We start from the raw sequence: 54,481 nt of genomic DNA on the forward strand, positions 1-54,481 counted from the left end.
ACCTTCTCAAGCTTGATACTTCAGTGAAGGCTGGTATCAAGAACAAACGTAAAACCTGTGGCTGGGATGAAGACTATATGATGAAAGTGCTTGGGCTGATTGATTCTTGATCATGTTTTTGCCCTGGTGTTACCCTCGGTTGATGAAGTGTTTCCGGATCTGCCCACTATTGATGCCGGGTTGAATGGCAAGGTAAAAACACTTGAAGAATACAGTGACTACATTTCGGGTGCCGGTTCAACCTTCGGTGGTTTTGTTGTTGACTTACCCGGTACATTGACGGGTGGGGCGGACCTGGGGTACAGCCTGACTCACCTTAAAGGGGTTATTGATAAATACAACTATGGCAGGCTTGCCAAGGCGATCAGAAGTGGAGAACTGGATGGCGTTCCCGACTGGAAAGCCTCTCTCCAGAATTCGTTAAATGACTTTAATGAAGGGGCCGGGGATCAAACGTCTTTTCAAAAAGGCCTTGATAAATTGTCTACCGGCGCGACGGTGGCAACCTCCCTGTTTGGCGTTGTTCATGGGGGAATCAATATTGCCGCAGGGACCGAAAAAGAGGGTAGAGATCGGGATCTGCGCATAGCCGGTGGCGCCCTGGGAGTGACAAAAGGCATCTATACCCTGTCCAGTGTTGTTATCAGCAAGATTGCCACAAAAGCGGGTGGGGAGACGGCAGAGAAAATTGCCAAGTTTTTCAATAAAGCCGCGTTGCAGAAAGAAATTGCCAATGTTGGTTTTTCCGCCTCTTCTGGCTTGACCAAAGCGGGGGTCGGCTTTGCTACAGTGGTTGGCAGCATGATGGCCATTGGGATGGGGGCTGTCAGTATTACCAAAAATGCCTTTGCCGCAGATAATGCCTTCAAAAGTGGTAATTCCAGCCGTGGGGCCATGTATGCCGCCATGGCTGCGATCGATGGGATCAGTATGGTTCTGGATGTGGCCAGCCTGATCTGTGACTTTGTTCCAGGCATTGGTACTGCCATTTCTTTCGTTCTTGACTGCGTTAACTTTGTGCTGTCGGGGGTGAATACCCTGATGGGCTTTTTTGCCGACCAGCTGGATAACCGGACACCGGAGCAAAAATTGAATGAGCAGCTGGACAATTACATTGATTCAGATGCGTTTAACCAGTTTATAGATAACCAGGCCAATGTCTTTAAAGAGCAGGGGTATGATGCCTTTGAATATATGATCGACGCTGAAGAGGCCGGGCTCGAGCAGCAGGGCATTGATAATCTTCGCGAATTTGTCAGAACCAAAAGAAAAGCGCTGACCGAAAAGGCAGAGCAATACTATGACGACCCGAATGTGCGTATGGCGTTGATTGATGGAACCGCCAGTGGTAATACCTTAAATGGCCGGGAAAATGATGATTACCTTGATGGCCGCAAAGGGAATGACATTATTTATGGCCATGGCGGCAACGATATCATCATTGGCGGAACCGGTGATGATCAACTGTTTGGTGGCAAAGGTGACGATACTCTTGATGGGGGAACCGGTGTTGACACTATAGAGGGTGGCGAAGGTAACGATACCGCACGTGCCGGGCTAGGGGATGATATTGTCAATATGGGGCCAGGCAATGATGTCATCAAAGGATTGCTTGGGCAGGATACGCTTGATGGCGGTGAAGGTGCTCAAGATACGCTGAGCGTGGAGCAGATGTTTGATTCTCTGGCCTCCCGGTCTCTCGCCGTTGACTGGGAACTGCCCAATAACGAAAAGTGGGGGGATTCCAGGGATGGGACCTATAAGGCGGTTGCCAATATGAGTAACTGGCAGCATTATGCTCCGGCACAAGAGCCTGCAATTGGTTTTGACGTAGACCTGTCTCAGCAAAAAGCCCGGGCACTGCCGGATCTGCAATCGCTTTCAGATATTGATCAGGGGCTCTATAACCAGCGCTATTTTCCGCCGGTGGTTGTTGATGAAATACTCGGTACGGTTACCTACGATTTCAGTGCCTTTTATTTGCTGGATTCCCTTCCCGATATTTCGATGATTGACTGGATCAACTGGAGTGAGGACGGAAACCAGCACTACCTTTCCCCGATGCATCACTCTGGATTCCAGGGCCCGGGAAGCTGGAGTTATCATGTGATGAATGAAGCACCTGATGCCGAGATCAAGGCGGGTTATGACGCTTACATGGGAGATGCAGAGCGGAATGGCCGAAAGGTTTATGTGCTTGGAGGTTCCCAGCTGAAGTTCAACCAGGACTTTGGTTATACGAATATGGTGGCGTTGACGGATGGCAATACTCTGTTTCTGTTTGATCACCGATATGGGTATATCAATATTGATAAAAGCACCCTTGAGTCCATGGCGGGTGGCGCAAATGCCAACTTGCAATCCGCTGCCGGTTTTTATCGTTATTTAATGGATAAAATCGGTGCTGGTGGTTCCCTTAATAATATTGAAAACGTAATAGGCTCCCAGTTTAATGATGTGTTGAAAGGGGATGAAAAAGCCAATGTACTGATTGCCGGAGAGGGTACTGACACTCTCGAAGGTCATGGTGGCGATGATGTACTGGGGGCTTCAGGTGCCGGTCAGAAGACGCTGGATGGTGGCGAAGGCACCGATACCGTCAGTTATGCAGACAGCAGTTCATCCGTGACAGTGAATCTGGAGACCGGTGTTGCCACAGAGGGTGACGAGCAGGATTCACTGGTCAGTATAGAGAGCGTTGTCGGCTCATCCCATGGAGATACCATTACTGGCAGTGAGGGTGCCAATCAGATTATTGCCGGTGCCGGGAATGACACTGTCCATGCTGGCGGTGGCAATGATTATGTGGATGGTGGCACCGGTGCCAATGTTTTAAATGGCGGTGCAGGCTCCGATACCGTTGGTTTTTCAAAGCTTGATGGTGTCTCTGTATCACTGGCCAGCGGTGAAGCATCCACTGCAGCCAATCCCCTGGAAAAAACCACCCTGACTCAATTTGAAAACATTACCGGCAGTGAAGGGGATGACAGCCTTCTTGAGGGGGATAGTGGCAGCAATGTGATTTACGGTGGCAAAGGGAATGACAATCTCTACGGCCTGGGCGGTGACGACACCTTATTAGGGGGTGAAGACCACGATTACCTTTTCGGTGGTGAGGGCAATGACCGGCTGTCCGGGGGGGATGGCATTGATACGATCAGCGGTGGTGACGGGGTTGATATAGTCGATTACAGCTTGAGTGAATCAGACCGGCAACGGAGCCTGAATATCCAGCTGGACGACAATGGGATGACCACTTTTGCCCGGGACAGGACCACCAATGACATCATCGACAAGCTGACCAGTGTTGAAGGTCTGGCAGGGGGTGACGGTGATGACCTGCTGGTGGGCAATTCACAAGCCAATCAGCTTTCTGGCGGTGCCGGTGATGACACCCTGAAAGGTCTTCAGGGTAATGATGTGCTGGTGGCGGATGGCGGTACTGATTCTTTATTCGGTGGGGAAGGTAAGGATATTTTTCAGATCAAGGCCGGTGGTCATGGGGTTATTGATGAAACAGATAATGGTAATGCCCTTGCTATCGATGGTGTTTCAATCGATCAGATAAAAGCAGTATTGAACCCGGATACCGGCTCAATCCAGTTTATCAAAGAAGACGATGGCAGTGTGTTGTTTGAAGACGTTGAGTCAGGACGACAGTTGTCGGGCTGGCAGGGGCAGGCAGACGATGCCCAGACCCTTGAGCTGGTAAAAAGTTTTGTGAGCCGTTTTTCTACGATTCGGATTGGCGACCAGGTACTGAACCAGAATTCGGTTATTAACTGGATCAGCCGCTCTATCTGGCAATTTTCAGCGTCGTCGGACGCTTCAGTGGTTCAGGCCAATGGGCTGTCCAACTATATTGAATCCAGCATGGCCCGGGGAACGATTCAGGCGGGAGGAGGTAATGATGTTATTCACGTGCTCTCAGGCCAGGCGGATATTGATACCGGAGCGGGCCAGGACTATGTGGATGTCAGTCAGAACACGACTCAGGGAAGTGAGCAGACCGTTATCAATATAGGCGAGTTTGCGGCTGTAGAGGTGGGTCAGAGCAGTCTGGTCCAGCTCAATACTTCTGAAAATGCCAGCTTCTCTCTGGTGCTCCATGGGGCGATTGAGGACTGGCAGTTGGATTCCGATGGATTATCCATCATCAGTAATGAGGGGGGCAGGGTTGAGCTCACCCGGCAACCGGAGAGTATCATTTTTGCCGGTGACGAGCGCAAAATCGTTATTCAGGATGTTGCTGAATATTATCGGTCGACCAGCCAGGGTACGACTTACCAGCATCGTTGGGAGCTGGCAGGGGATGGCAGAATGGTGATGAACCTGCCTGATGTACAGCAGTCTGATGTTTCTGTCTCTGTCATTACTGAAGGCGATAGTCGTTTTGTGACCCTGAAGCAGGGAGGCGAGATCCTGCTGAAAGAAGCCGTCCCTGCTGATGCCCCTGAAGGAGCGAATGCCGGTGACCTGATCATGAGCCGGATTAAGGGCATCCGCTTCAGTGATCAACTGATTCAGGATGATGCACTGGGAGCGTTCATAACTGAAGCTGTGGCAGTGGATCAGGGGCAGCCGTCCGGGGATGTTCAGCCTGCAAGTAAGGAGGTTGCTGGTGCGGTTATTAATATTGTGATCGAAAATGCCTCTTTTGAATCCAGAGTGATCAGCAGTGACTATACCCTCGAACGGGACGTACCAGGCTGGACGCTGCAGGGCGGGAATACGGCTTCTTTCAAGGATCTGGAAAACAGGGCCGTCGATGGTGGCGCCTCCTCCGGAACCAATATGATGGTCATTGATAACGGTGGGTCCATCAGCCAGACTCTGGTGGAAACATTTGATGCTTCTGCGGACTATCAGTTGTCTGTGGATCTGGCCAACTATCGATATGGTCACGTTTCCAGTACCCGGGTCAGCTTATGGGCCGGGGAGCAGCAAATAGGAGCCGCTGACTTCTCAGCTTCGCAAATGGCAGAGCTTTTCGATTATGGTAAATGGAGCACCTTGACCATGGACATTGATGGTTCTGCCCATGAAGCGGCTGATGGCCAGCAGCTCCGGGTGGAGGTGGCGAACCTTTCAAATGATGATGGTCACTGGGATGAGATCAATGTTGACCATCTTCGCCTGGCGAAACTGACGGGTGCCATGGCAACCTTTGATAGCGGTTCAGCAGGAGGACTGGATTCCGGGGCATCAGCGGCGGAAACCTATCGGATACAGCCTGTTATTATCCCGTCTGTGTCGTAATCGGTTCTTTTTTCTAGACTAATCGGGGGCTCTTAAAGAGCCCCTTTTCTTTTCTGCGGCTGCTAGGGGGCGTTATCAACTGTGCGACCAGTCAGCCACCTCTTGCCTGCGCCAGGCCCGGCGCGAGTTGCGTAGTGTGGTCATTCCACATAAGCAGCGAGCAACACAGCATGGCGCAGGCAAGGGGTGGCCCTTCGGGTTGGCCGCACAAGCGCTCATGCAGCGTCGAATGTCTTGAACAGGGAATACCATGCCCTGCGTCATTCTCCTTGCCTGAGCGCTTGTGTGACCAACTGACCAGACGTTCAGTTGATAACGCCCCCTAGTGAAACTTGTTGAAAACGGATGTGTTACCCTTGGCACAACTCACTTAACCGGAATGATTGATGAATTCATGGGGTTGCTCCCTCAAAGGGGGCTGGAATCAGGCGACACCCGGGCAGAAACGGGCCTGGGGACTGTGGTTGCTGGTGCTGGTACTGCTGACGGTCAAATGCATCACTGCTCCCCTGGAGCGGACAGTGGCGGGGAATTATCTTATGGCCGGTCAGCAGTGGCTGGCAGGAGAAAGTATTTATTCCCATGGCCACGGTTATCTTTATCTGCCTGAATTTGCCTTTCTCTACTCATGGCTGACCCCTCTGCCGGTCTGGCTGTCTGAGCTGGCAGGGCGCCTGGTACAGATGTTTCTGCTCCTCTGGGGGCTTTTGCAGTTTTGTCAGTTTATGGAGCGCCAGGGAGAGAAAAGTGCCTTTCCCTGGATGACCCTGGTGATAGTTCTGATCGGGTTTTCCAGTTTCAGAAACGGCCAGACCAATATTGGCCTGATAGGCCTGACCCTCCTGTCAGTGATGGCCCTGCTCCATGAGCGCTGGTGGCAGGCTGCGGTGTTTATGACGCTTGGGTTGATCTTCAAGCCTACCTTTATTGTCTTTTATCTGCTGGCGGGGGCTCTTTTCCGCCCAATGTACTGGCGCCTGCCCATTGGGTTATTGCTGGCTTTCTGGATACCGGTGCTGTTCAGTCATTTTGACTATGTCTGGGCACAGCATGTGGCGTTTGTTGAGAACCTGCTGGTGACGGTGGACATCGGTGTCAAGAAAGCGGCCTGGGCCAGCTTTTTCGGGATTTTTCCCCAGGTGTTCGGGTTTTACATTCCTGACCTGCTTCAGCATGGGGTTCGGCTGGTTCTGGCACCGGTCACCCTGCTTCTGGCCTGGAGGGTGAAACAGAAGTCAGATCCACAGACCCTGGCTTTTTATCTCTATGCACTGCCGGTGTGCTACCTGATGCTGTTTAACCCCAGGAATGAAAACAATGACTTTGCCCTGATGGCGCCGTTGCTGGGTTACTGGTTGGCAGTGGCTATCAACCGGGCTCATGGGAAAGCGCTGGTCTGGCTGATCAGCCTGTTGATTGTGGGTACCCTGTTCTCCTATGATCTCTCGAAATTGGTCACGCCAGAATACAATGCCTGGATGGCGCCATTAATGGCGACGGTTTTTTCTGCATTTATTCTGATAAGGCTTTTCCGAAACCGGCCACTTCATTGATCCAGGTTAAGGCCTTTTACTGGGCTTCTGGTTATTATGTAGGCAATTTTTGTCGTAGGCTGTAACGAGTAGATATGTCCCGTTTAGCACTGTTATTCATGAGCTGTGAGGGCCAGACCCGTAAAATCATGGACCGGATTGGCTTCTGTCTGGAGCAGTCCGGCCACAGTGTCATAATTGCCTCTATTGATGAACTGGCTGATGACTTTTCACTGGAGTCATACGACGGCGTCATTCTTGGCTGCTCTATCCGGTATGGCAGGCACCATAAGGCATTTGTCGAGTTTATCCACGAGCATCAGGAGGCTCTGGCAAAGATGCCGGGCTACTTCTTCTCCACCAACCTTACGGCCAGAAAACCGGAACGAAGCCAGCCGTTCAATAATCGTTACCTGCAGAAATTCCTGAAACGGATACCCTGGACGCCAGACCGGGTAGAGGTGTTTGCCGGGGCGCTGCTTTATACCCGTTATGGCTTTCTGGATAAGGTCATGATTCAGCTGATCATGAAGATCACCGGTGGTCCCACGGACACCCGGCAGGATACCGAGTTTACGGACTGGAAGCGGGTCAGGGATTTTGCCGCGCAGATCGATCGGGACTTTCAGGCCCTGGTCACTGACGCGGCCTGAGCCGGGTTATTTCCTGGCCGGTGAACGAAAGGGTTCCGGGTCACGGCCAAAGGCCAGGGCAAATAGAATGGAAAAACCATACACGGCAGGCATGATCAGGCTGGTAGCCAGTATTATGTTGTCCATGGGGAGTTCCTGTTTTTTTTATTGTTATTCACGATACCTATCCTATTCCCTGGTTTTGGCAAAAGTCAAAAACAGGCACCCTCCCCTTGGCTGATTGAGTCAGCAGGAAGCTAACGCTTTTGCCAGGGACTTCTCTTATTAAACCGCGGATGCCAGTAATGCCTTCAGGGTCTTCTGCACTTTAGCCAGAGCCTGTGGTTGGGTGAGCCTGCCCGTTCGCACGTGATAAATCCCGTTTCGCAGGCAGCAAATGCAATTGTCGATCAGTAGCTCAGCGTCCTCCCGGGATAACCCCAGCGCCTGATAGCCCTGCACCCAGCGATGTTCATAGCGACGGCGCACTTCTTCCAGAAAACCGGCAAATTCCGGGGTCAGCAACGGTGCGCTGCGCAGGGATATGGCTGCCAGACCTTTGCTTTCTGTCAGCTTCCACAAAGTGGTGATCAGTGCTTCCGCTATCTCGCTATTACCCGAAGACATTCCTGTAATGGCACTGGACTGGATGTCGAGGGACAGTTGCCGATCCAGGGCGTCGTAAAAATCGGCGGTAATGGCAATGTAGATATCGTGTTTCCTGGGAAAGTAGCGATAGACCAGGGGACGGGTGCAGCCGGCACGCGCTGCAATCAGGGAATGTTTCAGGTTTTCACAGCCCTCTGAAGCGATGATGTCACTGGCCACCGCAATTAACTGTTGCCGACGCAGGTCGGCGGATTTTCCAGTCAGCGTTGCTTCCGCATCCGGCATTTCTTTTGTCTGTTGATGGGCAATCATCCTGTAGGGCCTGATCAGTGTTCCAATGAATTTTTATTTTACATATTGTCAGCCTATTTACAAAGTGTTAACTTCGCTTTTGACAAAATGTAAATAACAATCAGACCACCGCAAACAGGTGGCCTCAGGGAGAATGGAGAAAAGCGGTATGACTGGATTAAAGCGTTATGGTCAGTGGGCTGTGATCGCAGGGGGGTCAGAGGGCATTGGTCAGGCTTTTGCCCACCAGCTGGCCAGCGAAGGGGTCAACCTGGTGCTGCTGGCTCGCCGGAAGGAGCCCCTGGCGGAGTGTGCGGCGGGCATTGAAAAGCAATTTCCTTCCGTTCAGGTGAAAACCATCGCGGTCGACCTTTGCTCCGATCGAGTGCTGGAGACGATACGTCCGGTGTGTGATGACCTGGAAGTGGGGATGCTGATCTATAACGCCGGTGCCACCCACGGTCATGCCCGGTTTCTGGATAACGATCTTGATCAGGCCCTCTCTCTGGTCAAACTGAATTGTGATGCACCTCTGATGATGGCCCATTATTTTGGCCGGAAAATGCGTGAGCGCCAGCGGGGTGCCATGATGTTCCTGACCTCCATGGTGGGGTTGGCGGGGTCAGCCCACGTTGTTTCCTACAGCGCCACCAAAGCGTTTGATCATGTGTTTGCTGAGGCACTCTGGCACGATCTGGCTCCGGACAACATTGATGTGCTCAGTCTGGTGGTGGGTGCCACGGATACGCCTGCCGCCTCCCGCAGCAGTCTTGACTTTTCCGGCAACAGCCAGGTGATGACGGCGGAAGAAGTGGCCCGGGAAGGCCTTGAGAACCTGGGGAACGGTCCTTTGTGGATTGCCGGTGAACAAAACCGTGCGATTGCCGGTCTGTTATTTCACCCGGACCGGCGCCGGGCGGTGGAAACTCTCAGTTGCGGTGCTGCCGCGGTTTATGGGCTGGAGTATCAGCCGGTAAAACAGTCGGTTAAACAGCCTGTCAAGGAAGGGGAGTGAAAGCCATGGACTGGAAACCACAACCACGCCCCCAGTGGGTTGAAGAAGTGAATCGCTCGTTGAGGGAGTGCGGCTGGCCTGAAGCTGGCTTTCCCTCCATGGAAAAAGAGACCCTGCTGGATGAGGCCTCACGCCGCCGGGGAGGGCTCAACGATTTTGGCGAACCTGATTACGTTGAGGCCCTGGATAAACTGCTCTGGTCTGTCCAGCATGAAGCCAATCTGAACCCCGTCGGCTTGATGATCACCCGGGATGAGATCGTCAATGCCCTGGAGTGTCGTCTATGGCTGGAAGATCTTTACCGTCGCCATCCGGAAATAGACGACGAAGTTATTGAAAAACCGGTGTTTGTCTGTGGTATGGGGCGCTCAGGGACCAGTATTGTCCATGAGAGCCTGGCTGCAGCATCCTGTCACCAGAGCCTGAGTAGCTGGGAGATGCGCTCCCCCTGGGCTTATGAGATGCCGGACGATCTTGCGGAAGCGGAGAAAGACAAAGCCTGGCAGGCGGTGGCCCATAACTGGTATGGCCCGGCACCGGAGCTGGAAGCCATGCACCAGATGGGGCGGGATATGGCCCAGGAGTGCGCCTGGGTGCTGATTTACAGTTTCTGTGCGGACTATTTCGGTAATGCGGTTCTGAATGTGCCGGGCTACCAGCAATGGATGATGGGCAGTGACAAGACCTACAGCTACCAATATTACCGCCGTTACCTGAAAGCCATTCAGTGGCTGCGGGGGGATGAGGCGAAAGGGAAACGCTGGGTATTAAAAACACCGACCCATAATTTCTATATTGATACCATCCGTTCGGTTTTTCCCGATGCCAAAATAGTCTGGACCCATCGGGACCCCATCAAAACCCTGGCCTCCGGGGTGAATATGAGGGCAACCCTGGCTTACAGCCGTTCTGACCAGGTTTTTAATGTCAAAGAGCTGGCCGCTATGGCCCTGGCCGGTTTGCCCATGTTGTTTCAATGGGCCACTCAGCTGGATGAACGTTCACCGGAAAACCAGATGGCCCACCTGCTGTATGCTGATTTTATGGTTTCTCCGGAGTCGGCCCTCAGGGAGGTTCTGGAAAAGCTGGAGTTGTCCAGTGACCAGGCGACGCTGGATGCCTGTATGGCGTACCTGAAAAGCCGCCCACAGCACAGCAAAGGTGTGAATCGATACAGCGTCGATATTCTGGGCATCGATGATATGGACTCGGCCAAAGCCAGCTTTGACCGTTATATCGAGTATTTCAATGTGCCATGGGAAGTGACCGGATGAATGCACTGAAAGAGAAACACCAGGAGTGGGTTTCCTTTCAGCAGCAGCTGGTGGAATCCCTCTGGGCACAGGTCCCGGTTGATGATGAGAGCGTTATGGCTGAAGGGGTTCAATATTTGAACCGCCTGTTCAGCACGGCTTCATTGATGTGGCTGGACAAAAACGACCCGTTGCACCCTGAGTGGTATCGCGACACCGATGAGATCAGAAAGCTGACTCTGGATAACCCTGATAACTACTACCTGCGGGCCAGAGTGTCGTCGGGGCACCAGTATCGGGTGACGGGGAAGTTGGGTGACGCGGTGTACAACGGCTTTGGCATTGAGACTTCCCATATGGAAGAAGGGGGGCATCGGATGTTGTCCCAGGTCGAGCTGGAATCCATGGCGGATGACCAGGGGTATTTTGACTTTCTACTGGGAGGTGAACCCTCAGGGGATCACTGGCTGCCCCTGGAGGAAGATGCCTGCTTTGTGTTTTACCGGCAAACCTTTCTCAAACGGGATCGGGCAGACTGGCAGCTCGCGGAAATTGCCATTAAACGGGTTGATGGAAAACCGGTGGAGAACCAGGTTCGAACCACCGGGAAGCAGCTCGTGGAAAACCTCGACAGTGCCATGGGGTTCTGTAAATTCTGGACCGGCCGTGATTCTGTTATCCGTCGTCTGTTGACGAGCATGCCCAATCAGATCTTCTACGCCGGACGAAACCAGAGGAATGCTGCCGGCGACCAGAATATTGATTATATGCCGGGGTATTGGCAGCTTGAGCCTGATGAGGCTCTGGTCATCACCCTTACCCCCACGGATAACTTTGTCTACTGGGGCCTGCAGCTGGCGAATGTGTGGTGTGAATCCCTGGACTACACGACCATTAACTGTCATTTGAACCACCACACTGCGGCTCCCAACGGAGATGGCAGTTATACCCTGGTGATTGCCGGTGAAAACCCGGGGGTTGCCAACTGGCTGGATACCGCTGGGCATGGCCAGGGCGTTTTCTCCCTGCGCTGGCTTAAGTCAGAGCAGGAGCCCTCTCTGCCCGAAGTCACTGTGAAAAAAATAAGGGACTTGTCATGACTTCTCCAATGACTATGGATTTTACTGGAAAAGTGGCACTGGTGACCGGCGCGGCGTCGGGCATTGGCCGTGAAATTGCCACCACTTTTGTCCGCCACGGAGCAAAAGTGCTGGCAGCTGATATTTATGAAGATGGCCTGAAAAGCCTGCAGGAGGAGCTGGGTGATCAATGCGTAACGGCCCTGTGCGATGTTACCCGGGAATCCCAGCACCAGGCACTGATGGCCACCCTTGAAGAAAACTGTGGCAGTCTGGATGTTGCGGTAAACTGCGCGGGTGGTGCGCCCATTGCGCCGTTACTGGAAATCACGGAAAAGGACTGGAGCCAGTACGTAGATCTGAACCTCAAGAGCGTGTTTCTGGGGATTAAACATCAGGGGCTGTTTTTTCGCGCCCAGGGTAAGGGCGGGGGAATCATCAATATTTCCTCGGTAACTGCTTCCCTGGCGGCCATCGGCTTTGGGCATTATGTCAGCGCCAAAAGCGGCGTAGAGCACCTCACGCGAATTGCGGCTGAGGAGTTTTCCGCCCTGGGCGTCCGGGTGCTGGCGGTGGCGCCGGGGATGGTGGCAACAGAGAACTCCAGGTTCATTACTGCCAATGAGGCCATTCTGAAGGGGTATCTGCCAAACGTGCCGGCAGGACGGGTTGGACAAACGGCAGATGTTGCCAATACCGTTCTGTTTCTGGCCTCCGATCATGCCTCCTATATCAATGGTTCGGTCATCCAGGTGGATGGTGGCCACAAAGCCAATGGTGGCTGGTATGACCTGGCGAATATAAAAAGCTACTACCAGGGTTAGTTGTGTTGCGCTTCGCTGCAACCCACGCAAGGCCTGCAATCAGGGGGTATTCCAAAATGTATTCTGGAATGCCGCAGGTTGCTGCTGAGCGCAGCGAAGCGCAACAGAACCCTTGCCAGTTAAAGCATTTCCGTGTTACTGATTTCTTATGTGTTTCTGCAGGGGAGCTGGTTTACGCCAGCTTCACCTTTCTGGGTGTTTCCCTGTCAGGAAAATGGTCATCAATGGATGTCAACGGGATGGGTCATCAACCAAGATGCAAAAAGTCGTTTACTTTCTGCTACCCGTTATCCTGAGCTGGGCTCTGCCCGGTTTTGCTCAGGGCTTGAAAAGCCAGCTGACCCCTGGGGGCATTCTGGTGGGAAAGACTCAGCCGGACAGCCGGATTTTCTATCAGGAGCGGGAGGTGCGGGTGGCACCGGATGGCCGCTTCATTATTGGTTTTGGCCGGGATGCTGCGTTGCAACAGTCTTACCGGGAAACAAGAGCCGACGGTTCCTCGCAGAGAGTAGCATTAACCCTGAAGCCACGTACCTACAATATTCAGCGGGTGTCCGGCATCGCCCGTAAATATGTGACCCCGGATGAGAGGGTATTGTCCCGCATTCGCCAGGAAGCTGAGCAGGTGCGTCAGGCCCGTCGGGAAGATACCCGGCAGGGGGATTTCTTCAAGGGGTTTGACTGGCCTGTGAAAGGGCGGATCAGTGGTGTTTATGGCAGCCAGCGTTATTACAATGGTAAGCCCGGCCGGCCCCATTATGGCCTGGATGTTGCCGTGCCTACAGGAACTCCCGTGATTGCCCCGGCCAATGGAGTGGTCCGGCTGGCGTCACCGGACCTGTACTATTCCGGTGGCACCATTATTGTGGATCACGGCCATGGCCTGTTTTCCAGCTTTCTTCACCTGAGTAAAGTATCCGTCCAGCCCGGTGACCACATAAAGCGTGGGGCGGTGATTGGCCTGGTCGGAGCCACCGGACGTGCCACCGGCGCCCATCTGGACTGGCGCTATAACTGGTTTGACAAGCGACTGGACCCGGCGCTTCTTACGTTACCTTAAACAATATTTCCATCTGCCGGGATAATCTCCACAGCAAAAAGCCCACATTTCTCAATCAAACTGTAATGATGTTGGTCCTGGTTGAGATAGCAGTCTCTGGATTGGTTTTTCTACATGTGATAACAATATAAGCTTCGAAATTATACCCTTGTTAAAGTCAAACGTAATATTACGCCTTAAGGGAATATCTTTAATGGCAAGCCATTGAACTGCCCAATGAATTCCAAACGTTCAAAAGGATAATTATATGGGAACGCTAACGGTAAGGAACTGCACAATTTGGGATGTTCATTATTGGCGCCAAGGCGGAAGAAGCAAAGCGGTTGTCAAACCAGGAAAAGAGGGAGCTTATGATTGGGGAGCCACTTATACATTGGGAGTTAAACGCGAAAATGTAAAGCCAGACGGGAAGCACTATCGTCATGCGGTTAATCAGAATGGTACTTACTATATTGTCTGGGACAGTGCTAATGAAAAGCTTGATATATTAACTGAGGCCGGTGCTTCTGTGTACCCTCGATCCCCTGATAACAAATATCTTTCAAATTGGTTTAAGGCAAACCCTCAATGGATGAGCAGTCTCGATGGTACTCTGACGCTGGACAAGTTTTCCATCCCTGGTACCCATGACTCTGGTACTGAGAAGATTGGCCCCGGCCCAGCAAATACCCAGAACTTCGGTATAGCTAAACAGTTGGAAGACGGTGTTCGTTTCCTGGATATCAGGGTGACAAGGCAAAAAAACAGCGGTGATCCTCTTAAAGTCATGCATGGGATTGTAAGCTGTAAAATTAGTTTTGGAGAAGTTCTCAATAGCTGCACTGCTTTCCTGAGGGAAAATAAACGAGAAACCATCATTATGCTGATAGACGCAGCTACGAAGAATAGCGGTGACATTGAAGCGGGATTTAAAACCTATCTCGCGCAGGATCAGTACAAGGGGCTCTTCTATTTAGACGGCGTTATTCCCCCTTTGGATAAAATAAGAGGCAAGATAATTTTGTTTCGAAGGTTCAAAATCGAAGGGGCTGGCATTATGGGGATAAACCTTTCAGAGGGCTGGGAAGAAAATAAAACATTCAGTTTAACAACACCGGATGGGGTCAAATTTGAAATTGAAGACCAGTACCAGCAACACGATACCCATAAAAAAGCAGAAGTTGTGCAAGACTGTTTGAATAAGGCCATTAATAAGCCCGACGACGGTATCATGCATATCACCTATAACAGTATCTCTTTTCATGGTGCCCGAACACCTTACCAATATGCGTGGGGTGGTAATGGTGTTAAGCCTGCACTGAATGTATGCCTTGAACCCTATCTGGCAGGAAAAGCAGGTGAAAGAAGGTACGGTGTTATCATGCTGGACTTCTATAATAATCATGGCAGTGATAATGCTAATGTTGACTCCATAATTAAGTCGAATGCTGGGTTTTTATCAACAAATTAACTAAAACACTTATGGTCATTTGATTGCATGTGGGCACAAGTACGCCCGTTGAGCGATCACACCTCACCTCAGAAGAAAACGGAAAGATCGGCATCAGGCATGCCTGAAAAAAGACCAGCTAACTCCATGGGTTGGGTAGGTAGAGTGAAGCCGAAGCCGAAACAGAGGCCGTTGATAAGTAAAGATTGCCCTCTTTTCTTCGCCGTGGATACTCTCAGGCATGCATGCACTGACGTCTATGCCGCGTGGTGAACCTGAGAGGGCTAAGCGAGTGGTTATTGCAAACACAGGCGCTAACATCCAAGCAGCAAAACAAGAGGTCGAAAAACTCTGGTATGAAGGAAAAAATCCCCAAACCAGGCCGCCAATAATATTTCTTACCCTCCTGCATGTTGACAACCATCATACCAGCTCCTCTCTTCCACTCTCCCTTCCTGTGGTACAATCCCTCTTAAGGTTGCCAACTATTTGTCGTGTAAGTGATCTCAGGTGCTGAAAATCCTGGAGCCCTCAATAATCGCTAATAGCTGTACGAAAGTGCATTTAAATTGGGTTGATATTTCTGTAGCTTATCGAGAATAAAAGAAGGGGCACTACCTCTTTGTTAATCTGAAATAACTGGCTTTCTGGTCAGGTCTGGTTGATGTCACGCTGCACGACACCTATTTTACAAGAAGGCTTCATTTATACACTGGCTTGCCGGTTTGTTTACCGGGAAGCATTTGATGGATATGGAATGAATATTGGGCTTTTTCAGACAATGAACAATAAACGCCTGCAAATGGTTATGATGTTGCTGGTGGCGGTGGTGCTGTATTGTTCCCCGGTGCTTGCTCAGGTTCCGGGGGCAGGGGGGGGAGAAAGCGTCAGGCACAGAATACTGCCTGCAGCGTCGGAAGCCTTGATCGACCAGGTGGTTGAGAGGGGGGTACTCAGGGTTGGTCTGGCTACTTTTGAACCCTGGGTCATGAAAAAGCCGGACGGTCAGCTGTATGGCTACGATATCGATGTATCCCGCAAGCTGGCCTCTGAGCTGGGGGTGAAGGTAGCGTTTACGGAGTTTGCCTGGGAATCGTTACTGCCGGCTTTGCTGGATAAAAAGATTGATATCATTATCAGTGGCTTGACCATGACCACCCCACGGAACCTGAAGGTGAATTTTACCCTTCCCTATTCGAACTCAGGAGTTCAGCTGCTGGTCAGCCGGCATTCGCCCAGGAAGCTGGAGTCCCTCAAAGACGTTAACCAGCCCTCTGTTACCCTGGTGCTGGTGAAGGATACGGTGTCCGTTGCCCTGGCCCGTGAGCGGTTTCCAGAGGTCAGGGTATTGCTGGTAGACTCTGAAACTCAGGTTCTTGAGGCGATAAAATCGGGTAAAGCCGATGCAACAATGGCCACAACCCCTGTTCCTGAACGGCTTGCGGCACGTTATCCCAGGCAGTTTTTTATGCCTGTTTACAGTCAGCTTCAACGCTACAGTGAAGCTTTTGCCATTCGTAAAGGGGATCCGGACAGTCTCAATGTCCTGAACAACTGGATTGTTCAGCGCCTGGAGGATGGGTGGCTGCAGCAGCGTCGTGATTACTGGTTTACGGAAGCGACAAAGGATAATCAGCCTCCCGGAGACTGAGAAGCATTACAGGAGACTCAGCCATGACACTTTTTTCCCGGCAGCAAAAGCCTGGCTCTGAAGAGGCGCTTCCCGGTCGCCGGTCGCCCCTGGAGGTGCCTGAGGCCCATTTTGTTAACGGTCATCCTCTGGTTCCTCCTTTTCCTGAGGCGTTCGAGACCCTGTATCTTGGCATGGGCTGCTTCTGGGGAGCGGAAAGACGGTTCTGGCAATTGGCCGGGGTGTACACAACCGCTGTCGGCTATGCCGGTGGTAGTACCCCCAATCCCCATTATGAAGAAGTGTGTTCCGGCGGTACTGGCCACGCAGAAGTGGTGATGGTGGTTTATGATCCAGCCATGATTTCTGTGGCAGAGCTGCTCAAGGTGTTTTGGGAGTCCCATGACCCCACTCAGGGCATGAGGCAGGGGAATGATGTTGGCAGCCAGTACCGTTCGGTGATTTATACCACCACCGCAGAACAATACCATCAGGCTTCGCGCACCTGTCTTGAGTATGAGCAGGCTCTTCAGAAGGGGGGATACTCTTCTGTGACCACTGAAATCCGGGAAGCCCCGGTTTTTTATTATGGGGAAGAGTACCACCAGCAGTATCTGGCGAAAAATCCGGGTGGGTATTGTGGGCTTGGGGGGACGGGGGTGTGCCTGCCTCCGGCAGAAAGCAGCCGCTGATAAAAAAAACGGGCAGCCCTAACGAGTGTCGGGTGCCCGGACGCAGTTTGCTGAACGAATTCTGCCAGTCATTCCATGGGATCGACTGACTCCCAGCAGCCAGTGGTGCTGCAATCTTCCTGAACCAGGAAAAACCACTGCCTGCTGGAATAATGATCAGGTTAGTTCAGCCTTTTTTCTGTCGCCATGTGTAAAGTACTTGAAGTGCTGCGCCATACACTTATATCTTGTTGCGCACCAGGTCTCTTACCAGAAATCTTGATGGATGAATGGCGTTCATCAGGGGGGCTGGAATGGGGGCTTTCGTCTGCCCGGTAATCCTGTCCGCCAGTAACTCTCCAGACAGAGGGCAGGAAATCATCCCCCGTGAGCCATGGCCGGCATTAATATACAGCCCTTCCAGATAGTCCGGTGTTTCCTGAAAACGGTACTTCCGGTTTTTGCGCAATGGCGCATATCGTTCAATAAACCGATCATAATCGACGATGGCCCCAACCACTGGCAAGTAGTCCGGCGTCGTACAGCGAAAGCCCACCCTTCCTCCGGTAATTTCAGCTTGTTCTGCCCCCATGGCCTGGTAGATTGCGGGAAACCATTGAGCCTGCATGTCCAGGTTTTGCTGATGATCCCTGTGAGTGACAACAGGGCTGTTGTCGCCAAAGTTAAAGGTTGCTCCGGTGGTGTGAAAGCTGTCAGGGCTATCAATGTCTCCTCCAGCAACAGAGGGGGCAATATAGCCCTCGCCACAGACGCAGGTGGTCAGGCGACGGCTTTTTACGGTGCTTTTTACCTGGGTAATCTGGCCGCGGATGCTTTTCAGTGGAATGTGCTGGAGGGCTGGCAATGAATTGCTGGCAGTCCCCTGGGCGATCACCACTGTTTTGCTGTCAGCCAGGGGCTGGTTCCCGGATTTAATCAGCCATCCACTGTCGTGCTTCTCAAGGGCGTCGACACTGCAACCCGACAATACCTGGATATTGGGGTGACTTGCCAAAGCTCTGCAAAGGGCAGGAGGGTGAACCCAGCCCGAGCCAGGAAAGAAAAGACCACTGTGCTCCAGAGGGAGTCCGGCGATGTCCGACAGTTGTTCTTTATTCAGGAACTCAAGCAGAGTGTCCGGATGTTGTTGATTCAGCAACTGGTATCGCTGCCTGGTTTTATCATCAATGGCCAGCTGGATCACACCACAGGCTTGCCATTCATGTTCAGGCAGATCCAATGTTTCCAGCAGAGACAGTGTGTATTGGTAGCCCTTCAGAATAAACTGACTCAGAGGTGTACTGTCTGCCGAGAGTTTGGCATAAAGAATCCCCTGAGGGTTACCGGAGGCTTCACGGGCCAGGGCTTCGTGCTGCTCAATAAGGGTTACCTGCCAGCCTCGTCTGGCCAGTGACCATGCGGTACTGGTGCCCGCGATACCACCGCCAATCACTGTGGCGGTTTTATCGGGGTTATGGTGTCTATAAGGCTCAAACCAGGGTTGAGGCTGGGGGATTGTCATGACTGCTTTCCACCCGGCTCAATCAGCGATCCGGCGATCATATCCCGCTTTTTACCAAAGCCAGGCAGTTTGTTGATTGAAAACCCGGCACTTTTTAAGCCATCCCGCACGACTCTGGCTGCCGTGAAAGTTGCGTAAGTAGCGCCTGTGTCGCTTTTCTCTGCCATCAGCCGGAACAGCTCCGGTTGCCACATTTGTGGATTTTTGGCCGGCGCAAAACCGTCCAGAAACCAGCAGTTGACCCTCGACTTCAGGCCAGGCAGGGTGTCCATCACATCTCCCAGAAGTACCTGAAGCTTCACCCGCCCTCCCTGAAAGGCAAGATCAATCCCCTCTTCGTGTATCCGATACTGGCGGGTCAGCTCCAGAGACAGAGGTTCCAGTTCGGTGAATACCGCCAGTGCTCTGGCCAGGTCTTCCCTGGACATAGGGTATTTTTCAGTGCTGATGAAATGGAGAACGCTGTTCCGGGGCGCTTTTTCAAGAAACAGCTGGCAGGCGCAGAGAAAGTTAAGCCCGGTACCAAACCCGGTTTCACCAATGGTGAAGGTCTGGCCCGGTGCCAGTGAGGCGAATCGCTCCGGCAGCCGGTTCTGCTGAAGAAAAACGTAGCGGGTTTCCTCAAGACCGGATGCCCGGGAAAAGTAGACATCGTCAAACTGGCGGGAAATCGGCTGGTGGTTTTCCCAGTCCAGGCGGGCGGTGGTGATGGCGTTTTCTGTCATGGAGTTCAGTGTTGGAGAACGTTGATCCGGCTTTGATGAAGAAAAGGAAAAAACGAAGAAGCATAGTGGTTGTGTCTGGTCGGGTAAAGCGCAATTAAACCGCAAAAAGGTTAAGTTGAACTGAAAAAGGATAACGGAAATGTCGGTTTCATCACCACCCGCAACAGGCTAGAATGCGCCGTTTTCTTTCTGGCTCCGGGATTGAAGAACTCCGGACCCTTTATTGTCTGAGCCTTTGTTGCCTGAATAATAGCCATGAGGTGAATCATGCGGTTGATACTGGCGCCGATGGAAGGCGTTATGGATCATGATATGAGGGATCTGCTGACCGCAGTCAATACCTTCGATTTGTGCGTTACCGAGTTTGTCCGGGTGACCGATACGCTGCTGCCCAACCGGGTTTTTTATCGCACCTGCCCGGAGTTGAAGCAGGGGAGCCGCACATCCAACGGAACGCCTGTACGGCTTCAGCTGTTAGGTAGCAACCCGGAGTATATGGCCCTTAATGCCGCCAGAGCGGTGAAACTGGGGTCGCCGGGCATTGATTTGAATTTTGGCTGCCCTAAAGATTGGTATCCTACACAAAACGACAAAAGGAAAAACCTGTCGTTTATGTGCTCTGAACATTAGGCGTGAACCATAATTTGCAGTTAAGATTGCCTCTCAAGCAGTCTTGATTTACGATCAGCACGATTACCTGTGACACCGGGGAATAATCACCACGCGTGAAAAAAACCGGGGGGCCACGCCTAATGGCCAGAGTGAGCTGGTAATTACCGCTGAAGCGGATCACTCAAAAATTAGGCATGACCATGAAAACCTTCACCCTGGCCATACTGGCCGACACCTGCACGCCCTCCGTCCTTCGCTACGCCCATATCCCTGCTGACTCCTATCCCGACGCTGTCGAGCTGGCCGGGCGCATTGGCGCCGTTGTCTGCGGCTGGAGGTGGGCATGAGCTACATGAACCACCGCCTCACCGTGCGCCGTATGCGCGCTGCGGTGGATGAGCTGACCAACCCTGCACTCCAGCAGTTTGCCGGGCTGACCGTCACCAGAGGCGGCAATGACGGCTACCCGAAACGTGGTTTCTACCTGCACCTGGTGCCGGTTATTCATGGCACCTGGGTCACTGAGGACGCCTTTCTGGTTTACCAGAGCGACGGGTCGGCCAAGACGCTGCAATCCCCACAGGCGGTCATGAACTTCGCCAGCCGCTATGGCATTGACCTGACGCGGGTGCGGTTTCTGGAGGGCAGCGTATGAGCAGGGGCGTGTTTGTCACCGATGAGCAGGTGAGGCTGACCGGCAACGCCAATACCGCCCGGTTTCTGGCCCAGTGCCTGTACTGGTCCACCCGGGACGTCGTAGAGCGGCGTCAGGGGTGGTTCTACAAGACGCGGGATGAATGGCAGGCCGAGACCTGGCTGAGCCGCTATCAGCAGGAGAAGGCCCGTGAGCGGCTTCGGGAGCTGGGTGTGCTGCAGGAACGTCGTGAACGGCTGAATACGGGCATCCGGTTGTGGTTTCGACTGGACAGACAGTTATTAAACGTGTTGATTAACCAGTCAGTTAATGAGGATTCAGAGGAATCCTCTACTACCTTGTACGATAGTACTAGTTTTACAGGTATAAAAGAAGATAAAGAAGATATAGAAGTGATGGATAAAAACAGCTGTATCCCTACAGAGAGTAAGTCTGTAGAGGATACAGACACACCCTCTATTAACTCTTATATACCTGTAATTCAAACAAACGTTGGTCTTAGTGAAAAACACTGTAAAACGCCTGAAATCCACGCCGCCCAGTACCTCGCGTGCCATCCACTGATCTACCAGTTTATCCGGACGCGCCTGGCCATTGCCCCGCGCAACCCGCAGCACCTTGACCTGATTAACCGCTTTTGCCAGCAGGGCATGACGGAGTCCCTGGTGGCGGAGGTGTTTGAGGACTTTGTCCACCGTCATGGCGGCACCATTGTCCGATGGTACAAAGAACAGCTGTCGGTTGAGGTTGAACCACTGTCCAGTTTTGATATTGCCGAGGTGAAAAATGTGGGTTCAGATGGATTTGATAAACGACCATGACTTAACAAAAAAACCGGTATTGAAAACCGATACACCTGACCACTTAATCAGACAATTTTATGGGCAAAATTTCCTGAACGGATGGTTAAAAGTAAAACATTCGGTCAGTTTTAAAACGGTTATAAAGGATTCAATTTTTAATAACCGTTAAGCGTGTTTTTTTAAACACACCTAAGCAAATTAAAGAATTAATTCATTTTCGTCTGTGCGCTTAGTGTCGCAAGGCATTGTGTTTTAGAACAAATACCGAGTTAAATACGAAGAAAATAGTGAATTAATTATGAATGGGATTTTTTCACAGGCTCTTATCCGGCACGCTGGTTTTGGTTTGACCGCCGTGCTCAGCGCAGTGTTGTCGGTGTTGCTGCTGACCTCGGTGGCCAATAGCTGGTCAACCGTCCTGATTCTGACCGCTGTGGCAGTGGTTCTGGAACTGGGAAAATGGTGCGCCTTATACGACCGTCGTTCAATAATTGCCGCCGCGCTGGTGAGCGTTTCCGTGCTCGGTTCCGCCGGTGGAATTGGCCGTGCTGTCAGCATTGAGGCGGACCAGACCGACCATATTGCGCAGCAGCGCCTATTGGTGGCCACCGAAATCCGCCAGAACAACCAGGCCATCGAGACTTACCTGGCCATGGACCGCATCCAGAACCACGCCCTGCCTCTTCAGCAGCGCAATGCACAGCTGCGTGAACAGCTGGCCAGCCTGCCATCGCCGGAGGTCTCCGAACTGGCGGCGGCGCTGAACCTGCTGGCGAGCCTCACCGGTGTGCCGCTGGCGTGGGTCACCGCTGCCGTGGTGTTGCTGCTGGCGATACTGGTGGATGTGCTGGGCTGGCTGTTCCTGCCGACAAACCTTCCTGATCCGGAACAGGAAGCTTCCCGGCCTTCCCGGCCCGGCAATGTCGAAACCCTGTCCAGCAGCTATCCGGCCTTTCGGAAAATGCAGCTGACCCGGCGGGATAACGGCGAGCCGGTGCTCAGCCAGCGTGCCTGCATCCGCCAGGGCTATCCGGACAAGCAGGTGCGGCGGTATTTTCAGAGGCTGGCGGACGAGGGGACTATCGAGAAGAGCGGCGGGGTGTTCCGGTGGTCTGGTCTGCAGTCTTCCCTTCCGTTTGATAAACTGTTAAATACGGATAAAAACAACCGAAAAAAGGCTGTAATCGGATAAAATGTGTTGTATAATAACCTCATGAACGGCAACGAATTGCTTAAGAAGCTCAGGAAACTGGCGAGGATAAGAGATGAACAGCTCAGACTGCTCAAGGCAAGAGGTAAAGGTTCACACGGCACGCTGTATTGGGGCGACCGCCGCACCACCATGAAGGACCCCAAAAAGGAAATCGGGACAGGTCTTTTGAAAAGCATGCTGGAAGACCTTGGGCTGAACAAAGACGATATAGAGGGGCTTTAAGCCCCCGGGAGTCACAACCATGAGAATACAATATCCCGCCACCGTAAGCCGTGATGAGGATGGCCGCTATCTGGTGAAGTTCCATGACTTTGGCTGGGGCGGCACGGATGGCGAGACGCTTGCTGAAGCGTTGTCTGAAGCGGCTGACTGCCTGGATGAGCTGATTGCTACCACCCTGGACAGCAACGAAACGTTGCCGGTGCCAGGCGACATGCTGGCGGTCAATGTTTATCCGGTAGCGCCCTCAGCATTGATGGCGGCCAAGGCGGCCGTTTACAGTGAGCAAAAGCGCAGAAATCACAAAAAGGTTGAGCTGGCAGCGCAGGTCGGTAAAAACGAGAAGTTCATCCGTACCCTGATGGACCCCCATGCCGGTTCAAAAATCCAGAGCATTGAGGAAGTGCTGCATGCCATGGGTAAACGGCTGGTGATCAGTGTTGAGGATGATCTGGTAGCACGGCTGTGAATACTCAACTGGAAATACAGGAAGACCTGGACGATGCCCAGGCCTATCGAGAAGCCAAAGCTGCACTGGCCAGTGGCGAGGATGAGCTGATCCCGGCCAGCGTGGTGGACCGGCTGCTCAATGAGAACCCGGTGCGGGTCTGGCGCGAGTATCGAGGCCTGAAGCAGAACGACCTGGCCACCCGGGTCGGCATTACGGCATCGCTGCTGAGCCAGATTGAAAACGGCAGCAAGCAGGGATCGCTGGAGACCCTGAAGAAGCTGGCGCAGGCACTGAAGGTGGATCTGGATGATCTTGTTTAATCACTTATAACCAGCAGTACTTGAAAAGCCGTCAATTAAGCCTACACTCTTTCCCTACGCTAGGTAGATAGCGCCTGCTGTTTACCTGTTTGATTAACTGAGTTGACTACTTTCTTACTTCAAAGCCTCATTCGGGGCTTTTTTTGTGCCTGGACGAATCCCCACACCGTGTCGCAAACCGGGCTGCCCGGCGATCACTTCTGACCGTCAGGGATACTGCCCGAAGCACCGGCGACCGCCACCGGACCCGAAGCAGCGACGCCAGAGCGACCGCAAGCGACCCAATGCTTACCGGCGAGGCTATGGCGCTGACTGGCAGAAGGCCCGGCGGCTGTTCCTGAAAGACCAGCCGCTCTGCCGCACCTGTGCCGAACGCGGTCTGCTGGTTGCGGCCACGGTGGTCGATCACATCGTGCCCCACAAGGGCAGCGCTGCGCTGTTCTGGGATCGGGATAACTGGCAGCCGTTGTGCAAGCGCTGCCATGACCGCAAGACGGTGGGGGAACGCCAGGCCTGGTACTGAATTTCGCCACCTGCCGCAAAGAATGCACCACTGCATTAGCCGCAGCGGTGGGTGGCGATCCTGTTATGAAAGCACTGTTGACCATTTCATTGTTGTTATGCAGTGCCTGTACCTGGCTCAGCCAGTCAATGACCGGCCCGCACCTGCGAGCCGCCCTGGACGAGTGTGTGGACAACAACCTGGACGTGCTGGTCTACCAGAGGCCGGACCAGTCGGTGATGGCCGTGCGATGCATACCCAAAGCTGATCAGGTCAGCAAGACCATCAAGGCCAGGCCTTACGTGCCCATGAAGATACTGCGGCCGGTGATGAAGCTGGACGAGGTTACGGACTGAGCAGCAGGCCAATGAACACACCGATGGCCAGGGCAGCGACGGTGCAGGTGATGCAGACCAGTGTCCACCGACGGTTCAGTCGGCGCAGGGTGATCGGGCTGTCGTTCAGGTTCATGGCGTGGCTCCAGCGCGGCGCGACAGTCTACCGATGAGGCTGGATATTCGCAAGGCCGGGGAGGGGGAGGTCAAATCTCTACCACCTGTGCGCAAGACCGTTCGGCCGCAGTCAGATTTTTACGCATGCAACTTCTGTCGTTTATTGGTCTAAAAACCAGTGAAAGTAAAAGATTTTGATATAAGCCACCTGAAAGCCTGCCCACGCAATGCCAAAAAGCACGATGCGGCGCAGGTGCAGCAGATTGCCAGAAGCATTGAAGTGTTTGGATTCAACAACCCGGTGCTGATCGACAGCGGTGGAGAAATCATTGCAGGCCATGGACGTTTTGAAGCCGCGCAACTGCTGCAGCTGGAGAAGGTACCCTGCATTGTCCTGGACCACCTGAATGACCAACAAAAGCGCGCTTTCCGAATTGCAGATAACCGACTGTCCGAACAAGGGGGGGGTGGGACGAAGACCTGTTAATGCTGGAGCTGTCCGACTTGCGCGAGCTGGACATGGATGTAGAGCTTACGGGATTCAGTGAAGACGACTGGCAGAAGATGATGCCGGACGACATCAGCGAATCCGAGGCGGATGATGAGGCGCCTGACCTGGAACCGGAGCTGCCTGCCTGTAGCTTGTCCGGTGACGTCTGGCTGCTTGGCAACCACCGGTTAATGTGTGGCGACAGCACCCGTGAAGAGCAGGTCAAAACACTGGTCGGTGCCGATTCGGTGGACATGGTCTGGACCGATCCGCCCTACAACGTGAACTACCAGGGTGCCACCAAAGAGCAGCTGACCATCCGGAATGACAATATGGACGACGCTGCCTTCTATCAATTCCTGCGTGCCCTGTTTGACCATTGCTATGCCGTGGTGAAACCGGGCGCGCCCATCTATGTCGCTTATGCTGATGGCCAGTCCGTTGGTTTTCGCCAGGCATTGGTCGACAGTGGCTGGAAGCTATCGCAGACCCTGATCTGGATAAAAAACCAGATCATCCTGTCCCGGCAGGACTACCACTGGCAACACGAACCCATCCTGTACGGCTGGAAAGAAGGTGAGACTCACTGCTGGTACGGCGGCCGGACCCAGTCCACCCTGCTGCGTGCCAACAAGCCGCTGAAGAGCAAAGAACATCCCACCATGAAACCGGTGTCACTGATCCTGCGGATGCTGACCCACTCCAGCCAGGCAGGTGACCGGGTGCTGGACCCCTGCGGTGGCTCCGGCAGCACGCTGATTGCCTGCGAGAAACTGAAACGCCAGGCGCTGCTGATGGAGGTTGACCCGAAATACTGTGACGTCATTCTCCGGCGCTGGCAGACCTTCACCGGCAAGGACGCGGTGCATGAAAACACAGGACAGACCTTTACTATGAAAGAGCAACAGGTGGCCTGATATGGCAGCCCCCCACCCACTCCCGACCAACCTGAAAGTGCTGCGCGGTACTGCCCAGCCCTGCCGTTTGAATGACAAGGAACCCAGGCCGGACACCAAGGTGTCGATGCCGGATGGTTTGACCCAGGAGGAACAGCAACACTGGCAGCAGGTCGCCGGGCACCTGCAGGAGGCCGGAGTGCTGACGGTCATGGACGTCCAGGCGCTGAAACTGTATTGCCGGATTTACGCCAAGTGGCATGAAAGCAACGAGAAACTGGACGACTATGGTCCGGTCATCAAGACCAGCTGTGGGCGCCCGGCGCTGTCGCCGTATTTCAAGATTTCCCAGAAGTACCTGGACCAGCTGCTGGCCATTCTTCGAGAATTCGGCATGACTCCTTCCAGCCGGACCCGTATCCGGGCCAACAGCGACAAGCCCGACGATGATTACGAGGCTTGGCAGAAGAAGCGGCGGATGGCCCGTGAGGGTGTCTGACCATTAAAGTCCTGGATCTGTTCAGTGGTATTGGCGGGTTTTCGCTGGGACTGGAACGGGCAGGCATGACCACCATTGCCTTCTGTGAGATTGAGCCATTCTGCCAGAAAATCCTGCGCCAGCACTGGCCGGATGTACCCATTTTTGAGGATATCAGGAGTCTGTCTGCGGATGACCTGCCAGAGCAACCTGACCTTGTTTGCGGAGGATACCCCTGCCAGCCCTTCAGTGTTGCCGGGAAGCAAAGAGGCTCGGAAGATGACCGCCACCTCTGGCCGGAAATGCTTCGCCTTGTCAAGGACTGCGCCCCCCCTTGGGTCATTGCTGAAAACGTTGCTGGCCACGTCCGACTGGGGCTCGACCGTGTGCTATCTGACCTGGAAAGCGCAGGCTACCTCACACAACCGTTTGTTATTCCGGCTTGTGCCCTCAATGCCCCGCACCGACGAGACCGGGTCTGGATTGTTGCCCACTCCGAGTCGAAGCCAGTGCGATCACCGCCCGGCCCGGACGTGGAACCCGAACAGCCAGTCAGGAAGGTCGCTGGGGTGCATGGCTGCCACCGGCCGACTGGCACTCTGGGCGACGCCGAACACCCTGGATCACCTTCCGCCCCGATCACCGAAAGCGCTGGAGAAGCTGGCCATGGGACACAGGAAGGGGCGAAGCCGTCCCAGCAACCTCCGGGAACAGGTAGACGAGCGCACCATGAAACTGTGGCCAACCCCAAGGGCGAGCGAGTACAAGGATGTCGGCCCGGTGGGCAGCAAGTCCCATCAACATATGAAAGACCGCCACTACCTGGCAGCTGTGGTCAAGGAAGCTGGGAAACCCAGTGGGAAATTGAATCCTCAGTTTGTCGAGTGGTTGATGGGCTACCCAACCGGGTGGACCGAATTAAAGCCCTCGGTAACGCTGTAGTGCCACAGATACCGGAGATTATAGGAAGGGCCATTATGGCCAGTCACTGAACATTATGTCCCGACACTGGCAGGACGCCTGGAACTACGCCAACCAGATCATTGACGGCGATATCCCGTCCTGCAAATGGGTCCGCCTGGCCTGCCAGCGATTCATTGATGACCTGAACCATGGCCACGAACGCGGCCTGGTGTTCAGCCCCAACGCCGCCCAGGACGTCCTGGATTACTACGACCTGACGCCTCATATAAAGGGCGAGTGGGCAGGGCAGCCCATCGTGCCGTCCGACTGGCAAACGTTCGCGCTGGTGAATGTGTTTGGCTGGCTCCGCGAGGACGGGCTGCGCCGGTTCCGGACGGTTTATATCGAGGTCGCCCGCAAGAACGGCAAAAGCACCTTTGTGGCCCCGCTCGGGCTTTACATGCTCAGGGAGGACGGCGAGGCGGGCAGTGAGGTCTACAGTGCGGCCACCAGTCGGGACCAGGCGCGCATCGTGTTCGACGCTGCCCGTGACATGACCCGCCAGTCGGCCCTGCGTTACCACCTGCAGGCGTACAATCACAGCGTCTGCCATGAATCCAGCGCCAGCGCCTTCAAGCCCCTGGCCAGCGACAGCGACACGCTGGAAGGCAAGAACACCCACTGCGCAATCATTGACGAACTCCATGCACACAAAAACCGGCGCGTCTATGACGTGCTGGAGCTGTCCTGCGCAGCCCGAAGCCAGCCGCTGCTGGTCACCATCACCACCGCCGGGGATGACCGCACCGGCATCTGCTACGAAGTCCGCAGCTATCTGACCAAGGTTCTGGAGGGTGTCTTTGAAGACGACAGCTTCTTCGGGGTCATCTACACCCTGGACGACCCGGATCAGTGGACCGATCCCGGGCAGTGGATCAAGGCTAACCCGAATCTGGGCGTCTCGGTCAAGGTCGAGGACATGGAGCGCCTCTGCCGGAAGGCCCAGCAAACCCCCAGCGCCGCCAATGAGTTCAAGCGCAAGCGACTGGACATCTGGTGCAACGCCGAAAGCGCCTACTTCGACATGGAAGCCTGGCGTCGTTGCCCGACTCTGGCGACGGATCATGAGCTGAAGCGGCTGCCGTGCTATTTCGGTCTGGACCTCTCCAGCAAGCTGGACATTACCGCACTGGTCGCTTTGTGGCCGGATGAGAACCGCCACTACCACATCCGCCACCACTTCTGGCTGCCCGAGTCCGTGGTGGACACCGACAAAAGCGGCAAGGCGCACCATATCCAGACACTCTACCAGGCCTGGGCGGACGCCGGTTTCCTGACCCTGACACCGGGGCAGATCATCGACTACACCCTGATCCGCGAGCAGGTGGTGGCCTGGGCGCGGGCCTATGACGTGCGCGAGATTGCCTACGACCCCTGGGGAGCCACACAGCTGGCCACCCAGCTGCAGGACGAGGATTTGCTGACCCTGGTAGAGGTTCACCAGTCCGTGAAAAATTTCTCCGAGGCCATGAAAGAGGTGGAGGCGGTGATCATTGACGGACGGTTACACCACGACCACAGCGACGCCATGGCCTGGATGATGAGCAACGTCACGGCCAGGGTGGATCGCAACGATAACGTGTTCCCCAACAAGGAGCATGAGGACAACAAGATTGACGGCCCGGTGGCGCTGTTTCTGGCCATGAACCGGGCACTGGTCCATCAGGAGGCCGACAGCGTTTATGACCAGGAAGACCTGCTGGCTTTGTGATGTCCTCGGCATCCTCGGAGCCTGCCTGCTGCTGGGCGGGCTGTACTTTATTTTCGCCTGGTCCGCCGTACTGGTGACCGGCGGTGCGCTGCTGATGGGCTACGCCACCCGACTTTCTTACCTGTGCAAACATGATCCTTGACCGACTGTTCCGCTCCAGAAGGCCTCCGGAGACACCCATACCAACCCAGAGCGACCCTGGCTTGTATTTCCTGTCGCCTAATGACTCCGGGATGGATATCAACCCGTGGACGGCGATGCAATCGTCCGCTGTGTTCGCCTGCATCCGTATCTTGTCAGAAACCTTGGCGCAGCTGCCCTTGAACATCCGTCGTCGCACAGATGAGGGCAGCGAGCTGGCCAACAACCATCCGTTGCAGCGAGTGCTGCATGACTCGCCCAATCCCTGGATGACCAGTTTCACCTGGCGCAATACCGTGCAGGCTCATTGCTCTGGATGGGGCAATGGCTACAGCTACATCATCCGCAACCTGAAAGGGGATCCTATCGCATTGTTACCACTGCTTCCGGATCGAACCTACCCATTGATCGTTGAGAACAGGCTGAGGTACTGGACCCAGATTGAGGACCGCACGGTAGAGGCAGCCAAGGAAGATATTTTGCACATCCCGGCACTGAGCTTTGACGGTCTGGTTGGCATGTCACCCCTGTCCATGCATCGGGAGGCTATCGGTCTTGGCCAGGCGGCGCAGCGCTTCGGTGCAAGGCTATTCGGAAACGGCAGCCTGCTCTCCGGCGTGTTGAGCCACCCCGGACGACTGCGCCGAAAAGCCGACCGCCCGGATGACCCGTCACCGGTGGAGCGCCTTCGCCGACAGTGGCGGGAACTTTACAGTGGCCTTGAGAATGCCGGGCAGGTGGCGGTGCTTGAGGAGGGGATGAACTTCCAGAGCATTGGGATACCGCCGGAGGATTCACAGTTTCTGCAGACGAGGCGTTTTCAGGTGGCGGATATTGCGAGGATATTTAATATCCCATCGCACCTAATCAATGAACTCGAAAGAAGTACATTTAACAATATCAGTGAGCTGTCCATCAGCTTCCTGCGTTACACCATGACGCCGTGGATTGTGCGGTGGGAAGAGGAGCTTAACAGAAAGCTGTTCCCGGGTACAGACCGCTACTATGCCAAATTCAACATGACCGGTCTGCTGCGCGGCACCCTGTCTGAGCGGGCGGATTATTACAAGACCGCCATCGAGTACGGCTGGCTGTCGCGCAATGAAGTGCGGGAAATGGAAGACCTGAACCAGGTGGACGGCCTGGATGAATACCTGCAGCCGCTCAATATGGGCAGTGGGCAGGGTGGCTCCTCAGAACAGCCACCAGAACAGGAGGGCGCACAAGGCACCCAGGCCACCCCAGACTAAAAGGGTACGATTGGCCTCACGGCTTGCCTGTCTCCTGATTTTGTCCAGGTCGTACTGGATCTCATTGTCTAATTTCGTCATGAATGGCTGCTATGAAGGGGAGAGGACGGCGGGCAAGCCCGCCTCGTGGCTGCTTTCAAGGACAAGGAGTACCTAAACCACGCCTCTGAGCTGCTTGAGCGTACTGATTTGTTCGGCAGAAAGCAATAAGTGCGCCTGAAGGCTGGCCTCAATGTAGTCCGGGACGGTGCGTTTTCCGCTTCGATAATCTGAAATACGGGATTGTGCAACACACAGAAAAGCAGCCGCTTCTTTCTGTTTTGGAACCGTCAGCCGCTCCAAAGCATCGGCAAAAGCCTGCGGTGTCATAACACAAAATACCCAACATAGAAGCTGACAGAAAGGGCAACCAGGGCAATGGCGAACATTACGGCAGGCTTGGACATGGTGGCTTCTCGTTTCATCGAATTCTCGTAATTTGCGCTCATATTATACCAAATAGATATTTATTTCAACGATTGGGTTAGGGTAAAAGCGCTGCCCTTTCGGGCAGCTGGGTTATTTAAAAAGGTTTTTTAAAAAGTCGATGAGCGGGGTACCTCCTATCAATGTTGCTGTTATTGCTGCGTACCATTTTAAGTAAACTCCGTGCTTTATGGCCTGCGTTTCAGCCTCAATCTTTTTAATTTCGGCTTTTTCTTTCTCGGTCATTGTTACTCCTTGTCCTCAAAAGCAGGGCTATTATATACCAATGGTATATTTAAGTCGAGCCATTTCCCCCACGAAAAGTACTTTTTTATGCCTGATTCCAAAGAAACCCGCATCGGCACCGTTGAGCTGCGCGACGATGACGGCGAGTCGCGCATTACCGGCTATGCCGCCACCTTCAACACGCTGTCGGAGAACCTCGGTGGATTCCGTGAGCTGATCCGTCCGGGCGCCTTCGACAGCGTGTTAACCAATGACGTGCGGGCACTGTTCAACCATGACCCGTCGCTGATTCTCGGGCGCACCACCGCCGGCACCCTCAGTCTGGAAAGTGACGGCACCGGCCTGCGCTACCGGATTGAACCGCCCGACACCCAGGCGGCCCGTGACTTGCTCAAAAGCATTGACCGTGGTGACGTGACCCAGTCCAGCTTTGCCTTCCGGGTCGATGACGACCGCTGGGAAGAGGACGACGACGGCCGCCTGATTCGCACCATTGTTGCCATCAAGCGCCTGTACGACATCTCGCCGGTCACTTATCCGGCCTATCCCGACACTACCGTGGCCACCCGATCCATGGACCATTTTCGCAGCGCCAGGCAAAAGGTCGCCATGGACGCCCAACGCGAGCGCGACCGCTGCCGTCTGACCCTGATCCGCTCACAGATCAACGCCGCCTGAACCTGCAGGCATTCAACCACCCAACGGAGCACCATCATGCGTGACGAACTCAAGCGCCTGCAGGAAAAGCGGGCCACCCTTGCCGAAACCATGGGCCAGCTGGTCGATACCGCCGAAAAGGAGGACCGTGGCCTGTCCGATGACGAGCGCGGCCAGTGGGACAGCCTGCGCGGCGAACTGGAAGCCCTGGAGCAGCGCATCGCCGTTGTGAAAGAGGCGATAGAGCTGAAGGCCGCCTGTGAACAGCCTTCCAATCCGTTGCCGTCCGAGACCCGCGAGTATGAGCTGGACGACTTTGGCAACCCCCTGCGCCCAAAGGTCAAGGCTTCCTCAGAAAACGACGACGCCGATCAGCGCTATCACGACGCGTTCATGCGGCTGCTGCGCTCCGACCAGCCCGGCATGATTGACCTGAGCCAGGAGCAGCGGCAGCTGATGCGCAGCCATTTCATCCCGGACACCCGCGCCCAGGGCACCACACCGGCCACGTCCGGCGGTTACCTGATCCCCACCACCATGTCCAACTCCATCAAGGAGACCATGAAAGCCTTCGGGGGCATCCGGGGCGTGGCTACCGTGATGAACACCAGCGCCGGCGAGGTGATCCAGTTCCCCACCAATGACGACACCGCCAATGAAGGTGAACTGGTGGCCGAACACGCCCAGGTGGCCGAGACCGAGCTGGAGTTCGGGCAGATCGCCCTGGGTGCCTACAAGTATTCGTCCAAGGTCGTGCGCGTCTCCATCGAGCTTTTGCAGGACAGTGCCTTCAGCCTGGATGCCTTTATTGCCAAAAAGTTTGGCCAGCGCCTGGGTCGCATTACCAGCCGTCATTACGCCACCGGCACCGGCACCGACCAGCCACAGGGGCTGATGACTGCCGCCACCGTGGGCCACACCGGCACCAGCTCCACCGAGGTGCCCTACGCCGACTGGTTGCGCCTGAAGCACAGCGTGGACCCGGCCTATCGCAGCAGCCGCAGCTGCGTCTGGGTGATGAACGACGCCACCCTGCTGCTGGCCAAGGAAATGCTGGACCAGAATGGCCGTCCCCTGTGGAAGCCCTCCATGGCGGACGGATCACCGGCACTGGTGGATGGCGATGCCTACATCATTGACCAGGGAGTGGCCGCACCGGGTGCCGGTGCCGTGGCGCTGGGCTACGGTGACGCCGGCGAGTTCATCATCCGCGACGTGCTGGGCTTCACCCTGCACCGGTTGGTGGAGAAGTACATTGACTACGGGCAGATCGGTTTCCTGGCCTTTATGCGCACCGACTCCGAGCTGATGGACAAGGCCGCGTTCAAGACCCTGAAAATGGGCACCACGTCCACCCGGAGCACTGGCAAGTAACATGCGCGTGCGGCTGCTGGCAACCCTTGCCACCGACCTCGGCCTGCTTCAGAGAAACCAGGTGGTGGACATGCCCCGGTCGTGTGCCATTGACCTGATCAACCGGCGCATGGCGGTCCCGTATCCTCTGCCGCCACAAACACCCACCCTGAAACCGGAGGAGCAACGCCATGGCTGACGTGCTGCCGGTGTCGTTGATCAAACAGCAGCTTCGCCTGGATCGGGACGATGAGGACGACTACCTGGAGCAGCTGGCCGCTGCCGCCATTGACCGGTTCCAGTCGTTTACCGGCTGCACCCTGGTCAGTCATGGCACCCCGGCCAGCCAGATCGAGGAGGGGCAGGTGCCTGCCTGGGCCGACATTGTCCAGGGGCTGCTGATGCAGGTAGCGCACTGGTATGAGAACCGGGAGATGACCGCCGAGAAAACCCTCAGCGAGATTCCCGCTGCCAGCCATGACCTCTGGGCACCCTACGTTCTTTTTCATCTGGGAGACACCGGTGGATATTCCCACGCTTAGAAGCGAGTACTTCAAACAGCACGGTCGCCGTGACTTTGACGATATCAACGAGCGGATACAGCTGCTCCACAAACACATGCCCGGCATGAAGGCCGAAGAGCGCCAGCGGGCCATGCGGGTGATTAACTACAACCGGTCCCTGCTGACCAACCCAAAGAACACCTACAACCCAGTGATCCAAAGAGCCGTCCATGCCCGCCGGTAAACTGCGCCACCGGGTTACCTTCCAGCGACCGGACGGGGAGGGCGATGGCGTCACCGACCAGCCCCTGTCCTGGCAGGACGTGGCCACCCGGGCTGCCCAGGTACGGCCGGTCAGTGTGAAAGAGATCTACGCCGCCGGCGGTTTCCTGGGCCAGAACGACCTGGTGGTCACCGTCCGTTATGACCCGCTGCTGGACGACCTGGACAACACCTGGCGCCTGTGGTTCCAGAACCGCCATTTATACGTGGTGGGCATGCTCAATACCGACATGCGGGACCGCTGGCTGAACATTACCACCACCCGTGAGCAGGGCGATATGCGCCTGAAGGGCTTTGAGCCGCCCCCGCATGCCCTGGTTATGCCGGAGCTGACATGAATTCAGAAACCATCCGCGCCCGCATCCTGGATATGGACCACAACGGCTACAGCCTGTCACAGATGTGTCGTGAGCTGGGCGTCAACAAGGATTGCGTCTGCTACCACCGCAAGGTGCTGGGCCTGACCCGGCCCATGAAGCGGTGGCAGATCCAGGACATCCTGCATAACCCGGTTAACCGGCTGCTGACCATGACCTGGAAAGCGCAATGATTGACGCCAGCGTCCAGATCCACGGCCTGAAAGAGCTGGAACAACGGCTGCTGGCCATCAGCGGTGAGGACAGCATTGCCGGTGCCAAGGTCATGCGCAGCGCCCTGATGTCCGCCACGCTGCCCATGTATCGGGAACTCCAGGCTCGGGCACCCATCGCCAAGGACCCAAGGCCGCGCAAGCGCAAGACCAAACGCGGCGGCACCGTCGAGATCCGGCCCGGCTTCTTGCGGGTGCGTATCCGAAGACGCAGCTACATCAACCGCACCGGCCATGGCAACCGTGGCATCACCGAAGACAACGGACTGGTCAAGGTGCGCCTGGGGGCTTATACGCCCTACGCCCACCATGTGGAGATGGGTACCGAACAGGCACCGGCCCAGCCGTTTATGCGGCCAGTGGTGGATGCCGGATGGCGCGGTGCCGTACAGAATTTCCGGACGCTGCTGGATAAGCGGCTGGCGTCCTACCTGAAACGGCAGGCCAGAAAACCTGCTAGAACCTGAAACAACCACCATGCTGCTTGAGCAAGGCCTGTTTGACCACCTGAAACAACTGCCTGCCTCCATCTACGGCCAGCTGCGCGGCGAGCGCCTGCCAGCCGTCGTCTATACGCTGATCAGCGATCCTGTCACTACCTCCTTTCAAGTCGTGGACCAGATCCGCGAGTCCCGTTACCAGATCGACGTTTACAACCGCAAATACCTGCAGGTCAAACAACTGGCGAAGCAAGTGGTGTCCGCACTCCACCAGTACACCGGCAGCCTGGGTGGCTACCCGGTGCAACGGGTGTTCCTTGAGAACTCGACGGACGGCTTTGAAGAGAACGCAAAGCTGCACCGGCAGATTCTCACGTTTGTTATTTACCACAACGGAGCAACCCGATGACCGAAGGCGAATACCGTGTCGGCGTTACCTTTAACCCATCCGGTGATAAGGCTGTGGATGAAGTGAAACAACTGGCGGCGGCGCTGATTGACCTGATCGAGGTCGTCGGCCATGACGAGCGTTGCATCCGGCTGGCCCAGACCTGCTTTGAAGACGGCGCCATGTGGGCGGTGAAGTCCATCACCAAACCGGATCGGGAATGACGCCGGAAGGCTCCGCCTGCCGACGCATGGTGACCGGCGCACTGAAGCATTACCGGCTGCCTCACACCGAGTCGGCTATCCGCCTGATTTGCATGATCGGTGCCCACGAGTCCGGGGGCTTCCTTTACAGCCAGCAAATGAACGGCCCGGCCCTGTCGTTTTTCCAGATTGAGCCGCCGACGTTTCGCGAACTGTGCGGCTATGCCCGGCGCAAGCAGCTGTGGATTGCCCGGCAACTGCCGTGTGACCCGTGGCGGCTGGTGTTTGACCCGCGTTTTGCGGCGGCCATGGCCCGGGTGTTTTTCCTGCGGTTCCCTGAACCGTTGCCTTCAGCGGATGACCTGAACGGACTGGCCCGCTATGCCAAGTGCTACTGGAACACCCGGCTGGGCAAGGCCAGTGCTGACGATTACTACCACGCCTGGATTACGCATTTTGACGAAACCTGACATCGAACGCCTGGCCGCCCTGGTCACCATCGTGGTCACCGCCGCCGGGCTGATCATCACCCTGTTTGTCTGGGGCATGCGCCTGGAACACCGCTTTGGCGAGCTGACCGCCACCCAGCAGACCTTCGAGCGCGTCCAGGAGGTGCGCTGGCAAAACCTGGAACGGCGCCTGGAGACCCTGCGCGCCGACATCGTCATCCTGGAAAACCGAGGAAACTGACATGGCTGGATCAACCATTGCCATCATCGGGGCCGGCAGCACACTCAGCTTTGAGGACCCGCAAAACACCAGCACGTTTCTGGAGCTGGCCGAGGCCCGCACCATCGGTGCCATTGGCGAGCAGGGCGAGTTTGTCGAAACTACGCCTATTGCTGCGACTACCCGCACCTATATACCCGGGTTGAAAACACCGCCGGATAAAGAGATCACTGGCAACGATGTGCCGGGTGATGCCAATCAGGAGACCTTCCTGCAACTGGCCAAGGACAACGCCTCCGTCAACATGAAGGTGGAGCTGTCCAACGGTCGCGCGGCCGCCTTTACCCTGGCGCTGTCCGGCTGGCAGATCAATGATCCGCAGGGGGGCGAAGCGCTGCAGTGGACGGTGTTTGGCAAGCAGTCCGGTGATGTCACCTGGACCGTTAACCCCCTGAAGAAAGCCGCATGAGTTCGGTGACCTTGGAGCAGCTTCTATCCATACCGCCGCTTCGTACCACCACCATGAAGCTTGAGGACGGTCGCAGTATTCTGGTGTTTGAACTTCCAGTCAGCGTCATTGATCGGGTGCGAACCATGGGTGAGGACGATGAGGTAAGCATGGATGATGTCACGTATGTGGTCGCTTTTGCACTGGCTGGGCGGACTCCGGAGCCGAAAGAGCTGGACGTCATTCGTGAACGGTTTGGCACCAGCTCGGTGATGGCCATCTATAAAAAGGCGCTGACCTTCAGCCACCTGACTCCGGATGCGGTTGAGCAGGAAAAAAAACACTGAAGGCCGATGGCTGGCACCGCCTGCTGTTCGACCTGGCGCTGCGTCTTCACAAGACCGTGGCCGAGATTCGCCAGCTGCCCGCCAGCGAACTCACCGGCTGGATTGCCTATTTCAGCCTGCAGAACCCACCCGTTGAATCCACCCCGGACCAGCAATACGCGCAGCTGCGCAAGGTGCTGGGATAAAAGGTGCCTGGATAATGGCCTTTCTGAAACTCGCCGGCATTGTCGTCGACCTGAGCGCCAACAGTGCCCAGTACGTTAAGGAACTGCAGGTCGTCAACCGCAAGACAAAGCGGTGGTCGAAAGATGTTAATGCCAGTTTTACCAAAGTATCCCGTAATCTGGTAGCCCTTGTTGCTACTTACCTGAGCTATGCGGCCAGCATGGGGAGCCTGACCCGGGCGATGTCCACTGCCAGGGAGATAGAAGGCCTGGCGAGACTGGCAGGCCAGTCGGTCGAGGATTTCCAGGCGGCGGCCTATGCCACCGAGCGCTATGGCATATCCGCTGAAAAACTGGGCGACATCAGCAAGGACGTCAGCGATAAGCTGGGCGACTTTATTGCCACCGGTGGCGGTGAATTCAAAGACTTTTTTGAACAGGTGGCTCCGCAGGTTGGCTTGACTGCGTCGGAGCTTCAGCGGTTAAGCGGGCCGGACGTATTGCTGGCGGTCAAGAAGGCAATGGATGACGCCAACGTGCCCATGAAGCAGCAGGTGTTCTACCTGGAGGCCATCGCCAATGACGCCAGTAAACTGATCCCGTTACTGGAGAATAACGGGCGTAAAATGAACACCCTGGAACAGGAATACCGGGATATGGGCGTCGCCTTGAGCGAGACGGACATCCAGGTGCTCCTGGACATGGAGAAGAGCATTGCCAATGCCAAAAAAGAGGCGGAATCCCTAAGCAACACTATCTGGATCAAACTGGCAGGAGCGTTTGAGGCTTTGAGCAATGCCGGAGCCAGTTTTTTCAAGGCCTTCAACAAAAACATTCAGGCGTTTCCGGCTCGGTCGCTGGAATTTCAGATAGAAGCCATCAACAAAAAGATACGCATCAGCGAACAACTGGTGACCAATTACATGGCCACCATAGAAGCCGGTAAAAAAGCCGGTGCCTCTACCAGTGACATAATGGGGGCTGTCAGCGCGCAGGCCAACCTGCAGCAGGAAAAAGAAAAGTTGGCCCAGCTGACAAAAGAGTTAAACGCACTGAAAGATGAACTGGATCAGGTACAAGGAAAAACTAAAAAACCGCTGGTGATTGAAGTCAATACCGGCAAGGACAACGACCTGAAAAAAATAGACGACCAGTTCAAATACATGAACGAGCAAATGCGTATTTTTGCCGAAGATAGCAAGGATGTTTTTGGTAATATTGCCGATGCTTCCATGGACTGGAGCAACAGCCTCAGCCAGAACCTGACGGATATGGTCTTGACCGGAAAGGCCTCCTTTGGGGATCTCGCCACAAGCATTGTGAACGACCTTGTTCGCATCATGATTCAATCAATGATCACTGAGAATTTCCTCAAGGCAGTCACCAATATTTCCAGTGCGGCCGGGATCAAACCTCCGGCCAGTTCAGGGGCGGCACCTGCTGCCAAGGCCACTGGCGGCCCCGTCAGCCGTGGCAGTACTTACCTGGTGGGCGAGAAAGGGCCGGAGCTGTTCACCGCCAGTAACAGCGGCAATATCGTGCCCAACAACCAGCTCGGCGGCAACACCCAGGTGAACATCTACACCCAGCCCGGTGAAACCGCCGAAACCCGGACGCAACAGGGTGACCAGGGCGACATTGTCGAGGTGTTCATGAAACAGGTGGACAGCCGCATGAATGAACAGATCAGCCGGGGACAGGGACTGGCCCGAACCCTTGAGGGGCGCTATGCCCTGAGTCGCAAGAGTTATTGAATGCGCCGGAAGGCCTGCGGCATCTGCAAGCTGTTCCTGGCAGTGTTCAGCGTGGCTGAAGACGAACCGCCACTGCGGCCAAAACTGAAACACAGCGACGCCATGAACGATTTCATGGCGCACCTTTACCCTTACCGGACCCGGTGCCGAAGCTGGAAGCGGCACCGCAGGCACCAATTCAGGGAATGCCTGAGTCATCCAGATGTTTTTCAATCGCATGGCGCTTCACCATTGCGTCACGATACTGGATCGCTGCTTCCAGGGCATCCTGCTGGGTTGGAAACTGGTTAAACGTAAAGTACTTCCTTTGCTGGGTCCGGTCTCCGGGAGATCCTTCCTGCCAGATGGCAGCGTACCCGACATGGTCACCCCTTAATGTTTTCATGACCACACCCCGATAGCCGGTAGAGCCAAAGCTGGGGATTCGGTCGGGGTCATACGCGGTGGTGATCTCGTGGTCAGGCAACCGGTCACGGAACCTGCGGGCTTCCTTTAAGGCTTTTTCCCGTCCACCGTAACGGGCAAAACCGAAATAAAACTGGCCCTGCTTGCATTTGACACGAAAGCAGGCCGAGCGGGTGTTTTCAGAAATGTGGTGATCCGGAACATGAGCGTTCAGGAAGCTTCGTAGTTCTGGGGTCATTGATGTTCACTTAACCGTTAATAGAACACAGCAGATCAGTGTAGAGCATGACCTACTACCCCGCAGCACTGCCCGAACCACAGCTGGGCGGCACCTTCACCACGGCGGAAGGGCGCCTGGAGAGCGAGGGTGACATCTCACCGCGCACCCGGGTGATTAACCCGAACCATCGCCAGACCCTGCAGATGAACTGGACCCTCACCGAGACCCAGTTCCGAATCTTTGAAAGCTGGCATCGCTGGCGGCTGCACGACGGCGTGTCCCGGTTCGACGTGGAGTGGGCTGGCCGCCCCGGTCGTGCCCGGTTCGCTGCCCCGGTGCAGGCCAGCCTGAATGGCCGTAACTGGTCCCTGTCCAGCGAATGCGAGATTGACTATGGAATTCCCGGCCACGCTTGAGCCTTGCCGTGCCGGTTACAGCCGCAACCTCAAGGGCGAGCCTGCACCGCAGACCTTCGACGCCTGGCAGCGCCAGCGCCGCAAGGTGCGCAGGCGGGGTGTTACCGACACCGTCTGTTTTATCTGCGACCACCACCAGTGCCAGACGCTGGAGCAGTTCCATCGCAGTGCGGGCGGTGACTGGTTCACCATTGAGCTGCCGGACTACACCGGTATGGCTGCCACCATTGCCCGGTTCGACGGACCACTGACCATCAAGCCGGTGCGTGAGTTTTTTGAAATCACCGCGCAGCTGTATCTGCCACAACCGCCGGTGATTCCGAAGGATCAGTTGATGTGGTGGCTACTGGATGCCATCGGTATCCATGACGGTACCTTCGATGACCCGCTGCACCGATTTGTCCATGAGAGCTGGCCGACATTATGGGGAGCCTCGCCATGAGCCGTAATATTGAGAAGGAGATCATTGAAGCCACCGATGAGCTGAAAAGGGATGTCACCCTCACCCATGCCATTGTTACCGGGGACGAGGATACCGTGGTGGAAGTGGCACCAGGGAATACGGTGCGATCCCCGAAAAAAATGGTTGAGGACACCTACGGCGAAACCCAGAAAGCGATTGAGCAGCGGTTCGGCTCCCTGGAAGCGGCCGTCAATCAGGCCCAGACCAGCGCCAGTGAGTCCACGGCTTCAGCCGGTGCCGCCAAAGCGTCAGAGACTGAAGCGGGTAATAGCGCACTGTCTGCCGGGACATCGGCTACCCATGCCCTGGACTCTGAAAACAAGGCCAGGGCCAGCGAGGTGGGGGCTCAACAAGCGGCCTCAACCGCCCAGGGCTCCGAACAGGCTGCCGGGGAAAGTGCCAGTCATGCCAGGACAAGCGAAACGGCGGCGGCCAGTTCGGCGTCAAAGGCGTCAGAGTCTGAAACAGAATCGTCGCAATCGCAGCAGAAGGCGCTTGCCAGTGAAACAAAGGCGCAGCAGTGGGCACAGAATCCAGAGGACGCCGAAGTGGAGCCGGGGCAGTTTTCGGCCTATCACTGGGCAAAAGTGTCCGAGCATTATGGCAGCACCAGTGTCAATGCCCTGGTATTCCGGGGAGCCTGGGATGCCAGCAAGGGGGCGCCACCGGTGTCTGAAACACCGGACTTTTACAAGATTTCAGCGGCCGGTGATATTCAGGGCATTCGTTATGAAACCGGGGACAATATTGTCTGGGACCCGGTGGCAGATGAGTGGTTCCGGATTGACAACAACGACCGGCCGGTGACCGATGACCTGGCGGTTGAAAGTTCGGTGATTGCGGCCTCTGCGTCAGCGGCAAAAAAGCTGGACCGGAAGAAGCTGGACAAGGCGGGGGGCACCATGACGGGCACCCTGGTGGTAGATCAGGCGGGTGTGTTTCCAAAGTTCAACGCAACGTCGGCAAGTCAGTCAGCGGCAGAGTATCCGGCTGGCGTCTCGCTCAGTGTGGTGGATTCAAATCCTGATGAGTGGCCCTTTGGTTACAGCACCGTATTGACGGTGAGAGGGAGTAACACCCAGACCACCCGGATGTTTCAGTTAATCGGTAACAATGGCAGTGACTTTCTGGCCTGGCGTTCGGCGCATAACAATAGTGCAGACCCTGGTTTCTGGAAGCCTTTCAAGAAAATATGGCATGAAGGCAACCAGGGCGCTGGATCGGGTCTCGATGCAGATACGGTGGATGGGTTGCAGGCCAGTCAGCTGGTTCGCTCGGATACCGGTGGTGCGATTGGTGGCAGTATAGAGCTGGCCAGTGGCAAGACCGTCAATATCAACAACGGGGAGCATGACAAGCTGCAGCTGGGTGCCAATGCCAACGGGGTATTTCTCAGGAAAGTGACGGACAGCGGCAATGTCAGTATCGGGGTGGATACCAATAACCAGCCCTGTTACTGGGATGGCTCGTTCAAGCGGTTGTATTACAGCGATTATCACCCGGAGGCGGACAAGGCGAACAAGCTGGGTGAATCGGGGCCGGACGAGTTTGCTGCTCGCAATGCGGTGTCTTTGTCTGCGGTTATTCCACCCGGGGGGCAGTGGTTTACCCTGGCGCAGGTTTCTGACACCCGTTCAGGCCGGTGTTGTGCCCGGTTCCGGTTGATGGAGCGAGTATCGGGTTATCAGAGTGTGGTGGAGTTTTATGCCACGGTGACGTTTGGCCGGGTTCCGTCGATCAATGTGCTGGCCGTATCGGGCTATGGCACCGGCAATGGCTTGATCCAGGGTTTGAGGGTGGTGCTGGATGACAGTGATATCACTTATGGCCATCATCGCTTGCAAGTCTTTCTTCACGACAACAGAAGTGAAACAGAACAAACGCAAGACATTCATTGTGTGCAGTATGAGCAGGACTATCCGTTTGATAACTGGGTGCTGAAGGATCTGAGTGAAACCGGTCTGCCGGATGGGTTTTCGGAGGCGGTGAAGTCGGATCTGACGAAAAGTGGTGGGGTGATGACCACGGGAGAGTTTTACGCTCAGGGTCAACACCGGGTTTACCATGAAGGTTTTCCACCCCCGGCAGCGGATGCCGGGCAGCTGATGGCTACCATGGCCAGGATACCGGAGGCCATGCCGGTCCCGGCCAAATGGCTGCACCTGGACGGGGGCACGTTTGACCAGGCTAAGGCGGCGGAGCTTTACCAGGCGATTGGCAGTGAGACCCTGCCGTTTGTGCCGACCCAGCAGGGCATGAAGGCAATTGTTTACCATGGGGAGGATACGGACCCCAGGACCAGCAGTTATTCCATTCAAGTGAATAAAGAGGCAGTGATTGATTATCAGGCGCTGCCCCGGGGGCTGAACAGTGGAGGAAATTATGACATCTGCGGCCTGGCGGCTTCGGGTGATGTGATTGTGGCGGGGATGGGTGAAGGCTATGCGTCGATCAGCGAGGATCGTGGCAAGACGTGGCTGGCGCTGCCCCGGGGGCTGAACAGTGGTTCGGCTGGCAAAATCCTTACCCTGGCGGCCTCGGGAGATGTGTTTGTGGCGGGGCTTAAGTATGGCTATGCGTCCATTAGCGAGGATCGTGGCAAGACTTGGCGGGCACTGCCCCGGTGGCTCAATAGTGGAGCGACATCGGGTGACATGGATCTCAATTACCTGGCGGCTTCGGGTGACGTGATTGTGGCGGTGATGGGGGAAGGCTATGCGTCCATCAGTGAGGATCGTGGCAAGACTTGGCGGGCACTGCCCCGGTGGCTCAATAGTGGATCGACATCGGGTGAAATCTTCCGCGCGGCGGCTTCGGGTGATGTGTTTGTGGCGGGGATGGAACAAGGCTATGCGTCCATCAGTGAGGATCGTGGCAAGACATGGCGGGCACTGCCCCAGTGGCTCAATAGTGGAACGACATCGAGCCACATCTACGCCCTGGCGGCATCGGGTGATGTGTTTGTGGCGGGGCTTAAGTATGGCTATGCGTCCATCAGTGAGGATCGTGGCAAGACGTGGCGGGCACTGCCCCAGTGGCTCAATAGTGGAGCGACATCGAGCCACATCTACGCCCTGGCGGCTTCGGGAGATGTGTTTGTGGCGGGGCTTAAGTATGGCAATGCGTCGATCAGTGAGGATCGTGGCAAGACATGGCGAGCACTGCCCCGGTGGCTCAATAGTGGATCGACATCGGATAACCTCTGGGAGCTGGAGGCCTCCGGGGATGTGTTTGTGGCGGGGATGGGTAATGGCTATGCCTCCCGCATGACTCTTACCTACCCCTCTGGTAATCACTCCAACACCCAACTAATCGACTTCGGTGTGGTGGCCAAAAATACCCGTTACGTTAAACCGAACCCCTACGGCAATAATACCCCGGTGGATGTAGTGGCGGAAATCCAGGTGAATGGTGTCTGGGGGCCGCCTTACAGTTTCTGGGATGACACCCAGGGCAAAGGTTGTGGGGTGATGGCCTCTTACATTGAAGGCGAGGGCATTGTGGTGCAGACCAACCAGAGCTATGTAGCCTGGTCGAGTCCGGTCCATAGCAGCAGTGCCCTGCCGTTGACCAGTTCCCTGACTTCTGCCCCCTGCCACGTTCGCGTCACCCTGATTTAGGAAATACCTTCCATGGCCATGAAGTATTTTTCAAAGCCCGGAACCTCAGAACAGCGGGTGTTGGATGAGGGCATGTCAGCCCCGGACGGGTTTATCGAGATGCAGTACCAGCGACCCTGGGAGGGTGACTGGATTTCAACAAAGGAAGGTGAGTGGATACCGGATAATTCATCACTGAATAGTGGTAATTCTGAAGCCCGGGCAGACCGGGAACTGGTGAAATTGCATGAGACTGACCCCAACGGGGCATTCAAAAAGCTGTTGGACAATGTGATACGAGGCAAACAGGAGATTGATCTATGAAGCTTCAATACGATGCCAGAATGGCACTGGGACAGGTACTGGCCGAAGGTGTCAGTGCGGTGATTGAGGGCGAGTACAAGATTGACCGGTTTTATCGTTCGTTCCGGCGGATGGATGCCGATGATGCCCAGCGGGATCTGAAGGTGAATGATTTTGAGGGCATGAAAAAATGCCTGAAGGATTTGCTGGATATACTGCAGGACGATGGTTTTCAGGATAATTTGTACGCCCTGGATCAGGGTTGAACCCGTCCATGACCTGGCTGCCCTGCAGCTGCCTGAGTGACCCCCGCCGAACAGGAAGCCTACGCCAACGCCGATGACACAAGGGTGATGCTCTATACCCTGGAGCTGAACCACCCGCAGTTCACCGAACCGTTGCGCATCGTTGCCGACAATGACCCGTTGACCGCCGAGATCGAGACCGGCGACACCGTCCTGTTTACGCCGTTTTTCTTCAGCCTGAAACGCCCGCCCATTTCTGAAGAACCGGACCCCAGCCTACAGATTACCGTGGACAACGTCAGTGGCTTTATGACGCCATACCTGGACATTGCCAGCCGCACTGGCGACAGCATCCATGTGATTTTCAGGCCGTACCTTATCGAAGAGGGCGAGCAGGGCGACACCGTCACCCGCCTGAGCCATATCAAGCTGGGCATCCGCAACGCCAGCGCCAATATGACCAGCGTCACCCTGACCGCAGCCCACATCAACCCGGCCAACCTGCCGTTCCCGAAAGAGAACTACACCAGTGACCGCTTCCCCGGCCTGGCATGAGTACATCGGCCGCCCCTGGGTCAACGGCACCCGTGACTGCTGGACCCTGGTGCGGGATGTCTACCGGGACCACCTGGGCATTGACCTGCCCGCCATTGTCATTGACGCCGAAAACCTGCGGCAGGTGCTGCACGCGTTTGAGGACCCGGCCAACCTGTCACCCTGGCAGCGGATACCGGTGCCCCAGCACCTGTGCCTGGTGTTCTTTACGCCCGGACACCACCGCGCCACCCACTGCGGCCTGTGGCTGGACATCAGCGGCGGCCGGTTCCTGCACTGCCACCGCCGCGCCGGAGTGGTGCTGGAGGACCGCATTACCCTGGAGCTCAATGGCTGGTGTAATCCGAGGTTCTATCGGCACGTCAGCTGTGATAAAACCGCCGTTTTTACAAGCGGTGGTGATGGTCATGTTCAAGCGAATTCTGGTGATGATGGCGGTGGTATGGGTGGCGGGGTGTACGAGGTCATCGATTATTGATCACAACATAAGTCTTGGTCGTTATTCATTCATACCATCAGATTCTCAAGATTTTGATTATCACGTCAGGATTGAACGTGATGTCGATTTTGGCTGGGATACGTCAAAACCCGGCGACAGGATGAAAGTTATTCGTCAAATGCTCGGCAGTGCTTGCCCAAATCCAATTCTAATAGAAGAGCACTTTTACCCACGTGCAGATTCAGCAATAGGCATCCAGCGCGGGCATTATCAAATCAAGGTTTCCTGCCCAAACTAAGCCCGATCCCAATTGGGCTGTTTACTTCCTATGAACAAGCCCGAAGTCTACTGGTTAGATAACCCTTTCGATTTTAACTCAGTCACCCGTTACGCCATCGACCAGCCGCTGACCATCCGTCAGTGGCTGGACGACCATGGCGGCGAGGCGCGGCTCAACCGGTTGCCCACGGTGTGCGTCTACAGCGGCCGTGAGCTGCTGAGGGCCGAGTATGACCAGCCCATTGACGGGCCGGTTTGTTTTGTCACGCTGCCCACCGGTGGGGATTCCGGTACCAATCCGTTGGCGGCCATTGCCATGATTGCCCTGACGGTGTGGACCGGTGGCCTGGCTGCGGCAGGGTTTATGGGCCTGCAAGCTGGCTCGTTTGCTGCTGGCATGGCCGCCAGTGCCATCATGGTTGGCGGCGCCATGCTCATCAACGCCGTGTTCCCACCCCCCGGCCTGCCCAACAGCGCCACGCCGTCCACCGGTTCGCCCACCTACGCATTGCAGGCCCAGGGCAACGCTGCCCGCCTCGGCTCGCCGATCCCGGTGAACTACGGGCGCATGCGGATTTATCCCGACTTTGCCGCCCAGCCCTATACCGAGTTCGAGAGCAATGAGCAGTACCTTTACCAGCTGTTCTGCATCGGCCAGGGGGAGAACCGGGTATCGGACATTCGCCTGGACAATACGCCCATCGAGAACTTTGCCGAGGTCAGCACCGAGATTGTGCCGCCTTTGGGCAAGGTGACGTTGTTCCACACCGCCGTGGTCACCGCACCGGAGGCGGGCGGGCAGGAGATGAGCAAGCCCATTACCCTCGGCCCGTACACCCTGAACGACCAGGCTACCGAGATCAGCCGCATTGCCGTGGACATGGTGTTCCCGGGTGGGCTGATGGGCGTCAATGAAGACAACGGCGATGAATACACCATCGGCGTGCATCTTCAGATCACAGCCGAGGCCATTGACGACGCCGGTGAACCGACGGGAGAGGGCGCCAGTATTTTCAATGGCGGTATCAGCGGCTGCACCCGCACGGCCATCCGCCGCACCCTGGCCGCAGACGTCGCACCCGGCCGCTACCGGGTCACGGTTCAGCGCCATACCGGTGAATCGCCGTCCAACGAGGTCACCAACTGTTCCCTGGGTGCCATCAAGGGCTACCTGGTGGATGACAACGAATACGGCGACGTGACCCTTCTGGCCATGCGGGTCCGGGCCAGCGCCAACCTGTCCGACAGCGCCAGCCGACTGGTGAATGTCCTGAATGAACGGCTGATCCCGGTCTGGTCCGAACAGGGCTGGAGCCAGCCGCAGTTAACCCGCAACCCGGCCTGGGCGTTTGCCGACGCGGTTCGATCGCGCTACGGGGGCGACTTTGCCGACCGTGAGATTGACCTTCAAGGCCTCCTGTATTTAGGGGGCCTTTTTGATTCCAGGGAAGACCGGTTTGACGGCCGCTTTGATACCGAGCAGTCCCTGTGGGATGCCCTGGGCAAGATCGGCCAGGTGTGCCGAAGCGGCCCGGTGCGACAGGGCAATAGGATCCGCCTGATCCGCGACCAGCACATCGAGACCCCCGCGCAGATGTTCGGCATGGCCAACATGAGCGACTTCAGTGTCGATTACGTCATGCACGATGACCGCACCGCCGACGCGGTCAAGATCACTTACTGGGACGAAGAGCGGGACTATGCCGAGACCACGGTGCTGTGCCAGCTGCCCGATGACACCGCCGACAACCCCCAGGAGGTGACCCTGTTCGGCTGCACCCGGTACGAGCAGGCCTGGCGCGAGGGCATGTACCTAGCCGCCAGCAACCGGGAACGGCGGCAGATGGTTAGCTGGACCACTGGCCTTGAAGGCCACATTCCCACCTTCGGTGACCTGGTCATCATCAACCATGACCTGCTGGGCGCGGGTCAGCTGTTCGGCGGTGTGGTGCTGGCGAAAGAGGGCGCGGTGCTGACCCTGTCGGCGGACGTGAAGCTGGACGGTGAGCACTGGTACCTGATCCTGCGGGATCGCCACGGTCAGCCCTCGGCTCCCATTGCCATCGAGCAGGGCGCGCCGAACCAGGTGCGGGCGCTGGATACCCTTCCTTATATAGAAGAAGACAGCACCCGGGAGCCGACCCATTACCTGATCGGCCAGGGCAGCAAGGTCAGCTGGCCGGTGAAAATCACCGCCATCACCCCGGAGGCGGACAACAAGGTCAACATTGCCGGGTGCATTGAATCCGAGTTTGTCCATACGGTGGATCAGGGCAAGATCCCGCCACCGCTGCCCAAACCCAAGCCGCAACCACCCGGCCTCAAGATTGAAGACCTGCGCGCCACCCAGGGCGGTACCGTGGGGCAGCCGGTGATTTTCCTGAGCTGGGCGCTGGCGGTGGGTGCCGACCGCTACCTGATTGAGTACAGCACCGATGGCCGACAGACTTGGCAACCGGCGGGCAGCGGCCAGTCGTTTATCAACCAGCATGAGTTCACCGCCGAGGCCGGGCTGATTACCTGCCGTGTCGCGGCGGTAGGTGCGGTGCGCGGTGACTGGGCCAGCATTGACGTCAATGCCGGTTCGGACTTCGACACCCCGGGCAAGGTGCTGCCGGTGCTGGCCGAGCCGTTCACCGGGGACGCCCTCAAGGTGCGTTGGGACAAGGAACCCGCTGCGGCGCAGTATCTGGTCGAGGTGTGGTCCCTGGGTGCCATGGTGCGATCCCTGTACCTGGACCGGGCCATCACCGACTACCAGTACCACTACCGCGACGCACAGCAGGACGCGGCCGGTCGCACCCTGACCGTCAAGGTCAGCGCCCGCAATGCCGAGGGCGTCACCGGTGAGGCGGGCGAGCTGACCGCCACCAACCCGCCACCGGGCATACCGGACAACGTCCAGGTGACCGGGCTGCTGAACACCCTGATGGTGCAATGCACCATGGCCAGCGACCCGGACATCCGGGAGCTGCGGGTCTATGGCGAGCAGCACAGCGGCTTCACGCCGTCAGCGGGCAACCTGCTGGCCAGCTCGCCCAATGCCCTGATGAGCGTACCGGTGCCGGTCAACACCCACTGGTGGGTGAAGCTCGCCTGGGTGGACCACTGGGGTGCCACCGACCTGGCGTTCAGCGGTGAGTTTGAGGCCGAGGCGAAGCAGATCACCGAGACCGAGATTGGCCCGGACAGCATCAGTACGCCCATGCTCAAGGCGAATTCAGTGGCGGCGGGCAAGGTGGCGGCGGATGCCATCACCGGCCGGGAGATTTCATCGGCGACGACCATTACCGCAGGTAGTGGCCAGCACCAGGCAGGCATGAACGGGGCCAGCAAGACGGGCAATACTGAGCTGGACAACATCCGATTCTGGGCGGGGGCGGATCAGGCGCAGGTAGAAAACGCACCGTTCCAGGTGCTGGGCGACGGCTCCATGAAAGCCCGCAACGGGGATTTTGCCGGCGTCATTTCGGCGACGGACGGCACCTTTCAGGGCACGGTCAATGCCACCACCATGACCGGGTCCGCCATCAACAGTACCACCATTACCAGCACCACCATCGACGGTGCCACCATGACCGGCGGCGTGATTATTGGCTCGACTATTTATACCGGACAGGAGCTGTACCTCTGCGACCCCATGGGTGATGGTGAGACGACCTATTACGTGGACAACCCGCAGGTGCCGGTGGGCTGTGAACCGCTGGTTCTGGCGCAGCGGGTACTGATGGATATACCGGGCTGGCAGACCCGCCAGATTGTCATGCCGTTGTACGCCGCGTCCTATAACCTGGGACCGATACGCACCAACCGGCTGCGGTGGAATGCCATCGCCATCAATGAGATCCGGATTTACACGCAGGCGCTGGGCTCCGTGGATGGGGATTCCTGGTACACCTTCCAGATTGTGAACCCTGAAGACATCACCGATGTCTGGCATGAGGTGGGTGAGTTTGGATTTTATAAAACGTTTGGCCAGACCCACACCGCGACCCTGGCCAATAACCTGCAGTGGAAGGCAGACCATGTGCGTCACCAGTACTGCCTGTGGCAATTTCAGAAACCCAGCGCGGCCAACTACAACGCCACCCGCGCCACCAAAACCGACGGGCTGATGGTGGTCCAGATCAGAAACAATGACTGGCAGACCCTGAGAACCACCATTGATATTCCCGCCATCGACAACGCTCTTCATCCATGAACACCAAACGCCCATTCAAGTTTCTCGGCCCAGACGGCACGGTCGAGACCGACGTCAGCACGGATTACCTGAAAAGCCTGGGGCTGGATGACGGGCAGATCCGTCAGCGCCAGCAACAACAGGAGGCGCACCTGTGCTCCGAGGTCTGGTTCGAGCGCCAGTGGCGGGATAGCGAACTGCTGATGACCGACAAGCTGATGCCGGAGGATGCCACCTATAAAGGACAGAAGGTGCGCGGCAGTGACCGGCACCGGGAGATACTGGACTATCGCCAGCGGCTTCGGGACTACGATTTGAAATACCAGCCGAGGCCACAACGACCAGACTGGTTTGATGAGCTGCAGGGTTGATTGCGGTCTATTATTGTCCTTTTGCTCACAGGGACCCACCCATGCCTTCCCTTCACGATACGGTCCAGGCCATCCGTGACCTGGTCGACCCGGCCAGCACCGTCACCTGTTTTGAAAACAGCCTGTTACTGGCGGAACTTCACCTGAAACCGGATCACAAGGTCTCGGTCTGCCATGCTCTGAACCGGCTGCTGAAACCTTTGTCCGACAATATACAGATCATCCTTGCGGTCCTGGATGACGATGATGATCGCTATGCCCGGCTGATCGGCAAGGGACTGGGTGCCAATGAAGTGAACACGGACAAGCTATTCTGACAGGGTCCCCGCTCTGACGGGCTTCAAGTCCTCCGGTTCGCCGGAGGCACCCTGCGCCTGAGCACCGACGGCAGCTCTGAATAACATCCCTTGCAGCAATGCCTGAACCCATCCACCGAGCGCTTGTCCCGGTACCAGAACTCGCGGGTCAGCGGATAAAACTCACCGCACCGGTTGCAGTATTTCTGCACAGCGGTGTACTGCTCGCCATTCACATCCACTTTCATACCGCTATACTCCCACCTGAGTAGACGTTTCCCTGCGGCCACCCCTGACATCACCGCTGGCCGCAGTCTTTTCCCTTCCTGTCTTCCCTCCTGTTACTGTCTTCCATTATTCTCTTTCGCACCCATGTCCCTGGCGTCACGGATAGCTGTTGACAGCGCCTGACAGACGTCGGTGCTTTTGCCTCTAGCAAAGACCAGTGAGCTTTTGTGGCTGAACTGAATTTCAGCGCAGTAGATACCGCATTGTTCCTCCTCTATTGATACCCGTCCCAGCTGCTCTGCGGTTCGCCACAGGCGGTCCATGATGTCTCCAGAGTGTGGGTGTGAGCTCATGTCCATTTATACAGTCCTCCGACCTGGTGATGAATCATTGCCACCACCGGCCTGCGGGCGCGGTGGGTTATCTCATGCTGGAGCCAGCACTCCAGGGTCCACAGGTTATGCTCGCGACGAATCCGTTTAATGCACTGTTTGAGATTGCCGTCCATCGGCGATTTTTTTGCTGCGATGGTCAACATTTGCATGGTGAAACCCTCTCACAGACAGATGGTCCGGCAGGTGCTTCAGGGCAATGGCCCGTGCCTGCCGACGGCATTCGTTCAACAGCTTCACCGGTGTTTGTAGTTGCCGGGCTTTCTCCTCCTGCGTGCCCGGTACGCCGTAAAGGATGACCAGGACCGCCACCGGCTTCGGTCCCAGCTCCAGGGTCAGGTGACTGTCCAGCGCCGCCAGCTGGCTGGCAATAAAGCCGGACCACAACGGCTGGCTGCCGGCACGCCAGGTGCCTGCCGGTTCGCGAAAGCGGACCACCACACAGTCACCGGTGCTGCCGTCCAGGGAGGCATAGCTCTGGCGCCAGTCCGCCCAGTCCTCAAGCAGCCGGTCAATGGCATCGATGCGACGGCGCATGGCCAGGCTCCCGAATAAACAGGCTGTCCGAGGACATCAGGTACTGGCAGAACAGTGCCACGTCCATGCGCACGCAGCCGCGCACGTCGTCCTCCGGGAAAAAACGGTGGGGGTGCATCAGCACCTGCCAGGATTGCTTGTCGGCCCGAAAGGCCAGCACCGGCACCTTGCCCTGGTCGGCGGCGTTTTGCTGGCACTGCTGCCACCAGTCGCGCAGCTGGTACTGGCTGACGGTCCTGTGGCGCTTGATCTCAATGCTGTAGTCATGGGTGCCGGTGTCGTCACCGCCGTCGCGACTCTGGCCCAGATTGCGCTTCAGCTGCACCTGGCCGTCGGTGAGCTGCAGCACGGTGTTGATGAACTCCCGCTCACCGCAGGCACCCTTGCGGCGGGCTTTCTTGCCGGCACTAGATTTCATGGCGCAGGCCCATCAGGGTTTCCAGTTCATCCGGGCGAATGCTGCACAGGCCACGGGCGGTGCCATCAGGAAGCTTGCGGATGCGTCCGCCCTGGCTGAGATAGCGCCGGGTCTGGCGGCGGATCAGGCGGCGCTGGGTCTGTTTCGGATGGCTGTCCGGTTTCATGGTGGTCTCCGAAGGCTTAGAATGGCGGGGTCTGCTGCAAATGTTTATCACTTGCTAAACCTGTGGTAGGCTGATCCCGCTCGTCCGACCTGGCTAGTAACCAGTGCAGGGCGGGATCATTTCTCGTTTGGGGCGGCGTGCGTAATGCCGGGCGTCCTGATTCATACAAGACTCGTCAGAGAAAAGATCAGGGGGCTGCTTGCAGGCTTTACTAGCGCCCGGCGCCCTGACTCTCCTCTGAATCACTCGATCGCTCTTCCTTAATCAGTCGCAGAATGCCTTTGCACATGATTTTTGTGTTCCTTACCACCTGGTCCGGAGGCAGATCTTGATCAACCAGCAATTCGTGAATGAACTCAGGCAGTTTGCTGATCTTTCTGGCATAGATGGGCTCGGTGTACATTGTCACCCTCCCGTTGACAGCATCCGCCGACCTTCTTCGGTCAGCGTCAGCTGGATGGTTGGCCGACCGCGTCGACCACTGGATTGCCGCTCCTGGCGAACCAGGGGTGGCGTGAAATTGAGGCACCAGTCCAGGGCGTGGCTCAGTTCGTCCTGGCGGATGCGGTTGTTAAACCAGCGATAAAGGTCCGTATGAGTACAGGTATAATTCGGCGGCTGGCAGAGTTCACCGATGGCCTGGACCGCCATCAAACCCATCTGGCGGCAGCGTTCCGACAGCTGCTGCTGGTTAAAATAGCGGTAGGCAAAGACCACCGAGCGACGGCTGTAGTCCGACCAGGCCAGTGCCGAGGCCAGGTGTTCACGATTCACCAGTGGCTGGCCATTAAGCAGGGCCATCAGGGACGACAGGATCAGCACATGCAGCCGGTGACGGCGACACAGCACCCGCACCAGTTCACAGTCCGGCGGGTTGACCAGCTCCGGATAGGACTCAATCCACAGCGCCCGGGCCTCATCATCAAGCTCGATGGCCGTGGCCTGCTCCGACTGTTTCCGGTAATGGGTTTCCCACTGCCCGCACCGGGCCATCAACACGGCCTGGGCCAGTTGTTGCGCCAGCGATTCCAGCCGGTCTTGGGGGATCGCCTCGGGGATGGGCACACGCCGTTCGGTGCGTACCCACAGCATCAGGGTCCGGTTCAGCATGCCGTTGACCGTCATCACCGCTCCCTGGTCATGGCCGGTGAGCTCGCCCGGGGTGATGTTTCCTACCAGAACGAAAAAGGGATCACTGACGCACACCCGGTCGCGCTTGGTCAGTGGCCGGATGGTTTTGCCGTCATAGGCGGTGCGCAGTACATGGCTGAGGGTATTGCCCTGGCGCTGCGCCTGGTTCAGGACATTGCCAAACTCACTTTCCAACAACAAAAATCGTTTGTCGGCCACCTCGACGGGCGGTTCATCCTTGCCCATCTTCAGCCGGTCCGCCTTGGCCGCCGCCAGACCCTCACCGGAGGAGAGGCCGCCGTCGTGAATGTCCAGCCAGGCATACTCCGGTATGCCATTGGCTTCGCCGCGCTGCCAGGCCTGGCCATGGTGGGTCTGCAGAATCTGTTCAACCCGGTGAAACAGGCGGCGCGGGCCATGCTCAGAGGCACCCTTGCCCTGGCCGGAAGGGCCGACCAGCAAAAAATAGTCATTCAGAAGGCGCCGCTCATCACCCAGCTGGTAATAGCGCAGGGGGCCGACCAATGCGCTGAACCAGGCGAGGGTATAGGTGGCGACCGCGACGGCCACCGCCTCACTGTGGGCACAGCACAGGTCAACCACATCCTTGAGCACACCGCAGAACAGGTCGTCCGTGGCCCTC

66 protein-coding genes (1 of these 66 cut by a window edge) are annotated in these 54,481 nt (G+C 56.2%); 52 read left to right on the forward strand and 14 right to left on the reverse strand.

The annotated features are described in order from the left end of the window. The first annotated feature begins 99 nt into the window (after nucleotides 1-99). From ACNRUY_RS03570 to hemG, 3 genes are all read left to right on the forward strand, one after another. Entirely contained in the window at nucleotides 100-5,259 is a 5,160-nt protein-coding gene (locus ACNRUY_RS03570) for a hypothetical protein (protein WP_488110270.1), read from the forward strand. Between the two features lie 386 nt (nucleotides 5,260-5,645). Further along, nucleotides 5,646-6,812 (forward strand): glycosyltransferase family 87 protein, encoded by a 1,167-nt coding sequence (locus ACNRUY_RS03575; protein WP_488110271.1) that lies wholly within the window; start codon nucleotides 5,646-5,648, stop codon nucleotides 6,810-6,812. Nucleotides 6,813-6,886: 74 nt separating this feature from the next. After that, nucleotides 6,887-7,444 (forward strand): menaquinone-dependent protoporphyrinogen IX dehydrogenase, encoded by a 558-nt coding sequence (gene hemG, locus ACNRUY_RS03580; RefSeq protein ID WP_488110272.1) that lies wholly within the window; start codon nucleotides 6,887-6,889, stop codon nucleotides 7,442-7,444. 264 nt (nucleotides 7,445-7,708) lie between these two features. Here the strand turns inward: hemG and ACNRUY_RS03585 are convergent, their stop codons facing one another. Further along, nucleotides 7,709-8,344, reverse strand: a complete 636-nt coding sequence (locus tag ACNRUY_RS03585; RefSeq protein ID WP_488110273.1) for a TetR/AcrR family transcriptional regulator — start codon at nucleotides 8,342-8,344, stop codon at nucleotides 7,709-7,711. Nucleotides 8,345-8,492: 148 nt separating this feature from the next. On the opposite strand from ACNRUY_RS03585, the gene ACNRUY_RS03590 reads away from it, so the two are divergent. From ACNRUY_RS03590 to msrA, 8 genes are all read left to right on the forward strand, one after another. Further along, a complete protein-coding gene (locus ACNRUY_RS03590) occupies nucleotides 8,493-9,338 on the forward strand; it encodes an SDR family NAD(P)-dependent oxidoreductase (protein ID WP_488110274.1) in 846 nt (281 codons plus the stop codon). A gap of 5 nt (nucleotides 9,339-9,343) precedes the next feature. Next, the gene (locus ACNRUY_RS03595) at nucleotides 9,344-10,612 is read left to right on the forward strand and encodes a sulfotransferase family protein (protein WP_488110275.1); all 1,269 of its coding nucleotides are present in this window, start codon (nucleotides 9,344-9,346) and stop codon (nucleotides 10,610-10,612) included. Next, on the forward strand, nucleotides 10,609-11,691 hold the full coding sequence (locus tag ACNRUY_RS03600) for a hypothetical protein (protein WP_488110276.1): 1,083 nt from the start codon (nucleotides 10,609-10,611) through the stop codon (nucleotides 11,689-11,691). The genes ACNRUY_RS03595 and ACNRUY_RS03600 overlap by 4 nt, the downstream gene beginning before the upstream one ends. Continuing rightward, a complete protein-coding gene (locus ACNRUY_RS03605) occupies nucleotides 11,688-12,494 on the forward strand; it encodes an SDR family NAD(P)-dependent oxidoreductase (RefSeq protein ID WP_488110277.1) in 807 nt (268 codons plus the stop codon). The genes ACNRUY_RS03600 and ACNRUY_RS03605 overlap by 4 nt, the downstream gene beginning before the upstream one ends. 256 nt (nucleotides 12,495-12,750) lie before the next feature. Further along, nucleotides 12,751-13,554 carry a M23 family metallopeptidase gene (locus tag ACNRUY_RS03610; protein ID WP_488110278.1) on the forward strand — a complete coding sequence of 268 codons (804 nt, stop codon included), beginning with the start codon at nucleotides 12,751-12,753 and terminating at the stop codon, nucleotides 13,552-13,554. A gap of 247 nt (nucleotides 13,555-13,801) precedes the next feature. Further along, nucleotides 13,802-15,004 (forward strand): phosphatidylinositol-specific phospholipase C, encoded by a 1,203-nt coding sequence (locus tag ACNRUY_RS03615; RefSeq protein ID WP_488110279.1) that lies wholly within the window; start codon nucleotides 13,802-13,804, stop codon nucleotides 15,002-15,004. 736 nt (nucleotides 15,005-15,740) lie between these two features. Next, the gene (locus tag ACNRUY_RS03620; RefSeq protein WP_488110280.1) at nucleotides 15,741-16,634 is read left to right on the forward strand and encodes a transporter substrate-binding domain-containing protein; all 894 of its coding nucleotides are present in this window, start codon (nucleotides 15,741-15,743) and stop codon (nucleotides 16,632-16,634) included. A 23-nt stretch (nucleotides 16,635-16,657) separates the two neighbouring features. Beyond that, nucleotides 16,658-17,305 (forward strand): peptide-methionine (S)-S-oxide reductase MsrA, encoded by a 648-nt coding sequence (gene msrA / locus ACNRUY_RS03625; protein WP_488110281.1) that lies wholly within the window; start codon nucleotides 16,658-16,660, stop codon nucleotides 17,303-17,305. A 220-nt stretch (nucleotides 17,306-17,525) separates the two neighbouring features. Here the strand turns inward: msrA and mnmC1 are convergent, their stop codons facing one another. Together mnmC1 and mnmC2 are read right to left on the reverse strand one after the other, a co-directional pair. Then, nucleotides 17,526-18,806: an FAD-dependent 5-carboxymethylaminomethyl-2-thiouridine(34) oxidoreductase MnmC1 gene (gene mnmC1, locus ACNRUY_RS03630; protein ID WP_488110282.1), complete on the reverse strand. Its 1,281-nt coding sequence runs from the start codon at nucleotides 18,804-18,806 to the stop codon at nucleotides 17,526-17,528. Beyond that, nucleotides 18,803-19,531 carry a tRNA (5-methylaminomethyl-2-thiouridine)(34)-methyltransferase MnmC2 gene (gene mnmC2, locus ACNRUY_RS03635; RefSeq protein WP_488110283.1) on the reverse strand — a complete coding sequence of 243 codons (729 nt, stop codon included), beginning with the start codon at nucleotides 19,529-19,531 and terminating at the stop codon, nucleotides 18,803-18,805. The genes mnmC1 and mnmC2 overlap by 4 nt, the downstream gene beginning before the upstream one ends. 267 nt (nucleotides 19,532-19,798) lie before the next feature. On the opposite strand from mnmC2, the gene ACNRUY_RS03640 reads away from it, so the two are divergent. The 9 genes from ACNRUY_RS03640 (at nucleotide 19,799) to ACNRUY_RS03680 (ending at nucleotide 24,662) form a co-directional block, all read left to right on the forward strand. Continuing rightward, nucleotides 19,799-20,161, forward strand: coding sequence for a tRNA-dihydrouridine synthase (locus ACNRUY_RS03640; protein ID WP_488110284.1), 363 nt, complete (start codon nucleotides 19,799-19,801; stop codon nucleotides 20,159-20,161). Nucleotides 20,162-20,486: 325 nt separating this feature from the next. Then, nucleotides 20,487-20,798: a hypothetical protein gene (locus tag ACNRUY_RS03645; RefSeq protein ID WP_488110285.1), complete on the forward strand. Its 312-nt coding sequence runs from the start codon at nucleotides 20,487-20,489 to the stop codon at nucleotides 20,796-20,798. After that, nucleotides 20,795-21,619, forward strand: coding sequence for a hypothetical protein (locus ACNRUY_RS03650; RefSeq protein WP_488110286.1), 825 nt, complete (start codon nucleotides 20,795-20,797; stop codon nucleotides 21,617-21,619). The genes ACNRUY_RS03645 and ACNRUY_RS03650 overlap by 4 nt, the downstream gene beginning before the upstream one ends. A gap of 280 nt (nucleotides 21,620-21,899) precedes the next feature. Then, nucleotides 21,900-22,793: a hypothetical protein gene (locus ACNRUY_RS03655; protein ID WP_488110287.1), complete on the forward strand. Its 894-nt coding sequence runs from the start codon at nucleotides 21,900-21,902 to the stop codon at nucleotides 22,791-22,793. Between the two features lie 21 nt (nucleotides 22,794-22,814). Further along, nucleotides 22,815-23,036, forward strand: a complete 222-nt coding sequence (locus ACNRUY_RS03660; RefSeq protein ID WP_488110288.1) for a type II toxin-antitoxin system HicA family toxin — start codon at nucleotides 22,815-22,817, stop codon at nucleotides 23,034-23,036. A gap of 19 nt (nucleotides 23,037-23,055) precedes the next feature. Then, nucleotides 23,056-23,502, forward strand: a complete 447-nt coding sequence (locus ACNRUY_RS03665) for a type II toxin-antitoxin system HicB family antitoxin (RefSeq protein WP_488110289.1) — start codon at nucleotides 23,056-23,058, stop codon at nucleotides 23,500-23,502. Beyond that, nucleotides 23,499-23,804, forward strand: coding sequence for a helix-turn-helix domain-containing protein (locus ACNRUY_RS03670; protein ID WP_488110290.1), 306 nt, complete (start codon nucleotides 23,499-23,501; stop codon nucleotides 23,802-23,804). Before ACNRUY_RS03665 ends, ACNRUY_RS03670 begins: the two co-directional genes overlap by 4 nt. A 145-nt stretch (nucleotides 23,805-23,949) precedes the next feature. Continuing rightward, on the forward strand, nucleotides 23,950-24,327 hold the full coding sequence (locus ACNRUY_RS03675) for an HNH endonuclease (RefSeq protein WP_488110291.1): 378 nt from the start codon (nucleotides 23,950-23,952) through the stop codon (nucleotides 24,325-24,327). 65 nt (nucleotides 24,328-24,392) lie between these two features. Then, entirely contained in the window at nucleotides 24,393-24,662 is a 270-nt protein-coding gene (locus ACNRUY_RS03680; RefSeq protein WP_488110292.1) for a hypothetical protein, read from the forward strand. On the opposite strand, the gene ACNRUY_RS03685 is transcribed toward ACNRUY_RS03680, so the two are convergent. Continuing rightward, nucleotides 24,652-24,777: a hypothetical protein gene (locus ACNRUY_RS03685; RefSeq protein ID WP_488110293.1), complete on the reverse strand. Its 126-nt coding sequence runs from the start codon at nucleotides 24,775-24,777 to the stop codon at nucleotides 24,652-24,654. The two genes, ACNRUY_RS03680 and ACNRUY_RS03685, sit on opposite strands and share 11 nt — an antisense overlap. A gap of 159 nt (nucleotides 24,778-24,936) precedes the next feature. Here ACNRUY_RS03685 and ACNRUY_RS03690 point away from each other — a divergent pair, with 159 nt between their 5' ends. Genes ACNRUY_RS03690 through ACNRUY_RS03720 form a run of 7 tightly spaced genes read left to right on the forward strand, consistent with a single transcriptional unit; the run spans nucleotide 24,937 to nucleotide 30,687 of the window. Continuing rightward, a complete protein-coding gene (locus ACNRUY_RS03690; protein WP_488110294.1) occupies nucleotides 24,937-25,245 on the forward strand; it encodes a ParB/Srx family N-terminal domain-containing protein in 309 nt (102 codons plus the stop codon). Beyond that, on the forward strand, nucleotides 25,245-26,165 hold the full coding sequence (locus tag ACNRUY_RS03695; RefSeq protein ID WP_488110295.1) for a DNA-methyltransferase: 921 nt from the start codon (nucleotides 25,245-25,247) through the stop codon (nucleotides 26,163-26,165). Before ACNRUY_RS03690 ends, ACNRUY_RS03695 begins: the two co-directional genes overlap by 1 nt. Nucleotide 26,166: 1 nt before the next feature. Beyond that, nucleotides 26,167-26,643 (forward strand): phage terminase small subunit P27 family, encoded by a 477-nt coding sequence (locus ACNRUY_RS03700; protein WP_488110296.1) that lies wholly within the window; start codon nucleotides 26,167-26,169, stop codon nucleotides 26,641-26,643. A gap of 50 nt (nucleotides 26,644-26,693) precedes the next feature. Next, on the forward strand, nucleotides 26,694-27,614 hold the full coding sequence (locus ACNRUY_RS03705; RefSeq protein ID WP_488110383.1) for a DNA cytosine methyltransferase: 921 nt from the start codon (nucleotides 26,694-26,696) through the stop codon (nucleotides 27,612-27,614). A 5-nt stretch (nucleotides 27,615-27,619) separates the two neighbouring features. Then, nucleotides 27,620-29,296 carry a terminase large subunit gene (locus ACNRUY_RS03710; RefSeq protein WP_488110297.1) on the forward strand — a complete coding sequence of 559 codons (1,677 nt, stop codon included), beginning with the start codon at nucleotides 27,620-27,622 and terminating at the stop codon, nucleotides 29,294-29,296. Continuing rightward, nucleotides 29,268-29,438, forward strand: a complete 171-nt coding sequence (locus tag ACNRUY_RS03715; protein ID WP_488110298.1) for a hypothetical protein — start codon at nucleotides 29,268-29,270, stop codon at nucleotides 29,436-29,438. The genes ACNRUY_RS03710 and ACNRUY_RS03715 overlap by 29 nt, the downstream gene beginning before the upstream one ends. Beyond that, nucleotides 29,428-30,687 carry a phage portal protein gene (locus ACNRUY_RS03720; protein ID WP_488110299.1) on the forward strand — a complete coding sequence of 420 codons (1,260 nt, stop codon included), beginning with the start codon at nucleotides 29,428-29,430 and terminating at the stop codon, nucleotides 30,685-30,687. The genes ACNRUY_RS03715 and ACNRUY_RS03720 overlap by 11 nt, the downstream gene beginning before the upstream one ends. Before the next feature lie 153 nt (nucleotides 30,688-30,840). Here the strand turns inward: ACNRUY_RS03720 and ACNRUY_RS03725 are convergent, their stop codons facing one another. Both ACNRUY_RS03725 and ACNRUY_RS03730 read right to left on the reverse strand, forming a co-directional pair. After that, complete coding sequence (locus ACNRUY_RS03725; protein ID WP_488110300.1) at nucleotides 30,841-31,056, reverse strand: hypothetical protein; 216 nt, start codon at nucleotides 31,054-31,056, stop codon at nucleotides 30,841-30,843. A 189-nt stretch (nucleotides 31,057-31,245) separates the two neighbouring features. Then, a complete protein-coding gene (locus ACNRUY_RS03730) occupies nucleotides 31,246-31,398 on the reverse strand; it encodes a hypothetical protein (protein ID WP_488110301.1) in 153 nt (50 codons plus the stop codon). Nucleotides 31,399-31,485: 87 nt separating this feature from the next. Here ACNRUY_RS03730 and ACNRUY_RS03735 point away from each other — a divergent pair, with 87 nt between their 5' ends. From ACNRUY_RS03735 to ACNRUY_RS03805, 15 genes are all read left to right on the forward strand, one after another. Next, on the forward strand, nucleotides 31,486-32,076 hold the full coding sequence (locus ACNRUY_RS03735; RefSeq protein ID WP_488110302.1) for an HK97 family phage prohead protease: 591 nt from the start codon (nucleotides 31,486-31,488) through the stop codon (nucleotides 32,074-32,076). 36 nt (nucleotides 32,077-32,112) lie between these two features. Then, the gene (locus ACNRUY_RS03740) at nucleotides 32,113-33,429 is read left to right on the forward strand and encodes a phage major capsid protein (protein ID WP_488110303.1); all 1,317 of its coding nucleotides are present in this window, start codon (nucleotides 32,113-32,115) and stop codon (nucleotides 33,427-33,429) included. A gap of 170 nt (nucleotides 33,430-33,599) precedes the next feature. Then, nucleotides 33,600-33,950, forward strand: a complete 351-nt coding sequence (locus tag ACNRUY_RS03745) for a head-tail connector protein (RefSeq protein WP_488110304.1) — start codon at nucleotides 33,600-33,602, stop codon at nucleotides 33,948-33,950. Then, nucleotides 33,931-34,155, forward strand: coding sequence for a hypothetical protein (locus ACNRUY_RS03750; protein ID WP_488110305.1), 225 nt, complete (start codon nucleotides 33,931-33,933; stop codon nucleotides 34,153-34,155). Before ACNRUY_RS03745 ends, ACNRUY_RS03750 begins: the two co-directional genes overlap by 20 nt. Next, nucleotides 34,142-34,531, forward strand: coding sequence for a phage head closure protein (locus tag ACNRUY_RS03755; protein WP_488110306.1), 390 nt, complete (start codon nucleotides 34,142-34,144; stop codon nucleotides 34,529-34,531). Before ACNRUY_RS03750 ends, ACNRUY_RS03755 begins: the two co-directional genes overlap by 14 nt. Further along, complete coding sequence (locus ACNRUY_RS03760; RefSeq protein WP_488110307.1) at nucleotides 34,528-34,743, forward strand: hypothetical protein; 216 nt, start codon at nucleotides 34,528-34,530, stop codon at nucleotides 34,741-34,743. Before ACNRUY_RS03755 ends, ACNRUY_RS03760 begins: the two co-directional genes overlap by 4 nt. Next, the gene (locus ACNRUY_RS03765) at nucleotides 34,740-35,249 is read left to right on the forward strand and encodes an HK97-gp10 family putative phage morphogenesis protein (protein WP_488110308.1); all 510 of its coding nucleotides are present in this window, start codon (nucleotides 34,740-34,742) and stop codon (nucleotides 35,247-35,249) included. Before ACNRUY_RS03760 ends, ACNRUY_RS03765 begins: the two co-directional genes overlap by 4 nt. A 10-nt stretch (nucleotides 35,250-35,259) precedes the next feature. After that, nucleotides 35,260-35,631, forward strand: a complete 372-nt coding sequence (locus tag ACNRUY_RS03770; RefSeq protein ID WP_488110309.1) for a DUF3168 domain-containing protein — start codon at nucleotides 35,260-35,262, stop codon at nucleotides 35,629-35,631. Further along, nucleotides 35,628-35,834, forward strand: a complete 207-nt coding sequence (locus ACNRUY_RS03775) for an Acb2/Tad1 domain-containing protein (RefSeq protein WP_488110310.1) — start codon at nucleotides 35,628-35,630, stop codon at nucleotides 35,832-35,834. The genes ACNRUY_RS03770 and ACNRUY_RS03775 overlap by 4 nt, the downstream gene beginning before the upstream one ends. Then, nucleotides 35,831-36,283 carry a hypothetical protein gene (locus ACNRUY_RS03780; protein WP_488110311.1) on the forward strand — a complete coding sequence of 151 codons (453 nt, stop codon included), beginning with the start codon at nucleotides 35,831-35,833 and terminating at the stop codon, nucleotides 36,281-36,283. Before ACNRUY_RS03775 ends, ACNRUY_RS03780 begins: the two co-directional genes overlap by 4 nt. Continuing rightward, nucleotides 36,270-36,503, forward strand: a complete 234-nt coding sequence (locus ACNRUY_RS03785) for a hypothetical protein (RefSeq protein ID WP_488110312.1) — start codon at nucleotides 36,270-36,272, stop codon at nucleotides 36,501-36,503. The genes ACNRUY_RS03780 and ACNRUY_RS03785 overlap by 14 nt, the downstream gene beginning before the upstream one ends. A gap of 1 nt (nucleotide 36,504) precedes the next feature. After that, nucleotides 36,505-36,951 carry a phage tail tube protein gene (locus ACNRUY_RS03790; protein ID WP_488110313.1) on the forward strand — a complete coding sequence of 149 codons (447 nt, stop codon included), beginning with the start codon at nucleotides 36,505-36,507 and terminating at the stop codon, nucleotides 36,949-36,951. Next, a complete protein-coding gene (locus tag ACNRUY_RS03795; protein WP_488110314.1) occupies nucleotides 36,948-37,277 on the forward strand; it encodes a hypothetical protein in 330 nt (109 codons plus the stop codon). Before ACNRUY_RS03790 ends, ACNRUY_RS03795 begins: the two co-directional genes overlap by 4 nt. A 56-nt stretch (nucleotides 37,278-37,333) precedes the next feature. Beyond that, nucleotides 37,334-37,462, forward strand: coding sequence for a hypothetical protein (locus tag ACNRUY_RS03800; protein ID WP_488110315.1), 129 nt, complete (start codon nucleotides 37,334-37,336; stop codon nucleotides 37,460-37,462). Between the two features lie 14 nt (nucleotides 37,463-37,476). Next, a complete protein-coding gene (locus ACNRUY_RS03805) occupies nucleotides 37,477-39,195 on the forward strand; it encodes a phage tail tape measure C-terminal domain-containing protein (RefSeq protein ID WP_488110316.1) in 1,719 nt (572 codons plus the stop codon). A gap of 178 nt (nucleotides 39,196-39,373) precedes the next feature. On the opposite strand, the gene ACNRUY_RS03810 is transcribed toward ACNRUY_RS03805, so the two are convergent. Then, the gene (locus tag ACNRUY_RS03810; protein ID WP_488110317.1) at nucleotides 39,374-39,838 is read right to left on the reverse strand and encodes a hypothetical protein; all 465 of its coding nucleotides are present in this window, start codon (nucleotides 39,836-39,838) and stop codon (nucleotides 39,374-39,376) included. 47 nt (nucleotides 39,839-39,885) lie between these two features. Here ACNRUY_RS03810 and ACNRUY_RS03815 point away from each other — a divergent pair, with 47 nt between their 5' ends. The 10 genes from ACNRUY_RS03815 to ACNRUY_RS03860 all read left to right on the forward strand — a co-directional run bounded on the left by ACNRUY_RS03815 (nucleotide 39,886) and on the right by ACNRUY_RS03860 (nucleotide 50,987). Continuing rightward, entirely contained in the window at nucleotides 39,886-40,236 is a 351-nt protein-coding gene (locus ACNRUY_RS03815; RefSeq protein ID WP_488110318.1) for a hypothetical protein, read from the forward strand. Nucleotides 40,237-40,321: 85 nt separating this feature from the next. Next, nucleotides 40,322-40,678, forward strand: coding sequence for a hypothetical protein (locus ACNRUY_RS03820; protein WP_488110319.1), 357 nt, complete (start codon nucleotides 40,322-40,324; stop codon nucleotides 40,676-40,678). Further along, nucleotides 40,675-44,319: a WD40/YVTN/BNR-like repeat-containing protein gene (locus ACNRUY_RS03825; RefSeq protein WP_488110320.1), complete on the forward strand. Its 3,645-nt coding sequence runs from the start codon at nucleotides 40,675-40,677 to the stop codon at nucleotides 44,317-44,319. Before ACNRUY_RS03820 ends, ACNRUY_RS03825 begins: the two co-directional genes overlap by 4 nt. 12 nt (nucleotides 44,320-44,331) lie before the next feature. Further along, nucleotides 44,332-44,622, forward strand: coding sequence for a hypothetical protein (locus ACNRUY_RS03830; protein ID WP_488110321.1), 291 nt, complete (start codon nucleotides 44,332-44,334; stop codon nucleotides 44,620-44,622). Further along, on the forward strand, nucleotides 44,619-44,867 hold the full coding sequence (locus tag ACNRUY_RS03835; RefSeq protein ID WP_488110322.1) for a hypothetical protein: 249 nt from the start codon (nucleotides 44,619-44,621) through the stop codon (nucleotides 44,865-44,867). Before ACNRUY_RS03830 ends, ACNRUY_RS03835 begins: the two co-directional genes overlap by 4 nt. 36 nt (nucleotides 44,868-44,903) lie before the next feature. After that, complete coding sequence (locus ACNRUY_RS03840; protein WP_488110323.1) at nucleotides 44,904-45,401, forward strand: DUF1833 family protein; 498 nt, start codon at nucleotides 44,904-44,906, stop codon at nucleotides 45,399-45,401. Next, entirely contained in the window at nucleotides 45,376-45,879 is a 504-nt protein-coding gene (locus tag ACNRUY_RS03845; RefSeq protein ID WP_488110324.1) for an NlpC/P60 family protein, read from the forward strand. Before ACNRUY_RS03840 ends, ACNRUY_RS03845 begins: the two co-directional genes overlap by 26 nt. Before the next feature lie 289 nt (nucleotides 45,880-46,168). Continuing rightward, a complete protein-coding gene (locus tag ACNRUY_RS03850; RefSeq protein ID WP_488110325.1) occupies nucleotides 46,169-50,320 on the forward strand; it encodes a host specificity factor TipJ family phage tail protein in 4,152 nt (1,383 codons plus the stop codon). Further along, nucleotides 50,317-50,670 carry a hypothetical protein gene (locus ACNRUY_RS03855; RefSeq protein WP_488110326.1) on the forward strand — a complete coding sequence of 118 codons (354 nt, stop codon included), beginning with the start codon at nucleotides 50,317-50,319 and terminating at the stop codon, nucleotides 50,668-50,670. The genes ACNRUY_RS03850 and ACNRUY_RS03855 overlap by 4 nt, the downstream gene beginning before the upstream one ends. Before the next feature lie 41 nt (nucleotides 50,671-50,711). Beyond that, a complete protein-coding gene (locus ACNRUY_RS03860; protein ID WP_488110327.1) occupies nucleotides 50,712-50,987 on the forward strand; it encodes a hypothetical protein in 276 nt (91 codons plus the stop codon). A 23-nt stretch (nucleotides 50,988-51,010) separates the two neighbouring features. On the opposite strand, the gene ACNRUY_RS03865 is transcribed toward ACNRUY_RS03860, so the two are convergent. From ACNRUY_RS03865 to ACNRUY_RS03895, 7 genes are all read right to left on the reverse strand, one after another. Further along, nucleotides 51,011-51,214, reverse strand: a complete 204-nt coding sequence (locus tag ACNRUY_RS03865; protein WP_488110328.1) for a hypothetical protein — start codon at nucleotides 51,212-51,214, stop codon at nucleotides 51,011-51,013. 93 nt (nucleotides 51,215-51,307) lie between these two features. Continuing rightward, the gene (locus tag ACNRUY_RS03870) at nucleotides 51,308-51,553 is read right to left on the reverse strand and encodes a hypothetical protein (protein WP_488110329.1); all 246 of its coding nucleotides are present in this window, start codon (nucleotides 51,551-51,553) and stop codon (nucleotides 51,308-51,310) included. Nucleotides 51,554-51,673: 120 nt separating this feature from the next. Next, nucleotides 51,674-52,123 carry a hypothetical protein gene (locus ACNRUY_RS03875; protein WP_488110330.1) on the reverse strand — a complete coding sequence of 150 codons (450 nt, stop codon included), beginning with the start codon at nucleotides 52,121-52,123 and terminating at the stop codon, nucleotides 51,674-51,676. Then, nucleotides 52,098-52,541, reverse strand: coding sequence for a putative PDDEXK endonuclease (locus tag ACNRUY_RS03880; protein ID WP_488110331.1), 444 nt, complete (start codon nucleotides 52,539-52,541; stop codon nucleotides 52,098-52,100). The genes ACNRUY_RS03875 and ACNRUY_RS03880 overlap by 26 nt, the downstream gene beginning before the upstream one ends. Beyond that, nucleotides 52,531-52,758 (reverse strand): hypothetical protein, encoded by a 228-nt coding sequence (locus ACNRUY_RS03885; RefSeq protein ID WP_488110332.1) that lies wholly within the window; start codon nucleotides 52,756-52,758, stop codon nucleotides 52,531-52,533. Before ACNRUY_RS03885 ends, ACNRUY_RS03880 begins: the two co-directional genes overlap by 11 nt. A gap of 160 nt (nucleotides 52,759-52,918) precedes the next feature. Beyond that, a complete protein-coding gene (locus ACNRUY_RS03890) occupies nucleotides 52,919-53,110 on the reverse strand; it encodes a hypothetical protein (protein ID WP_488110333.1) in 192 nt (63 codons plus the stop codon). 2 nt (nucleotides 53,111-53,112) lie between these two features. Beyond that, nucleotides 53,113-54,481, reverse strand: partial view of a DUF3987 domain-containing protein gene (locus ACNRUY_RS03895; protein WP_488110334.1) — the 3' portion only. 152 nt of this gene lie beyond the right edge of the window; 1,369 of the gene's 1,521 nt are visible here — the last part of the coding sequence; its start codon lies beyond the right edge, outside the window; its stop codon occupies nucleotides 53,113-53,115.

The organism is Endozoicomonas sp. Z74 (assembly GCF_057680865.1).

Coding starts and splice junctions, on each gene's coding strand:
- ACNRUY_RS03755 (WP_488110306.1), top strand. CDS start 34,142: ATGCCCGCCGGTAAACTGCGCCACCGGGTTACCTTCCAGCGACCGGAC.
- ACNRUY_RS03850 (WP_488110325.1), top strand. CDS start 46,169: ATGAACAAGCCCGAAGTCTACTGGTTAGATAACCCTTTCGATTTTAAC.
- ACNRUY_RS03835 (WP_488110322.1), top strand. CDS start 44,619: ATGAAGCTTCAATACGATGCCAGAATGGCACTGGGACAGGTACTGGCC.
- ACNRUY_RS03815 (WP_488110318.1), top strand. CDS start 39,886: ATGACCTACTACCCCGCAGCACTGCCCGAACCACAGCTGGGCGGCACC.
- ACNRUY_RS03730 (WP_488110301.1), bottom strand. CDS start 31,398: ATGACCGAGAAAGAAAAAGCCGAAATTAAAAAGATTGAGGCTGAAACG.
- ACNRUY_RS03660 (WP_488110288.1), top strand. CDS start 22,815: ATGAACGGCAACGAATTGCTTAAGAAGCTCAGGAAACTGGCGAGGATA.
- ACNRUY_RS03830 (WP_488110321.1), top strand. CDS start 44,332: ATGGCCATGAAGTATTTTTCAAAGCCCGGAACCTCAGAACAGCGGGTG.
- ACNRUY_RS03855 (WP_488110326.1), top strand. CDS start 50,317: ATGAACACCAAACGCCCATTCAAGTTTCTCGGCCCAGACGGCACGGTC.
- ACNRUY_RS03795 (WP_488110314.1), top strand. CDS start 36,948: ATGAGTTCGGTGACCTTGGAGCAGCTTCTATCCATACCGCCGCTTCGT.
- ACNRUY_RS03890 (WP_488110333.1), bottom strand. CDS start 53,110: ATGTACACCGAGCCCATCTATGCCAGAAAGATCAGCAAACTGCCTGAG.
- ACNRUY_RS03595 (WP_488110275.1), top strand. CDS start 9,344: ATGGACTGGAAACCACAACCACGCCCCCAGTGGGTTGAAGAAGTGAAT.
- ACNRUY_RS03665 (WP_488110289.1), top strand. CDS start 23,056: ATGAGAATACAATATCCCGCCACCGTAAGCCGTGATGAGGATGGCCGC.
- mnmC1 (WP_488110282.1), bottom strand. CDS start 18,806: ATGACAATCCCCCAGCCTCAACCCTGGTTTGAGCCTTATAGACACCAT.
- ACNRUY_RS03770 (WP_488110309.1), top strand. CDS start 35,260: ATGCTGCTTGAGCAAGGCCTGTTTGACCACCTGAAACAACTGCCTGCC.
- ACNRUY_RS03765 (WP_488110308.1), top strand. CDS start 34,740: ATGATTGACGCCAGCGTCCAGATCCACGGCCTGAAAGAGCTGGAACAA.
- ACNRUY_RS03615 (WP_488110279.1), top strand. CDS start 13,802: ATGGGAACGCTAACGGTAAGGAACTGCACAATTTGGGATGTTCATTAT.
- ACNRUY_RS03720 (WP_488110299.1), top strand. CDS start 29,428: ATGATCCTTGACCGACTGTTCCGCTCCAGAAGGCCTCCGGAGACACCC.
- mnmC2 (WP_488110283.1), bottom strand. CDS start 19,531: ATGACAGAAAACGCCATCACCACCGCCCGCCTGGACTGGGAAAACCAC.
- ACNRUY_RS03695 (WP_488110295.1), top strand. CDS start 25,245: ATGCTGGAGCTGTCCGACTTGCGCGAGCTGGACATGGATGTAGAGCTT.
- ACNRUY_RS03650 (WP_488110286.1), top strand. CDS start 20,795: ATGAGCAGGGGCGTGTTTGTCACCGATGAGCAGGTGAGGCTGACCGGC.
- ACNRUY_RS03825 (WP_488110320.1), top strand. CDS start 40,675: ATGAGCCGTAATATTGAGAAGGAGATCATTGAAGCCACCGATGAGCTG.
- ACNRUY_RS03745 (WP_488110304.1), top strand. CDS start 33,600: ATGGCTGACGTGCTGCCGGTGTCGTTGATCAAACAGCAGCTTCGCCTG.
- ACNRUY_RS03875 (WP_488110330.1), bottom strand. CDS start 52,123: ATGCGCCGTCGCATCGATGCCATTGACCGGCTGCTTGAGGACTGGGCG.
- ACNRUY_RS03805 (WP_488110316.1), top strand. CDS start 37,477: ATGGCCTTTCTGAAACTCGCCGGCATTGTCGTCGACCTGAGCGCCAAC.
- ACNRUY_RS03780 (WP_488110311.1), top strand. CDS start 35,831: ATGACGCCGGAAGGCTCCGCCTGCCGACGCATGGTGACCGGCGCACTG.
- ACNRUY_RS03655 (WP_488110287.1), top strand. CDS start 21,900: ATGAATGGGATTTTTTCACAGGCTCTTATCCGGCACGCTGGTTTTGGT.
- ACNRUY_RS03645 (WP_488110285.1), top strand. CDS start 20,487: ATGAGCTACATGAACCACCGCCTCACCGTGCGCCGTATGCGCGCTGCG.
- ACNRUY_RS03590 (WP_488110274.1), top strand. CDS start 8,493: ATGACTGGATTAAAGCGTTATGGTCAGTGGGCTGTGATCGCAGGGGGG.
- ACNRUY_RS03685 (WP_488110293.1), bottom strand. CDS start 24,777: ATGAACCTGAACGACAGCCCGATCACCCTGCGCCGACTGAACCGTCGG.
- ACNRUY_RS03740 (WP_488110303.1), top strand. CDS start 32,113: ATGCGTGACGAACTCAAGCGCCTGCAGGAAAAGCGGGCCACCCTTGCC.
- ACNRUY_RS03865 (WP_488110328.1), bottom strand. CDS start 51,214: ATGAAAGTGGATGTGAATGGCGAGCAGTACACCGCTGTGCAGAAATAC.
- ACNRUY_RS03600 (WP_488110276.1), top strand. CDS start 10,609: ATGAATGCACTGAAAGAGAAACACCAGGAGTGGGTTTCCTTTCAGCAG.
- ACNRUY_RS03585 (WP_488110273.1), bottom strand. CDS start 8,344: ATGATTGCCCATCAACAGACAAAAGAAATGCCGGATGCGGAAGCAACG.
- ACNRUY_RS03575 (WP_488110271.1), top strand. CDS start 5,646: ATGAATTCATGGGGTTGCTCCCTCAAAGGGGGCTGGAATCAGGCGACA.
- msrA (WP_488110281.1), top strand. CDS start 16,658: ATGACACTTTTTTCCCGGCAGCAAAAGCCTGGCTCTGAAGAGGCGCTT.
- ACNRUY_RS03640 (WP_488110284.1), top strand. CDS start 19,799: ATGCGGTTGATACTGGCGCCGATGGAAGGCGTTATGGATCATGATATG.
- ACNRUY_RS03610 (WP_488110278.1), top strand. CDS start 12,751: ATGCAAAAAGTCGTTTACTTTCTGCTACCCGTTATCCTGAGCTGGGCT.
- ACNRUY_RS03605 (WP_488110277.1), top strand. CDS start 11,688: ATGACTTCTCCAATGACTATGGATTTTACTGGAAAAGTGGCACTGGTG.
- ACNRUY_RS03620 (WP_488110280.1), top strand. CDS start 15,741: ATGAATATTGGGCTTTTTCAGACAATGAACAATAAACGCCTGCAAATG.
- ACNRUY_RS03775 (WP_488110310.1), top strand. CDS start 35,628: ATGACCGAAGGCGAATACCGTGTCGGCGTTACCTTTAACCCATCCGGT.
- ACNRUY_RS03725 (WP_488110300.1), bottom strand. CDS start 31,056: ATGACACCGCAGGCTTTTGCCGATGCTTTGGAGCGGCTGACGGTTCCA.
- ACNRUY_RS03760 (WP_488110307.1), top strand. CDS start 34,528: ATGAATTCAGAAACCATCCGCGCCCGCATCCTGGATATGGACCACAAC.
- ACNRUY_RS03680 (WP_488110292.1), top strand. CDS start 24,393: ATGAAAGCACTGTTGACCATTTCATTGTTGTTATGCAGTGCCTGTACC.
- ACNRUY_RS03870 (WP_488110329.1), bottom strand. CDS start 51,553: ATGGACATGAGCTCACACCCACACTCTGGAGACATCATGGACCGCCTG.
- ACNRUY_RS03735 (WP_488110302.1), top strand. CDS start 31,486: ATGCCTGATTCCAAAGAAACCCGCATCGGCACCGTTGAGCTGCGCGAC.
- ACNRUY_RS03810 (WP_488110317.1), bottom strand. CDS start 39,838: ATGACCCCAGAACTACGAAGCTTCCTGAACGCTCATGTTCCGGATCAC.
- ACNRUY_RS03790 (WP_488110313.1), top strand. CDS start 36,505: ATGGCTGGATCAACCATTGCCATCATCGGGGCCGGCAGCACACTCAGC.
- ACNRUY_RS03700 (WP_488110296.1), top strand. CDS start 26,167: ATGGCAGCCCCCCACCCACTCCCGACCAACCTGAAAGTGCTGCGCGGT.
- ACNRUY_RS03880 (WP_488110331.1), bottom strand. CDS start 52,541: ATGAAATCTAGTGCCGGCAAGAAAGCCCGCCGCAAGGGTGCCTGCGGT.
- ACNRUY_RS03715 (WP_488110298.1), top strand. CDS start 29,268: ATGACCAGGAAGACCTGCTGGCTTTGTGATGTCCTCGGCATCCTCGGA.
- ACNRUY_RS03860 (WP_488110327.1), top strand. CDS start 50,712: ATGCCTTCCCTTCACGATACGGTCCAGGCCATCCGTGACCTGGTCGAC.
- hemG (WP_488110272.1), top strand. CDS start 6,887: ATGTCCCGTTTAGCACTGTTATTCATGAGCTGTGAGGGCCAGACCCGT.
- ACNRUY_RS03710 (WP_488110297.1), top strand. CDS start 27,620: ATGTCCCGACACTGGCAGGACGCCTGGAACTACGCCAACCAGATCATT.